55 protein-coding genes (2 of these 55 running past the window's edge) are annotated in these 55,993 nt (G+C 65.1%); 22 read left to right on the top strand and 33 right to left on the bottom strand.

Annotation, left to right across the window (positions count from 1 at the left end; all coding sequences use genetic code 11):
• The 6 genes from AC6I65_RS04370 to AC6I65_RS04345 form a co-directional block, all read left to right on the top strand.
• On the top strand, positions 1-112 hold the final stretch of the coding sequence (locus AC6I65_RS04370; RefSeq protein WP_254159788.1) for a hypothetical protein. Its footprint begins 248 nt before the window's first position; 112 of the gene's 360 nt are visible here — the last part of the coding sequence; its start codon lies beyond the left edge, outside the window; the stop codon is at positions 110-112.
• A 226-nt stretch (positions 113-338) separates the two neighbouring features.
• Complete coding sequence (locus AC6I65_RS04365) at positions 339-854, top strand: helix-turn-helix transcriptional regulator (protein ID WP_497902842.1); 516 nt, start codon at positions 339-341, stop codon at positions 852-854.
• Positions 855-1,031: 177 nt separating this feature from the next.
• On the top strand, positions 1,032-2,999 hold the full coding sequence (locus AC6I65_RS04360) for a DUF7282 domain-containing protein (protein ID WP_497902841.1): 1,968 nt from the start codon (positions 1,032-1,034) through the stop codon (positions 2,997-2,999).
• Positions 3,000-3,178: 179 nt separating this feature from the next.
• Entirely contained in the window at positions 3,179-3,484 is a 306-nt protein-coding gene (locus AC6I65_RS04355; protein WP_497902840.1) for a MazG nucleotide pyrophosphohydrolase domain-containing protein, read from the top strand.
• A 162-nt stretch (positions 3,485-3,646) separates the two neighbouring features.
• A complete protein-coding gene (locus AC6I65_RS04350) occupies positions 3,647-5,170 on the top strand; it encodes an MATE family efflux transporter (protein WP_497902839.1) in 1,524 nt (507 codons plus the stop codon).
• Positions 5,171-5,478: 308 nt separating this feature from the next.
• Positions 5,479-6,657: a tyrosine-type recombinase/integrase gene (locus tag AC6I65_RS04345; RefSeq protein ID WP_497902838.1), complete on the top strand. Its 1,179-nt coding sequence runs from the start codon at positions 5,479-5,481 to the stop codon at positions 6,655-6,657.
• Between the two features lie 76 nt (positions 6,658-6,733).
• Here AC6I65_RS04345 and AC6I65_RS04340 read toward each other — a convergent pair whose 3' ends face one another.
• From AC6I65_RS04340 to AC6I65_RS04290, 11 genes are all read right to left on the bottom strand, one after another.
• Entirely contained in the window at positions 6,734-7,813 is a 1,080-nt protein-coding gene (locus AC6I65_RS04340) for a DUF354 domain-containing protein (protein WP_497902837.1), read from the bottom strand.
• Positions 7,810-9,069: a glycosyltransferase family 2 protein gene (locus AC6I65_RS04335; protein ID WP_497902836.1), complete on the bottom strand. Its 1,260-nt coding sequence runs from the start codon at positions 9,067-9,069 to the stop codon at positions 7,810-7,812. Before AC6I65_RS04335 ends, AC6I65_RS04340 begins: the two co-directional genes overlap by 4 nt.
• A 224-nt stretch (positions 9,070-9,293) precedes the next feature.
• The gene (locus AC6I65_RS04330; protein ID WP_497902835.1) at positions 9,294-11,120 is read right to left on the bottom strand and encodes a Na(+)/H(+) antiporter subunit D; all 1,827 of its coding nucleotides are present in this window, start codon (positions 11,118-11,120) and stop codon (positions 9,294-9,296) included.
• Positions 11,117-13,033: a proton-conducting transporter transmembrane domain-containing protein gene (locus AC6I65_RS04325; protein ID WP_497902834.1), complete on the bottom strand. Its 1,917-nt coding sequence runs from the start codon at positions 13,031-13,033 to the stop codon at positions 11,117-11,119. The genes AC6I65_RS04330 and AC6I65_RS04325 overlap by 4 nt, the downstream gene beginning before the upstream one ends.
• Entirely contained in the window at positions 13,033-14,640 is a 1,608-nt protein-coding gene (locus AC6I65_RS04320; RefSeq protein WP_497902833.1) for a proton-conducting transporter transmembrane domain-containing protein, read from the bottom strand. Before AC6I65_RS04320 ends, AC6I65_RS04325 begins: the two co-directional genes overlap by 1 nt.
• Positions 14,633-14,995 (bottom strand): cation:proton antiporter subunit C, encoded by a 363-nt coding sequence (locus tag AC6I65_RS04315; protein ID WP_497902832.1) that lies wholly within the window; start codon positions 14,993-14,995, stop codon positions 14,633-14,635. The genes AC6I65_RS04320 and AC6I65_RS04315 overlap by 8 nt, the downstream gene beginning before the upstream one ends.
• Positions 14,988-15,485, bottom strand: coding sequence for an MnhB domain-containing protein (locus AC6I65_RS04310; RefSeq protein ID WP_497902831.1), 498 nt, complete (start codon positions 15,483-15,485; stop codon positions 14,988-14,990). The genes AC6I65_RS04315 and AC6I65_RS04310 overlap by 8 nt, the downstream gene beginning before the upstream one ends.
• Positions 15,485-16,024 (bottom strand): DUF4040 domain-containing protein, encoded by a 540-nt coding sequence (locus tag AC6I65_RS04305; protein WP_497902830.1) that lies wholly within the window; start codon positions 16,022-16,024, stop codon positions 15,485-15,487. The genes AC6I65_RS04310 and AC6I65_RS04305 overlap by 1 nt, the downstream gene beginning before the upstream one ends.
• Positions 16,021-16,368 carry a monovalent cation/H(+) antiporter subunit G gene (mnhG, locus tag AC6I65_RS04300; protein WP_497902829.1) on the bottom strand — a complete coding sequence of 116 codons (348 nt, stop codon included), beginning with the start codon at positions 16,366-16,368 and terminating at the stop codon, positions 16,021-16,023. Before mnhG ends, AC6I65_RS04305 begins: the two co-directional genes overlap by 4 nt.
• Positions 16,365-16,646, bottom strand: coding sequence for a cation:proton antiporter (locus tag AC6I65_RS04295; RefSeq protein ID WP_497902828.1), 282 nt, complete (start codon positions 16,644-16,646; stop codon positions 16,365-16,367). The genes mnhG and AC6I65_RS04295 overlap by 4 nt, the downstream gene beginning before the upstream one ends.
• The gene (locus tag AC6I65_RS04290; protein ID WP_497902827.1) at positions 16,643-17,770 is read right to left on the bottom strand and encodes a monovalent cation/H+ antiporter subunit E; all 1,128 of its coding nucleotides are present in this window, start codon (positions 17,768-17,770) and stop codon (positions 16,643-16,645) included. Before AC6I65_RS04290 ends, AC6I65_RS04295 begins: the two co-directional genes overlap by 4 nt.
• A 276-nt stretch (positions 17,771-18,046) precedes the next feature.
• Between AC6I65_RS04290 and AC6I65_RS04285 the strand changes: the two genes are divergently transcribed.
• Entirely contained in the window at positions 18,047-19,111 is a 1,065-nt protein-coding gene (locus AC6I65_RS04285; protein WP_497902826.1) for a quinone-dependent dihydroorotate dehydrogenase, read from the top strand.
• Between the two features lie 37 nt (positions 19,112-19,148).
• Here AC6I65_RS04285 and AC6I65_RS04280 read toward each other — a convergent pair whose 3' ends face one another.
• The 3 genes from AC6I65_RS04280 to AC6I65_RS04270 all read right to left on the bottom strand — a co-directional run bounded on the left by AC6I65_RS04280 (position 19,149) and on the right by AC6I65_RS04270 (position 24,052).
• Complete coding sequence (locus tag AC6I65_RS04280; protein ID WP_497902825.1) at positions 19,149-21,599, bottom strand: thermonuclease family protein; 2,451 nt, start codon at positions 21,597-21,599, stop codon at positions 19,149-19,151.
• 240 nt (positions 21,600-21,839) lie between these two features.
• Positions 21,840-22,253, bottom strand: a complete 414-nt coding sequence (locus tag AC6I65_RS04275; RefSeq protein ID WP_497902824.1) for a DoxX family protein — start codon at positions 22,251-22,253, stop codon at positions 21,840-21,842.
• 203 nt (positions 22,254-22,456) lie between these two features.
• A complete protein-coding gene (locus tag AC6I65_RS04270; RefSeq protein ID WP_497902823.1) occupies positions 22,457-24,052 on the bottom strand; it encodes an alkaline phosphatase family protein in 1,596 nt (531 codons plus the stop codon).
• 317 nt (positions 24,053-24,369) lie between these two features.
• Between AC6I65_RS04270 and AC6I65_RS04265 the strand changes: the two genes are divergently transcribed.
• Positions 24,370-25,353 (top strand): polysaccharide deacetylase family protein, encoded by a 984-nt coding sequence (locus AC6I65_RS04265; protein WP_497903160.1) that lies wholly within the window; start codon positions 24,370-24,372, stop codon positions 25,351-25,353.
• A gap of 142 nt (positions 25,354-25,495) precedes the next feature.
• Here AC6I65_RS04265 and AC6I65_RS04260 read toward each other — a convergent pair whose 3' ends face one another.
• Complete coding sequence (locus tag AC6I65_RS04260) at positions 25,496-26,458, bottom strand: glycosyltransferase (protein ID WP_497902822.1); 963 nt, start codon at positions 26,456-26,458, stop codon at positions 25,496-25,498.
• 317 nt (positions 26,459-26,775) lie between these two features.
• Here AC6I65_RS04260 and AC6I65_RS04255 point away from each other — a divergent pair, with 317 nt between their 5' ends.
• The gene (locus AC6I65_RS04255; RefSeq protein WP_497902821.1) at positions 26,776-26,979 is read left to right on the top strand and encodes a hypothetical protein; all 204 of its coding nucleotides are present in this window, start codon (positions 26,776-26,778) and stop codon (positions 26,977-26,979) included.
• Positions 26,980-27,031: 52 nt separating this feature from the next.
• Entirely contained in the window at positions 27,032-27,778 is a 747-nt protein-coding gene (locus AC6I65_RS04250; protein WP_497902820.1) for an Lrp/AsnC family transcriptional regulator, read from the top strand.
• Between the two features lie 34 nt (positions 27,779-27,812).
• Here AC6I65_RS04250 and AC6I65_RS04245 read toward each other — a convergent pair whose 3' ends face one another.
• The 5 genes from AC6I65_RS04245 to AC6I65_RS04225 form a co-directional block, all read right to left on the bottom strand.
• Positions 27,813-29,321 (bottom strand): alkaline phosphatase family protein, encoded by a 1,509-nt coding sequence (locus tag AC6I65_RS04245; protein ID WP_497902819.1) that lies wholly within the window; start codon positions 29,319-29,321, stop codon positions 27,813-27,815.
• A gap of 226 nt (positions 29,322-29,547) precedes the next feature.
• Positions 29,548-31,044 carry a nucleotide sugar dehydrogenase gene (locus tag AC6I65_RS04240; RefSeq protein WP_497902818.1) on the bottom strand — a complete coding sequence of 499 codons (1,497 nt, stop codon included), beginning with the start codon at positions 31,042-31,044 and terminating at the stop codon, positions 29,548-29,550.
• Positions 31,041-32,027, bottom strand: a complete 987-nt coding sequence (locus tag AC6I65_RS04235; protein WP_497902817.1) for a Gfo/Idh/MocA family oxidoreductase — start codon at positions 32,025-32,027, stop codon at positions 31,041-31,043. The genes AC6I65_RS04240 and AC6I65_RS04235 overlap by 4 nt, the downstream gene beginning before the upstream one ends.
• Positions 32,024-33,136: a DegT/DnrJ/EryC1/StrS family aminotransferase gene (locus AC6I65_RS04230; protein ID WP_497902816.1), complete on the bottom strand. Its 1,113-nt coding sequence runs from the start codon at positions 33,134-33,136 to the stop codon at positions 32,024-32,026. The genes AC6I65_RS04235 and AC6I65_RS04230 overlap by 4 nt, the downstream gene beginning before the upstream one ends.
• Positions 33,133-33,729: an acyltransferase gene (locus AC6I65_RS04225; protein WP_497902815.1), complete on the bottom strand. Its 597-nt coding sequence runs from the start codon at positions 33,727-33,729 to the stop codon at positions 33,133-33,135. The genes AC6I65_RS04230 and AC6I65_RS04225 overlap by 4 nt, the downstream gene beginning before the upstream one ends.
• A 395-nt stretch (positions 33,730-34,124) precedes the next feature.
• Between AC6I65_RS04225 and AC6I65_RS04220 the strand changes: the two genes are divergently transcribed.
• The gene (locus AC6I65_RS04220) at positions 34,125-34,661 is read left to right on the top strand and encodes a DUF7344 domain-containing protein (protein ID WP_497903159.1); all 537 of its coding nucleotides are present in this window, start codon (positions 34,125-34,127) and stop codon (positions 34,659-34,661) included.
• Positions 34,662-34,884: 223 nt separating this feature from the next.
• The gene (locus AC6I65_RS04215) at positions 34,885-35,403 is read left to right on the top strand and encodes an Hsp20/alpha crystallin family protein (RefSeq protein ID WP_497902814.1); all 519 of its coding nucleotides are present in this window, start codon (positions 34,885-34,887) and stop codon (positions 35,401-35,403) included.
• 80 nt (positions 35,404-35,483) lie between these two features.
• Here the strand turns inward: AC6I65_RS04215 and AC6I65_RS04210 are convergent, their stop codons facing one another.
• Complete coding sequence (locus tag AC6I65_RS04210) at positions 35,484-35,987, bottom strand: DUF7344 domain-containing protein (protein WP_497902813.1); 504 nt, start codon at positions 35,985-35,987, stop codon at positions 35,484-35,486.
• Positions 35,988-36,192: 205 nt separating this feature from the next.
• Positions 36,193-36,384, bottom strand: coding sequence for a DUF7563 family protein (locus AC6I65_RS04205; protein WP_253433255.1), 192 nt, complete (start codon positions 36,382-36,384; stop codon positions 36,193-36,195).
• A gap of 472 nt (positions 36,385-36,856) precedes the next feature.
• Here AC6I65_RS04205 and AC6I65_RS04200 point away from each other — a divergent pair, with 472 nt between their 5' ends.
• From AC6I65_RS04200 to AC6I65_RS04190, 3 genes are all read left to right on the top strand, one after another.
• Positions 36,857-37,234 carry a helix-turn-helix domain-containing protein gene (locus AC6I65_RS04200; protein ID WP_497902812.1) on the top strand — a complete coding sequence of 126 codons (378 nt, stop codon included), beginning with the start codon at positions 36,857-36,859 and terminating at the stop codon, positions 37,232-37,234.
• A 197-nt stretch (positions 37,235-37,431) separates the two neighbouring features.
• Complete coding sequence (locus AC6I65_RS04195; RefSeq protein WP_254159748.1) at positions 37,432-37,707, top strand: PadR family transcriptional regulator; 276 nt, start codon at positions 37,432-37,434, stop codon at positions 37,705-37,707.
• Positions 37,708-38,203: 496 nt separating this feature from the next.
• Complete coding sequence (locus AC6I65_RS04190; protein WP_497902811.1) at positions 38,204-39,574, top strand: DUF8471 domain-containing protein; 1,371 nt, start codon at positions 38,204-38,206, stop codon at positions 39,572-39,574.
• Between the two features lie 1,024 nt (positions 39,575-40,598).
• Here AC6I65_RS04190 and AC6I65_RS04185 read toward each other — a convergent pair.
• Positions 40,599-41,834 carry an RNA-guided endonuclease TnpB family protein gene (locus AC6I65_RS04185; RefSeq protein ID WP_497902810.1) on the bottom strand — a complete coding sequence of 412 codons (1,236 nt, stop codon included), beginning with the start codon at positions 41,832-41,834 and terminating at the stop codon, positions 40,599-40,601.
• 58 nt (positions 41,835-41,892) lie between these two features.
• On the opposite strand from AC6I65_RS04185, the gene AC6I65_RS04180 reads away from it, so the two are divergent.
• The gene (locus AC6I65_RS04180; protein WP_497902809.1) at positions 41,893-42,027 is read left to right on the top strand and encodes a hypothetical protein; all 135 of its coding nucleotides are present in this window, start codon (positions 41,893-41,895) and stop codon (positions 42,025-42,027) included.
• A gap of 235 nt (positions 42,028-42,262) precedes the next feature.
• Here AC6I65_RS04180 and allB read toward each other — a convergent pair whose 3' ends face one another.
• Positions 42,263-43,627: an allantoinase AllB gene (allB, locus tag AC6I65_RS04175; RefSeq protein ID WP_497902808.1), complete on the bottom strand. Its 1,365-nt coding sequence runs from the start codon at positions 43,625-43,627 to the stop codon at positions 42,263-42,265.
• Positions 43,628-44,206: 579 nt separating this feature from the next.
• Here allB and AC6I65_RS04170 point away from each other — a divergent pair.
• The gene (locus AC6I65_RS04170) at positions 44,207-44,887 is read left to right on the top strand and encodes a mechanosensitive ion channel family protein (protein ID WP_497902807.1); all 681 of its coding nucleotides are present in this window, start codon (positions 44,207-44,209) and stop codon (positions 44,885-44,887) included.
• A gap of 84 nt (positions 44,888-44,971) precedes the next feature.
• Here the strand turns inward: AC6I65_RS04170 and AC6I65_RS04165 are convergent, their stop codons facing one another.
• Positions 44,972-46,171: a redox-regulated ATPase YchF gene (locus AC6I65_RS04165; protein WP_497902806.1), complete on the bottom strand. Its 1,200-nt coding sequence runs from the start codon at positions 46,169-46,171 to the stop codon at positions 44,972-44,974.
• A gap of 65 nt (positions 46,172-46,236) precedes the next feature.
• Here AC6I65_RS04165 and AC6I65_RS04160 point away from each other — a divergent pair, with 65 nt between their 5' ends.
• Entirely contained in the window at positions 46,237-46,698 is a 462-nt protein-coding gene (locus AC6I65_RS04160) for a DUF7987 family protein (RefSeq protein ID WP_497902805.1), read from the top strand.
• Between the two features lie 33 nt (positions 46,699-46,731).
• On the opposite strand, the gene AC6I65_RS04155 is transcribed toward AC6I65_RS04160, so the two are convergent.
• Positions 46,732-47,706, bottom strand: a complete 975-nt coding sequence (locus AC6I65_RS04155; RefSeq protein WP_497902804.1) for an ArsA family ATPase — start codon at positions 47,704-47,706, stop codon at positions 46,732-46,734.
• Positions 47,707-47,711: 5 nt separating this feature from the next.
• Positions 47,712-48,008, bottom strand: a complete 297-nt coding sequence (locus tag AC6I65_RS04150; RefSeq protein ID WP_253433231.1) for a DUF7990 family protein — start codon at positions 48,006-48,008, stop codon at positions 47,712-47,714.
• A 90-nt stretch (positions 48,009-48,098) separates the two neighbouring features.
• On the opposite strand from AC6I65_RS04150, the gene AC6I65_RS04145 reads away from it, so the two are divergent.
• Positions 48,099-49,388, top strand: a complete 1,290-nt coding sequence (locus AC6I65_RS04145) for a CobW family GTP-binding protein (protein WP_497902803.1) — start codon at positions 48,099-48,101, stop codon at positions 49,386-49,388.
• A 25-nt stretch (positions 49,389-49,413) separates the two neighbouring features.
• On the opposite strand, the gene AC6I65_RS04140 is transcribed toward AC6I65_RS04145, so the two are convergent.
• Together AC6I65_RS04140 and AC6I65_RS04135 are read right to left on the bottom strand one after the other, a co-directional pair.
• A complete protein-coding gene (locus AC6I65_RS04140) occupies positions 49,414-49,617 on the bottom strand; it encodes a hypothetical protein (RefSeq protein ID WP_497903158.1) in 204 nt (67 codons plus the stop codon).
• Positions 49,618-49,758: 141 nt separating this feature from the next.
• Entirely contained in the window at positions 49,759-50,082 is a 324-nt protein-coding gene (locus AC6I65_RS04135; protein ID WP_254159740.1) for a hypothetical protein, read from the bottom strand.
• A 57-nt stretch (positions 50,083-50,139) separates the two neighbouring features.
• Here AC6I65_RS04135 and AC6I65_RS04130 point away from each other — a divergent pair, with 57 nt between their 5' ends.
• On the top strand, positions 50,140-50,385 hold the full coding sequence (locus AC6I65_RS04130) for a DUF8107 family protein (protein ID WP_497902802.1): 246 nt from the start codon (positions 50,140-50,142) through the stop codon (positions 50,383-50,385).
• A 57-nt stretch (positions 50,386-50,442) separates the two neighbouring features.
• Here AC6I65_RS04130 and AC6I65_RS04125 read toward each other — a convergent pair whose 3' ends face one another.
• Positions 50,443-50,670 carry a DUF8007 family protein gene (locus AC6I65_RS04125; RefSeq protein ID WP_497902801.1) on the bottom strand — a complete coding sequence of 76 codons (228 nt, stop codon included), beginning with the start codon at positions 50,668-50,670 and terminating at the stop codon, positions 50,443-50,445.
• 148 nt (positions 50,671-50,818) lie between these two features.
• On the opposite strand from AC6I65_RS04125, the gene AC6I65_RS04120 reads away from it, so the two are divergent.
• Positions 50,819-51,217, top strand: coding sequence for a cupin domain-containing protein (locus AC6I65_RS04120; RefSeq protein ID WP_497902800.1), 399 nt, complete (start codon positions 50,819-50,821; stop codon positions 51,215-51,217).
• Positions 51,214-51,831, top strand: coding sequence for a DUF8052 family protein (locus AC6I65_RS04115; protein ID WP_497902799.1), 618 nt, complete (start codon positions 51,214-51,216; stop codon positions 51,829-51,831). Before AC6I65_RS04120 ends, AC6I65_RS04115 begins: the two co-directional genes overlap by 4 nt.
• A 99-nt stretch (positions 51,832-51,930) precedes the next feature.
• Here the strand turns inward: AC6I65_RS04115 and AC6I65_RS04110 are convergent, their stop codons facing one another.
• The 3 genes from AC6I65_RS04110 to AC6I65_RS04100 form a co-directional block, all read right to left on the bottom strand.
• Positions 51,931-53,787, bottom strand: coding sequence for a carbon starvation CstA family protein (locus tag AC6I65_RS04110; protein WP_497902798.1), 1,857 nt, complete (start codon positions 53,785-53,787; stop codon positions 51,931-51,933).
• Between the two features lie 285 nt (positions 53,788-54,072).
• Entirely contained in the window at positions 54,073-55,143 is a 1,071-nt protein-coding gene (locus AC6I65_RS04105) for a pyridoxal-phosphate-dependent aminotransferase family protein (protein ID WP_497902797.1), read from the bottom strand.
• A gap of 134 nt (positions 55,144-55,277) precedes the next feature.
• Positions 55,278-55,993 carry the 3' portion of an oligosaccharyl transferase, archaeosortase A system-associated gene (locus tag AC6I65_RS04100; protein WP_497902796.1) on the bottom strand. It continues 2,335 nt past the right edge of the window, so only the last 716 of its 3,051 coding nucleotides appear in the window; its start codon lies beyond the right edge, outside the window; its stop codon occupies positions 55,278-55,280.

The raw sequence follows: 55,993 nt of genomic DNA, 5'->3' as shown, positions 1-55,993 counted from the left end.
TCAGGCGGCAGCGATCACGCTCGTGGCCTGGCTGAGCGTGCTCATCGTGCTCTACATCCTCGCGTTCCTCGGCGTGACGACGTTCGACGCGGCGGGGGTCCCGGGCGTCTGAGCCGAGACTGTCGGATCGAATTGTTGAAGCCTCGATGAACGTCACACGCCGGCTCTCCCCGCGCCGGACGCGACCTCGAGGCGACCTCTCGAGTCGCCTGAGTGTCGCCGAATACAATATCACTTGTACTCTTATAAAAACTACTTTAGCGCCACGTGTCGATGATTGCTGACAGACCCCCACAGAACGGCGTATCGACCAGTCTCAACCGATTTACACTCGTCGCATGAATCCAGCCACCATCTCCAACCCGGTCGTATCCGCCCCAGCCGAGTGGTCGATCCTCGAGTGGTCGATCACCGGTATCGGTGCCCAGACACATGCACAGGTGTTCGCGCTCCAGACACGCCTCCAGGCCCAGACCCAGGGCGGCGAGGAGTCTCACCTGGCCGCGATCGTCGGCATCCTGGCGCTGGCGTTTCTGGGCGGTGGCCTGGTTCTCCGGAAGCGACTCGAGGCCGGGGCCGAGGCGGACTCGAGGGATTCAACCGAGGGCGAGTCGATGCTTACCGACCGCGAGCAGGTGTGCTCGCTGATCCAGCGAAACGGCGGGCGGATGAAGCAGTCGGCGATCGTCGACTCAGTCGACTGGTCGAAGGCGAAGGTGAGTCGCCTGCTGGCCGACCTTGAGGACGAGGGCGAGATCACGAAGTTGCGGATCGGTCGCGAGAACCTCGTGTGTATTCGGGGGAACGAGCCCACCGCGAGCCGCTCGAGCGAGCCGCCGCGCGATCCCCAGTAGGTATCGAGTACACGACGCGGTGTCCGACGCAAACCCCAACGAAATGCCTCATTTCTGCCGCGGGCGCCGGTTGGAACGGCGACGGTAAGGAGCAGTTTGTCGTTTCCCGTCGAAAGCGTTGGGCCGGTTTATGCCCGCCTTCGTCAAGTTTCGAACGCCTTTACGGCACGAGATGACATGAGCACACGAAAACACGTAGTCGTCGTACTCGTCGCCCTTATGATGCTGACGAGTGGTGTTGCCCTGGTGGGGGCGGCATCCGCATCAGGAGCGAGCCTGGCAATACAGGACGACGAGGCGAACGACACAGAGAACGATACAGCGAACGACACAGAGAACGACACTAGCGAAGCGGACAACGAGACCGCACAACCGTCCGCGAGCGTGACGTTCAGCGACCAGACCACCGACGGGACCTCCGTCGTCGTCGACGAGGTGACGATGGAGGAAGGCGGCTTCGTGACGATCCACGATAGCTCACTGCTCGTCGGCAACGCTCTCGAGAGCGTCCTCGGAACCTCCGAGTACCTCGAGGCGGGCACGCACGAAGACGTCGAGGTCCAACTCGACTCCTCGCTCGAGGAGAGCGAGACGCTGATCGCGATGCCCCACCTCGATACGAACGACAACGAGACCTACGACTTCGTCGAGACCGAGGGCGAAGACGACGGTCCCTACCTCACCGAAGACGGTGAGCCGGTGACCGATGAGGCTGCGGTGACCCTCGAGTCGGCAGAAGAGCCGGCTAACGAGACCGACGACGTCGAGGACTCGGAAGCGGACAACGAGACCGACGACGCCGAAGCTGAGAAGCCGTCTGAGTGCCCCGTCGAGGAGGATGACGGCGACGACGCTGACGACGAGCACGACGGCGTCGATAACGAGACCGACGACGCTGACGAACCACCGGCCGACGACACTGACGAGGAACCAGCCGACGACGCTGACGAAGAACCGGCAGACCACGCCGACGAAGAACCAACCAACGACAGCGACGACGCTCCCGTCATGGAGTCCGACGCTGACGCCGTCGAAGACGGCGTGACGATCGTCAACGCGAACTTCTCGTCGGTGACGATCGAGGAAGTCACGATCGAGAACGTCTACATCCTCGTCCTCGACGACGAGGAGGCGCTCGACCGGCTCGAGGAGATGCTGGGTGACGAAGAGAACGTAACCGTCGTCGACGGTGAAGACGACATGGATGGCGTCCACGATAACGAGACTGACGACGATGGTCTCGACGACAACGAGACCGACGACGGCCTTGACGACGATGACGGCCTCGACGACAATGAGACCGACGATGACGGCCTAGACGACGAGGACGGCCTCGATGACGACGATGGTCTCGACGACAACGAGACTGACGAGGACGGCCTCGACGACAACGAGACCGACGATGATGGTCTCGATGATGACGATGGCCACGACGATAACGAGACTGACGATGATGGTCTCGATGATGACGATGGCCACGACGATAACGAGACTGACGATGATGACGGTCTCGATGACAACGAAACAGACGACGGTCTCGACGACGATGATGGCCTCGATGACAACGAGACCGACGACGGCTTAGACGACAACGAGACTGATGATGGCCTCGATGACAACGAGACTGATGATGGCCTCGATGACAACGAGACTGACGACGGCCTCGACGGCGACATGGAATCGTTCACCATCGAAAGCCTCGAGGCACCGGAGAACGCCACCGCCGGTGACACCATCACGGTCAATGCGACCGTCACCAATCCCAACGACGAGGAGGCCACCCAGGACGTCGAATTCAGGCTCCAGGGCGACCTCATCGAGTCACAATCGGTGACGCTCGACGGTGACGAGAGCGATACGGTTGAGTTCGAGGTCGACACCACCGGCGTCGAGGCTGGTGAGTACGTCCATATGGTCCTCACCGACGAGTTCGGCGAGGTCGCCTTCATCGAGCTGACGGAGGAAGACGAGATGGACGACGACACCGAGACTGACGAGGACGATGCAGACGATAACGAAACCGACACTGACGACAACGACACTGACGAGACCGACGACTACGACGACAACGAAACAGACGACAACGAAACCGACGACACGGATACGGACTCCCGTATCCCGATCGGTGTCATCGGACCGGTCTAAGTACGACCGGACGTCGAATCGCTATTTTTCAGTCGCCCGTCACCGGACCCGTGAACGTGCGTCCGCTCGAGAAACTGACGAGGTGCCGAACGGACGACCGACGGAGTGAACCAGTCGACTCGCTCGAGTAGTCACAGGAAACCGATGCTCTTTTCGATCGATCGCCTCACGTCCCAGTCATGGACGCCCAGGACGACGTCACGGCATTTCTCGAGCGTCACGACCTCGAGACGGATCCGGCCTATCGCGCCCTCGACCTCGCCTCCGAGGTCGGCGAGGTGGCGAAGGAGATCAACGAGTCAACGACGTACGGGGCTGACCCCGAGGTCGTCGCCATCGCTCGAGACGAACTCGGAGATGCACTCTTCGCCCTGCTCGCACTCTGTACCGAAGTCGACGTCGATGCCGGAGACGCTCTCGAGGAATCGCTCGCGAAGTACGAACGACGGCTCGAGACGAGCGGGAGCCCGGACTCTGGATCGTGAGGAACTGACGGCCAAGACGAGCGATAAGTCGAAGCCAGGGTCGCGAACGAGGAGAGGGCGTGCGAACCCCACCCGTGACAAATGGTTTCGATTCGAAACCGGTCGACCATGCCGCGTCGGGAAGTGCTTTTAAGCGGAGGCTTCTAGGCTCGCGTGATTCCGGTGGTCCGTCGCGTCCCGAACCCGTTTCGATTGCTGATTCTCTGGATCGGCTTCGCCCTCGCTCGAGCGGGGCTGATCGAGCGCGAACGGGCCCGGCGGACGACCGACCTCGCGTGGCCGCGCATCGTCACCGGCATCGCCCGCATGTCGAAGAGCGCCGTCGACGTCGCGATGGTCGGTATCGCGGTCGGCTCGTCGGCCATCGCCGGCGTCGGATTCGCCGGCCCGTTCTGGGGGCTCGCGTTCTCGGTGGGGGGCGGGGTCGCCGGCGGCACCATCGCGCTCGTCTCCCAGCGCTACGGCGCCGAGGCCTACGACCAGCTCGGACAGGCCGTTCGCTCGAGCGTCTTCCTCGTGGTCGTCGTCTCGCTCCCGATTACGGCCACCTTCTGGCTGTACGCCGAGTCATTCATCGGACTGATCACGGACAACCCGGACGCGATTCGGTACGGATCCGACTACCTCCAGGTCGTCGCCCTCGGCATCCCCTTCGCGGGACTCAACCTCATCGGAAGCCGCGTGTTCGTCGGCATGGACGACGCCTGGACCCCGATGGTCGTCCGGGCCGGCGGCGCCGTCGCCAACATTGGGATCAACGCCGTGTTGATCTTCGGCCTCGACCTGGGCGTCGTCGGCGCCGCCCTCGGGACCGTCCTCTCGAACGTCGTCGTCACCGCGGTGTTCGCGGTCGGCCTGACCGCTGGTCGGTTGCCCGGGACGAGGGAATTTCCCGTCCGCGTCGATCCCGTCGGGAGCTACGTGGACACCCCGACGCTGCGGGACCTGGTCACCATCGGCCTCCCCGTGTTCGGGACCAACCTCGTCTGGACCCTCGCCGAGTTCCCCATGCTCGCCATCGTCGACGTCTTCGGCGAGGACACCGTCGCCGCCTACGTCATCGCCCGACGCATCTGGGGCGTCATGAACACTCCCGGCTGGGGCTTCGGGCTGGCCTCCTCGAGTCTGGTCGGGCAGGTACTCGGCACCGGCGACGAGGGGACGGCCGAGCAGTACGGCCGCGAGATCATCCGCTTCGCCGTCGCCGTCTACGCAGTCTCTGCGTTCCTGGTCTTCGTCTTCGCCGAGCAGATCACGCTGCTGTTCAGCAACGATCCGACGGATCCCGCGATTCCGATCGCCGTCTCGCTCGTCCACGCCGCCTGCGTGGCCGTCGTGCTTCGCGGCGTGTCCGGCGGTGCCTCAGGCCCGCTCAACGCCAGCGGCGACACCCGGTGGCCGTTCTACAGCCAGTTCCTCGGGATGTTCGGCTTCGCGATTCCGCTCGCGTACCTCGGCGCGAACGGCCTCGAGCTCCCGCCGCTCGAGGCCGCCGTCCCCCTCGTCGACGCCACGATTGCGGTCCCCGGCATCTCGATACCCGCGATCGGGCTGATGGGCCTGTACCTCGCGTTCGTCGCCGAAACGACCGTCCCCGCGGCGGTCAACTACTACCGGTTCTCGACGGGGAAGTGGAAGCGAATCAGCCGGTCGTACCGCCCGGAGACGCCAACGGCGGACGACTGACGGCCGAAGCGGTAACTTTCTTTCCGTTTCTCGAGACCGAAACGCAGATGTACGAGGCTCGAGTAGGAAGCGACGAGAATGACGGTCGAGTCCTGCTCGGCAAGGGGTGGCGTCGAGGGAGACGCGTCGATCGTCGCGTCCTCTGTCCAACTATTTCAAAGTCGTTTCTCGAGCGCTCGACGTCGCATCCAGCGCGAGGGGCGAGTGGTGTCCGGCGAGCGGGAAGAACGCGATCGATACGAGCGACCAGAGGAATGTGAGGACGGCGACGGATCAGACGAAGGCGACCGACGCGAGGTGATCGCTACGTGAGCGAGGTCCGCGTTCGCGTCGCCGACGCCGTCGACGCCTACCTCCAGCGCAAGGCCGTCGGCAACCCGGACGGGCCCGGCGCCGGCACCTACGCCTCGAACGCCGAGTCCGTCCTCCGTCGGTGGGCCGAGTGGCTCGAGCGCGAACACGCCGTCGCCTCGCTGTTCGACCTCGACGTCGAACACATGCGCGCCTACGCCGAGGAACTCGACGACAGAACCCGCCGAGGCGACTACACCGCCTCGACGGCCGGCACCTACTTCGCCGTCGTCAGGGCCTTCCTCTCCTGGTGCGTCCGCGGTGGCATCCTCGAGACCAATCCGGCCGCGACCGACGCCGCCGAGGGAGCCCTCCCGGTCGACGACGGCGCCGACGCCAGCGACCGATCCTGGACCCGCGAGCAGCGCGACGCGCTCGAGGCGTTCGTCCGCGAGCGGTCGCTCGAGGCCGAGGACGCCCCCAGATCCGAGCGCCTCGCCCGACTGCGCGAGTACGCGATGGTCGCCGTGCTGGCTCACTCCGGGGTCCGCGGTGCCGAACTCTTCCGGGTGCCCGAGGACGACCGCCGCACCGGGGCAACCTGGGCCGACGTCGACTTCTACTCGGGAACGATCCGCGTCCTGGGGCGATCACAGCGCCTCGAGGACGTCCCGTTGCCGGCCTCGGCGCGGACGCCACTTCGGCGCTACCGCGTCGTCCAGGATCCGCCCTCGAACGAGTGGCCGCTGTTCCCGACCCGTCACGCCCCCTCGGTCGCCCGGCGGGTGCGAACGGTCCTCGAGGAACGCGGGTTCGACACCGAGGAGATCGAATCGCTCTGTGAGAAGCACACGTCCGCGGAACTCTCGCGACGGTTCGCTATCGCGCCGCCGGCGATCACCACCGAGGGCGCGCGTTCGATCCTGAAGCGGCTGTGTACGGCCGCCGAGATCGACGTCGGTGGGGACTACCTGACCCCGCGGGGAGCGCGGACGGGGCTGGGCGAGCGAACCTATCCAGGCGAACAAGCGTCGGTGGAGACGGCCCTCCGCCAACAGTCGTCGGAGCAATCGATCGCCGTCGTCGAGGATCGGCCCGACCTGGGGCTCGGCGGTGTCGACGATCTGGTGGACGTGGAGGTGGATGTCGACGCGGGCGCGAACGCGGGTACAGACGTCGACGCGGACGAATCCTGATCGAGGCGACGCGGGCACCCCGAGCGCCCGGTGGCCCGATGTTCGAGGCTCGAGGCTCGAGATCCGGTTCCCGAGGTCAGTCCGCCGAAACGGCCCGCTGTTCGACCGTCCCCACCGCCGCCCCACCCTGCTCACAGAGCAGTTCCGTAACGTACGCCGCGACGTCGATTTTGTCCTCGAACAGCCGTTCCCGACGCGCTCGCCAGCGCGTCCTCGTCTCGGGGTCCTGGACGATTTCCCGAACCAGCTCGAGTCCCTCCTCCTCGTCGGGCGTCGACCGGAGCAGGTCGTAAGTTTCCTCGAGTTCGACGAAGTTGGTCATGTCCGTCTCGCGGGCGGCGAACGACTGGATGCGGACGGTCGGCGTCCCGAGCAGTGCCGACTCGGTCGCCATCGTCGCCGAGTCGCCCGCGTAGCAGTCGGCGAAGTAGAGCAGGTCGTGGATCAGCGTCGGCGCCACCGGCAGCTGGTAGGCCTCGAGGTCCGACGGCAGCGGGTCCGTACTCGTGATGTAGACGTCGCCGTACTCTTCGAGCATCGAGACGAGGCGGCGCTTGCCCCCGAGCGAGAGGCCACCCTCGCCGACGTCGTGGAGCGCGTCCCATCGGCGGAACCGGAGGACGAAGTACGTGGCGTCGGGGTCGACGCCGTGGGCGACCAGCGCATCCGGATCGGGTTCGAAGTAGTCCGGGTGGAGGTAGGCGAGTTCGTGGAAGCCGTCGTAGCGGACGTGGTTCGCGCCGTAGTCCTCGTCGTAGTGACGCGGGGTGGCGACCACGTGGGCGAACGGGGTCGTGATCCGGTGGGAGGTCGTCCCCTCGTTGTCGACGAAGACGACGCTCCGGGCGCCGACGAGCGGGGCGACGTGCGAGACCGCGACGCCGCCGATGGCAGTCATCACGTCCGGACCGATCTTCCGAACTCGCCGGAGCAGGCGGAGTTCGTAGGCCAGTTGCACCTTCGCGAGTTCCGACAGCGAGTCCTGGGGGCCCGTCAGCACCTCGTGGGGGATTCCGTAGGCGTTGAGCAGCGGCACGGCCAGGTCGTTCTCGCGGGCGAAGACAAACACCTCGTGGTCCCGCGCCTCGAGTTCGTCGATGACGTGGCGGTAGAAGTGGACGTGGGCGGGGTGCTGGATGGTCACGACGGCCTTCATTCCTCGGTCACCACCGTCACCGTGCCAACGTTGGCCTCGTGGTCGAGCGTCATCGCGAACGCGAGACACATCGCCCCGAGGAAGGCGTAGAGGACGGTCCAGCCGATTCGACCGGTCCGCGTCTCGGCACGGGCGCGATTGGCCGCCGCCCACCCGAACGCCGCGGTCGCCAGCAACCAACCCGCGACGCCGAGCCCGTAGAGCACCACCAGCGGGTGGAACTCGCGGACGACGTACCGTCGACCGAGTCGGCGCAGGAAGCCCGTCAAGAGGAGTTTCGAGAGCCGTGGTACGAAGGTCCGGTACTCGATGTGACTCCGTTCGTCGCCGTAGACCGCCGGCATCGACACGTCCGCGATCCGGTAGCCGGCCGTATTGAGTTCGACGAGCAGGTCGTTCGCGAAGCCGTACTCCTCGTAGAGGGCGTCCAGGTCGACGGCCTCGAGCGCTCCCCTCGAGATGGCCGTGTAGCCGTTCTGGGGGTCCATCATCTCCCAGTAGCCGCTGGCGACCTTCGTCAGGACGGTCAGGGTGACGTTGCCGAAGAGCCGCCAGTTCGACATCGACTCGCGGTGGTCGCGGTCCGCGAGGCGGTTGCCCTTGGCGTATTCGGCCTGGCCCTCGACGATCGGATCGAGCAGCCGGTGTAGCTGATCGGGGTCCATCTGAGCATCGCCGGCCATGACCGCGGTGACGTCCATTCCGTCCTCGAGGGCGCGCTGGTAGCCGGTCTTGATGGCGCCGCCGACGCCGCGGTTTCGCTCGTGGCGGATGGGAACGACCGTCGTCGAGGCGTCCTTGCTGGCCTCGTCGTCACGCTGGCCCGAGCGGTCGGACGTCTCGAGGGAGGCTTCGGACCGCTGTGCGTGGTCGTCGATCGGGCGGTCGAGTTCGCGTTCTCGCTCGATGCTGCTCAGGTCCGTCTCTGGGAGGCGATCCGTCTCGGCATCGGTGCTGGAGGCGACGCTCGAGCCGCCGTCGGGAGCCGTCCGGTCGGGTTGGTCAGAACGATCGGCCCGCCCCCCTCCATCACTCGAGGCCTGGACGGCGCTCGAGGAACCGTTTCCGTCCGTCACAAGTTGCGGGGTCGCCCGCTCGGCGTAGCGCGTGATCTCGTCCCAGGTGCCGTCCGTCGAACGGTCGTCGACGACGTACACCCGGTCGACGAACGCGGGCATCGTCTCGATCACTCGGCCGACGAACCCCTCCTCGTTGTAGGCAGGCACCACGACGCCGACGCTGTGTGCTCGGTACACGGTGCTCACCTCCGCGCAGGCGACGTACTCGGAGGGCGAGCGTCGAACTCGCGGGGAGCCGGTATCGGTACGTGGAGAGAAGTGCGTCTCATCTACGACTGAGATTCGTCCGTTCGCCCATTGTTATGCGACGCTTGCGGGAGCTGTAGTCTCGAGCTATCGTGATCGACGTTCCAGCGAGCCTCGAGCGTCGTCGGTGGCCGCTCGGAATCGATCGACTCCGGTCAGAGCACGAGCGCCAGCACGACTGTCAGGGCGAGCGTAATGAGGAGGACGCTCGTCCCGATGGTCGCCCGCAGCGAGAGCGTCGAAGGGCGGCCGCCGTCGGTTCGTCCCGTCTCCTCGAGGTCGACGAGCCACGACGGCAGGCCTCGCGTCGCCCGCTCGACGGCGAGTACGGGGTTGTTTCCGACCCAGTAGCCCGACCGTACGAGCGAGACGGCGGCCCGGTCGACCGCGGCGAACAGTTCGGTGACGGCGAGGGTCGACCACCGCCCGACGTAGTAGCCGACGGGGTAGACGATCGTCGCCGGATCCGCGATGTCGAGTTTCGAGAGTGGCTTGCGGACGAGCGCGAAGCCGACGACCGAGATGCCCAGCAGCAGGGCCGAATCGGTCAGGTGGCTCTCGCTGTAGGGGTGGAGGTGGCTCTCGCCGCCCGGATACTCGAAGGCCGTCCCCTCGATCAGCGGCAGGAAGTCGACGAAGCCCTGCCACCAGACCCCCAGGAGGAGACACGCGCCGCCGACCGAGAGCATGGCGACGGTCTGACCCGGCCGCGCGTCGGCCACCTCGAGGTCGTTCTCCCCGTGGAGGAAGGCGTAGTAGCCGAGTTTGATGAACGAGAGGAAGGTTCCGATGGCGCCGAGCCAGAGCAGGTAGTACAGGACCTGGTACTCAGGTGCACCGTAGTAACTCGGATCGGGGTTGGCCGCGTCGAGGATCATTCCCTTGCTGATGTAGCCGTTGAATCCGGGAACGGCGGTGATCGAGAGCGCGCCGAGACCGAACGCGGCCGCCGTCAGGGGCATCTCGCGCCAGAGCCCGCCGAGTTTGTACAGGTCCTCCTCGCCGGTCCGATAGATGATGACGCCGACGGCCATGAACAGCAGGCTCTTGTAGAGGACGTTGTTGAACAGGTGCCCCATCGCGCCGGCGACGGCCAGGTTCGAGGCGATCCCGATGCCGGCGACCATGTAGCCGACCTGGGCCTGGATGTGGTAAGACAACAACGCACGCATGTCGTGCTGGAGGAGCGCGAAGGTGGCGCCGTAGACCGCCATCAGCCCGCCCATGTACGCCAGCGCGAGGTCGCCGTCGCCGGGGAACGCGCGGTAGAGGACGTACGCGCTCGTCTTCGTGGTGAACACCGAAAGGAAGACCGACGCGGCGATGTGCGGGCGGGGATAGGTGTCGGGGAGCCAGGTGTGCAGGCCGATGAAGCCGACGTTGACGCCGATGCCGACCATCGCCAGGATCGTCGGGATGCCGCCCGCGATGCCGCCCTCGTAGGCGAACGTCCCCGTCTGGGCGTAGTGGGCGGTGACGGCGAACAGCACCAGCACGCCGCCGATGCCGTGGAACAGCGCGTACCGAAAGCCCGCGCGGACGGCGTCGTCGCCGTGGAGCCACACCAGCAGGGTACTGGTCATCGCCATGAGTTCCCACATGAAGACCAGCGCGAGCCAGTCACCCGCGAACGCCGCGCCGAGACAGGACGCGACGTAGAACAGCGCGAGTGCGAGTAGCCGGCGGCTGGCCTCGCTCGAGTAGGCGTAGACGACGGCCATACCGCCGAGGAAGCCGATGCCAGTCCCGATCATCCGGCTGAAGTCGTCGACGAAGAACGGCTGAACGTCGGCGAAGCCGAGGAACGTCGTCGTCAGGTGCTGGCCCTCCGGAACGAGCAGAGAGGCAGCGAGGACGCCGAAGAGCGAGAGCGCGCCGACGGCGTAGCCGACGACGCGGGGCAGGACGAGCGCGAGCAGCGCCGCCGTCAGGACGAGCAGGGGCGGGTAGGCGTAGACGAGCGTCTCAGCGGTGGCGGTCATCCGAGGACCACCTCCCCGGTGACGTTCTCGACGATGGTTCCCGCCAGCTCGAGGAAGATCGCATAGTCGGGAATCACGCCGAGGACGACGGCTCCGGTGGCGATGACGGTGATGGGCACGAGCATGAGCCACGTGCTCTCGGTGAGCGGGGTGTGGCGCGCCCAGCCGTCGGCGGGCGGGCCGCCGTGGTGTCCGTGGTCGTGGTCGCTATCGATGGGGACGGGTTCTCCGCGGGGCCCGCGACGCGTCCCGGCTCCGAACGGGACGTCGGCGTCGCTCGGGTTGGCGTCGACGGCGTGGTTCGCGTGACCGTCCGTTTCGGCGTCGGTCGTACCCTCGCCCTCGAGGCTCCCGGCGTCCGCATCGACCTCGTTCCGCCCGCCGTCGGGCTGGACGGGGTCGGCCACACGCCCGGTGTAGGACCGGAACTGCCCGCCCATCGGGAACTCGACGAGCGGCTTCGCGTCGTGGCGGTCCTCACGTTCGAAGAACGCGGTGTAGACGATTGGCCAGAAGTACGCGATGTTGAGCACACCCGAGAGCAGGAGGGTGGCCGCGAAGAGCCAGCCCCACCCGTCCAGGTAGATCCACTCCGACCCCTCGAGCCGAACCGAGCCGATCAACATGTAGAACTTGCTGACGAAGCCGGCGACCAGGGGCATACCGGCCATCCCTGCCGCGCCAATCGTGAACGCCGACAGGGTGAGCGGCATCCGCTTGCCGATGCCCGCCATCTCGCTGATGTAGTCGGTGTGGGTCTCGACGTGGATCGCCCCGGCACAGAAGAACAGCGTGAGCTTGCCGAACGCATGGGCCGGGATGTGGAACAGCGCGCCGAAGATGGTCCACGGGTGCAACAACGAGAGCCCGAGGACGATGTACGATAGCTGGGCCGTCGTCGAGTACGCCAGCCGGCGCTTGAGGTGGTCCTTGCGCATGGCGATGATGCTCGCCGCGGTCAGCGTGAACGCGGCCATGATCGCCACGGGGATGTTGAGGCCCACCTCGCCGACGCCGGGGACCGACAGGGGCAGGTCCCGGATGGTCTCGGGACCGTACACCTCGAGGATGACTCTGGCGACGCCGAAGGCGCCGGACTTGACGACGGCGACGGCGTGGAGCAGGCCGGAGACGGGCGTCGGCGCGACCATCGCGTCGGCGAGCCAGGAGTGAAGCGGCATCACCGCGGCTTTGACGCCGAAGCCGGCGATCAGGAGGTAGAAGGCCGCCTGGGCCATCGCAGGATCGGCCGCGGCGGCGTCGGCGAGTGCCGACATGCCGCCGGACTCGAAGGCGAGCGTGGGTTCCCCGACCCCCGAGGTGAGCCAGTAAACCAACACCGTGCCCGCGAGCAGGAGGACCCCGCCGCCGAAGAACGTGTAGAAGAGGTACTTCCGGCCGGCGATCCGGGCCTCATCGTCCTCGTTGTGCGCGACCAGCGGGTAGGTCACGAGCGAGAGGAGTTCGTAGAAGACGAAGATGGTGACCAGGTTGCCGGCGAACGCGATGCCGACGGCCGTCGAGAGGCTGGCCGCGAACGCGGCGAAAAAGCGCGTCTGGGCGTGTTCGTCCAGCCCGCGCATATAGCCCGCGGCGTAGAACGAGGTGAAGATCCACAGGAAACTCGCGAGCAGGGCGAAGAAGAGGCCCAGTGGGTCGGCCCGCAGGGTGAAGTCGATCCCCGAGACGAACGTGTAGCCCGTCGCCTCGCTGAGGCGCCACTGGTAGACGGTCCCGTTCATCACGCCTGGGAGCATGCTCGCGACGATGGCGAACTTCGAGAGCGCGGCCAAGACGGACCACCCCTCGCGGACGTTCGGGTGGCGGTACGAGGCGATGATCAGGGCGACAGTGACGGCCGAGACGAGGACGGCTGCCAGCGGTCGCGGGTCGGCAACGGCGTGTTCTACCATCAGGAAGACACCTCCAGGACGCTCTCGAGGAACGGGGTGAGCACGTCGACGAACAGTTCACCGGCGAACCCGAGCGCGACGGCGAGGACGGCGGCGAGGACGAGCACTGCGAGAGTGCCGAACGGGACAGACTTTCGGGTCGTGATCCTGGCGCGCTCGAGGCCGGGGCCGTGGTTGGATCCGGCATCGGCGCCAGCGCCGGATCCCGGACGCCCCCCGTCGGTCGCTGCCGGAGTGTCGTGAGCCGGTTCGACCGCCGAATCGATAGGTGGGGTGACGTACATGGTCTCGAGCAACCGGGCGACGTAGGCGAGAGTGAGCATGGTGCTGAAGAGGATGACGGCGGCAACGGGCCAGGCCTGGGCCTCGACGGCACCGATGGCGATGTACCACTTGCCGACGAAGCCGACCGAGGGCGGGATGCCGACGAGCGAGAGCAAGAGGACGGCCATCGCCCCGGCGACGAACGGCTGTCGACCGGCGAGGCCGGCGTACTCGTCGACCGTTCGGGCGCCGTGAGCGATGGCGATCCAGCCGACGGCGACGAACAGGCCGGCCTTCGTCAGCCCGTGGCCGACGAGGTGGATAAGCGCGCCGGAGAGCGCCTGCTCGGTGAGCACGCCGTAGGCGGCGACGATCAGCCCGAACTGGGACACCGAGGAGTATGCCAGCAGTCGCATGACGTCGCGCTGGATCACCGCGAGCGTGCTCCCGGCGACAACGCTGAGACAGCCGATGGTCACGACGACCGCCGACGCGTTGGGCGTCGAGGCGATAAATCCGGGGCCGTAGACCCCGAAGAGGACGCGCCCGAGGGCGTACGCCGAGGCCGTCGAGACGAGCGCGGCGATCACCGGCGTCACCCCGTCGGGGGCGTGCTGGTAGGCGTCTGGCTGCCAGCTATGGAGGGGCCACTGGGCGACCTTGATCGCGAAGCCGATGACGATAAAGGCCAGACCCGCGCGAGCGAGGGTGACGTTCTGGCCCTCGAGTTCGGGAATGGTCGCGGCCAGGTCGGCCATGTTGAGCGTCCCGGTTCCCATGAACAGGAGGCCCACGCCCATGAGGTACAGCGAGGCCGCGACCGTCCCCAGGATCAGGTACTTCAGAGCGGCGACCGCCGACTCGGGGCCGTCGCCGCTGGCGACCAGCGCGTAGGTCGCGAGGCTCGTGATCTCGAGGAAGACGAACAGGTTGAACACGTCGCCGGTGAGCGTGATCCCGAGCAGGCCGCCGACGAGCAGCAGGTAGGCAGTGTAGAACGTGTTCCCGCGCGGCCCGTTCGTCCGGGTGTGGAGGAGGACGCCGAACGCCGTTCCGGTGATCAGGAGGGCGATCAGGGTCGACAGCGGGTCCGCGACGAGTTCGATCCCCATCGGGGCCTCGAAGTTCCCGAGCACGTGAATCCGGGCGACCTCGCGGTTCGTCCCCTCGGCGACGAAGACGTCCGACGCCAGCACGAGAACGGCGGCGAACAGCCCCGCCGTCGTAATCGTTGCGACCGGCCAGCCGACGCGGTCGTATCGAAGGCCGAGCGCGATCGGCGCCAGCGACAGCAGGATGGGCGCGACGATCAGCAGGACGACGAGCGTCTCGAGGCTACTCATCGCTGCGCACCTCCCGGAGGGTGTCCTCCCGAAGCGTCCCGTACTCGCCGTGGATGCGGACGATGAGCGCGAGGCCGACCGCCGTCAACGCGATGCCGACGACGATGGCGGTGAGCACGATCACCTGCGGGAGCGGACTCGCCAGCGGCGCGTCCGTCCCCGTTTTGAGAATCGGCGCCCGGCCGCCCTCGACGTAGGCCGTGGCGACGAAGAACAGGAAGATCGCCGACTGGAACAGGTTGACGCCGATCAGTTTCTTCACGAGGTTCTGGCTGGCGATAGTCATGTAGAGCCCGATGCCGAGCACGACGAACACCAGGACGTAGGCGTAGTGGCTTGCGAGTAGCTCAATCATCGGTAGATCCCTCCGTCTCGTCGAATTCGTTGGTCGCGAAACCCGCTGCCGTCGCGAAGAACAGCGTGACGATCACCCCCGAGACGATCAGGGCGATGCCACCGACCTCGATGGCCTCCATCCCCCACTTTTTGGCGATGCCGATCGACTCGAAGCGCGCGTACTCGAGGAACGCGCCGTCCAGGGCGATGGTCGCGAGGCCGATCCCGACGAAGACGGCGACCCCGCCGGTCACGAGGGCGACGATGGCGCTGTTTGCGAGCCACTGTCGGGTCGGCTCGATTCCGAACGCGAAGGCGATCATGAGGATGGTGACGCCGACGATGGCACCACCCTGGAAGCTCCCGCCGGGCGTGTTCGCCCCGTGTAGAGTCATGAACAGACCGTAGGTGAGCGTGAACGGGGCGATGATCCTGACCGCCACGAGGATGACCTGGCTCTCGGTGTAGGTGTCCTCGAACCCACCGTTGACGGGTTCCCGATCGCTCATCAGACGAACACCTCCCGTTTCAGGACGAGCAAGGTGGCGACGCCGGCCGCGAAGACGACGACCGCCTCCCCGAAGGTGTCGAAGCCACGGTAGGCGGCCAGGACGGCCGTCACCGCGTTTTCGGCCCCCGTGTCCGTGTACGCCGACTCGAGGTACGCCTGGGTCACCTCGGCGTTCGCCCAGATGGGCGCCTCCTGGGAGCCGACGGCGTACATCTCGGGCAGGACCGCCGTCACGAGCACGAGGACGAACGCCCCGACGACGACGAGCGAGGGCACGTGAATCGACTCGAAGCGGTCCTCGGTCGTCGGACGGGCCGTCCGGGCGATGGTGAGCAACAGGAGCACCGTCGTCACGCCAGCGCCGATGGCGGCTTCGGTCATGGCCACGTCGGGCGCGAGTAGGAAGGCGTACAGGATCGCCATTCCCAGGCTGTAGGCGCCGAAGACGACGATGGCCGAGAGGACGTCCCGGAACAGCGCGGTCGCGACGGCCGACAGCAGGACGAACGCCGCGAGGGTGTAGGCGACGGCGCTCATCGCGAGTCACCTCCCGTGTCGTCCTGGTCGCGGGCGTCGTCGGCCGTCCACGGATCGATACCGACGTCGGAGGCCGAACGCGCGATGGCGTGGGCGGCCGTCGGGTTCGTGACGAAGACGAAGAACAGCAGGAGGACGGTGTACGCCGTCGCGTGTTGCCATCCCAGCGCCAGCGCGACCGCCGCGAGCGTAAAGCCGGCGCCCAGTGTGTCCGTCTGGGAGGCCGTGTGCGCGCGTGTGTAGACATCTGGAAGGCGGATGACGCCGATCGCCGAGACGAGCGTGAAGAACACACCCGCACAGACGAGGGTGACGATGGCCCAGAAGCGGATCGTCTCGATCACAGCACTCCACCTCGTTCGACGGTGAACTTCGAGATGGCGATCGCCATCAGGAAGTTCAACAGGGCGTAGATCAGCGCGATGTCGAGGTACCACGGCTGCTCGAGCGCCACCGAGAGCAGCGCGAGGATGACGACCGTGTTCGTCCCGAGGACGTTGACCGCGAGGAGACGGTCCTGGGTCGTCGGGCCGGCGACCGCGCGGTAGAACATGACGATGGCGAGCACGACGAACACCGCGGCGGCGGCGAGGAAGATCTCGCTGAGGTCGGTCGGCATCATCGTTCGTCACCTCTTTCGGTGGAAGACCTGGAGTTCGAGTCTGGGTCAGCGTCAGTGTCCGCATCAGCGTCCGCGTCGAGAGCAGGCTCCGGATAGACGACCTCGGCATCTTCCCGTTCTCGAGGCGACGCGATGGCCGCGGACCCCCGGCCGTAGAAGACGAACCGGATCGCTCGCTCGAGGCCGCCGTCGAACAGATCGTCCTGTGCGGCAGGGATCAGCGTGTGGACGATCAGCGACTGGTCGTTCGCCCGGACGGTCAGCGTCCCTGGCGTGAGCGTGATGCTGTTGGCCAGCGCAAGCAGCGGCAGGCCGCTCTTGACGCGGGCGTCGACGCGCGTCAACGTGGGCTCGATCGGCATCGAGGGCCGAAGGATGGCGATCGAAACCGCCACGTTGGCTTTGACGATCTCGTAAAGGAGGTAGGGAATGTAGAGCAGAAAGCGAACCAGCAACACGGGGCCGCGCGTGATCGACGGCTCGTGGATGAACGTGACCTGCGAGAGCGTCAGCGAGACGATTCCGGCGACGGCGACGCCGGTGACGAGGTCGAACCAATAGGTCGGATCGCCGAGGATCAGGTAGAAAATGAACGAGATGCCGAAGAGACCGAAAAAGCGACGCCAGCCGCCGGTACTGACGAATCGCGCGTGCTGGGCTGGCCGGTCGACCGGCGCTTCGTCGAATGGCAGGTCGGTCCGTGTAAGTTCGCGCTCGAGCGGTTGCAACAGCGGCGCGGTCGCCCCGGGCTGGTACTCCGGATCGAGGACGAGTCGGTCCAGGTCGTGTGCCTCGGCATAGGCCGCGAACGCGTCGGCGTAGTCCTTCGGGCCGAAGAGGTACTCGTCGGCGCCGATGATGGCCGTCTCGACGATAACGGTCGCGTCGACGTCGTCGGTGTCTTCGCCGACCCACGTCGCCGCGCGCTCGAGCAAACGCTCGGCGGCCTCGAGTTCCGCGCGCTCCTCGGGGACGTCGGCCTCGAAGGGGACGGCGACCACGAGGTGACAGACGAGTTCCCCGGGGCCGGACTCGGACTCGAGACTCGACTGGACCGCGTAGGCGACCGTCTGGCGGACGGTGGACGACTCAGAGAGCGGAACGAGCAGGCGGTCAGCCGCCACGGTGGCTCCCTCCGGTCGAGCGCCCGTGCGGGTGACACGCTCGAGTCGCCCGGGTTCCGGCCCCCGATCCGGCTCCGAAAACGACGCTCGAACGCGTGCGATATTCGTTACTCATGGCGCTGGTGTCTGATAGTCGACTCAAGCGGTAGCCGCAGGAAAACTATTTCGTTATCCGCCAGATGGAACGGGGATTTTTTCGGGTTCCGGAACGCGTTTCCTGAATTGGGGTTTCGAGTCCTTTAGGTGTTTTCCCACTGGAGGACTAGGCGATACTCGATGACGCTGTACTCGCGGCTCCGGCCGCTGGCGTTCGCGCTGCCGCCCGAAACGGCTCACGACGCCGGGAAGGCGGCCCTCCGGGCGGCCCAGTCGACGTGGCCGACCAGATGGGCCCTCGAGGCCGCCTACCGGTACGAACACCCCGCCCTCGAGGTCGAGCGGTTCGGGACGACGTTCCCCAATCCCGTGGGCGTCGCCGCGGGCTTCGACAAGAACGCGGAGTGTACGCACGCCCTGGCCGCCCTCGGATTCGGCTTCGTCGAAATCGGGACCGTGACGCCGTACGCCCAGACCGGCAACGAGCGCCCGCGCCTGTTCCGCCTCCAGGAGGACGAGGCGATGGTCAACCGGATGGGATTCAACGGCGACGGGATGGATCGGGTCCGAAAGCGGCTGGAAGCCGACGGCACGCCCCGGATTCCCCTCGGCGTCAACATTGGAAAGATGAACACCTCGAGCGAGCGCGAGGCGATCGAGGACTACCGCCGCGTCTTCACCAGACTGGCGCCGTTCGCCGACTACGTCGTCGTCAACGTCTCCTGTCCGAACACGCCCGACGAGTTCGACGAGAGTTCGCCCGAGCACCTCGAGGCCATCTTCGAGACCCTCCACGCCGAGAACGACGCCGACGTCCCGCTTCTGGTGAAGATCGGTCCCGATTCGCCCGAGGAGTCGGTCCTCGAGTTGCTCGAGATCGTCGAGGCCCAGGGAGTCGACGGGATCGTCGCTACGAACACGTCGACCGGGCGCGAGGGCCTGCGCTCGCCCGCGAGCGAGGAGTGGGGTGGGCTGAGCGGTGCTCCGCTGCGGGATCGCTCGACGGACGTCGTTCGTCTCCTGGCGTCGAACACCGACGTGCCCATTATCGGCGTCGGCGGCGTCGACTCCGCCGAGCGCGCCTACGAGAAGATCCGCGCCGGGGCTTCGCTGGTGCAACTCTACACTGGTTTCGTCTACAACGGGCCGTCGACGGCGAGGGAGATGAATCGTGGGCTCCTCGAGTTGCTCCGCGAGGACGGGTTTTCGTCGATCGAAGACGCTGTTGGGGCTGACCTCGAGTGAGATATCGATTTTCGGGTGGCGACGCTCTCGTGCCCCGTCAGTCCACGATGAATTCGGCGTCGACGGAGTGGAAATCCTCCCCCTCGAGCGTCTCGTTTGCGACGTACTCGCCCGACACGGGATTGGTCACGCCATCGATTTCGACGCGCACCTCGCCCTCGACCGACGTGTTGTAGACGCCGTTGAGGTCGAACGTTGCGGCGCTTCCGGCGTATTCGTCCGAGTTGACGGCGATCTCGTCGACCGTCCCGTCCCCGTTGCGGTCCATGTAGACGGTCACGTCGTCGTTCGTGAGCCCGTCTACGCTGGTTCCGTCAGGATAGTCGACCGTGATCGTGTCGACCTCGCCGTCGAAGTCGGCGGACGGATCCGCCAGGGTCCACGTGTGGTAGGACTCCGTACCCGCCGTTGCCGGGTCGGCCTCGAGAACGTCGGACCGAACGTCCGTTTCGGCGGTGAACGCTCGAACGGATCCGTAGGCGGTGTAACCGTGGTTGGACTCCACGACGGCGCGGAACTCGTACTCGGCGCCCGCTTCGAGTCCGTCGACGTCCTCACTGAACGATCCGGTATCCTCGAGCAGGCGGGTCTTCGTGGTGTTCACGAGGTCGCCCGCCCGCCCCCACTCGAAGGAGACCTCGCCCCAGTCGGCGCCGTCGAGGTCCTCGAGCGTTCCGTTCAGCGTCGCTGACGCGTCGCCGACGCGGGTCGCCGCGTCCGTCGCGACGGTCAGGTCGGTGACGTTGTATTCGGCGTCGATCGAGAGGCTGTCGTCGCCCTCGAGCGTCTCCGTCGCGACGTACTCGCCCGACTCCGGATTCGCGACGCCGGCGATTTCGACCCGCACCTCACCCTCGACCGACGTGTTATACCGACCGTCGAGGTCGAACGTCGCCGCGCTTCCGGTGTACTCGTCGGCGTTGACGGGGATCTCGTCGACCGTGCCATCGCCGTCCCGATCCATGGATACCGTCACGTCGTCGTTCGTGAGGCCGTCCAGACTGGTCCCGTCGGGGTAGTCGACGGTGATCGTATCGAGCTCGCCGGCGAATTCGTCGGCGGGGTCCGCGAGCGTCCACTCGTGATCTGCGTCGGCGCCGGGATCGTTCGGCGACGCACGCAAGACGTCCGTTCGAATACCCTTGCCGCTTTCGTAAGCCGACCAGAGGTGGAAGTCGGCGGTGTTCAGCTGACTCGTTTTGAGAAGCTTTCGACTATCGCCGGCGTAGTTCGTGTCGTCGCGAACGTCGTCGTAGTTTAGCCGGAGGTCCGACCCGAGGCCCGCGGCGAGGTCGTCGAGATTGGCTCGTTCTCCGGCGGTTTCGCTGCCGCTGCCCATCAGGAGGACGACACCTCCCTCGTCGACGTAATTCTGCACCTCCGTGATTTCGGCGTCGCTCCACGCCTCCGGGCTACAGGAGGCGACGAGCGCGCGGGCCTCCGACAGGCTGTACCCGTATCCGTTCCCGTACTCATTGATGCTGTGGAGTTCGATACCCAGCCCCTCGAGGTGGCGCTGGTAGTAGGCGGTGTCTTCGGCCGACACCGCATTGTCCTGCTCGAAGGTTCGGTGGCCGCCATCGACAAGCACCGGCCCCGAGGGCTCGTCGCTCCCGTGCAGGTGGTCGATCAGGTTCGTGACGAACGTGAAGTGGTTCAGGTCGGCCGACTCGCCCTCCCAGCGCTCGTTTATCGTACAGCCACCGAAGTACGCGAGGTTGCGCGACTCGTCCACGCCGACCATCGGAATCGCGTCGTAGTCGACGGTGCTCGAGGCCGTGTTCTCCTGGACGGCGGTGTCCTCGGCCCAGACCGGCACTCGCGAATCGGGGACGGGGCCGTCCGTCGTCCTCACGCTCGAGGTGTGGGGATGGAACGTCGCCGCGACGTCGTCGTTTCGCCACTCCGAGACGTGGCCATCGTCGGCGACCCAGAGCCCGCGCCCGGCCGCCCGGGCGGCTTCCTGGGCCTCGAGGTACTCGTCGGTGTTCGTCAGGCTCGCGGCGTACACCCGGGCGTATCCCTCCTCGAGGGTGAGTTTGTTGTACACCGTGTAGGTGCCGTCGCCGGCTCGGTCGTACCGGATCTTCGCGAGGAGACGGCCGAACTGATCGATTTCCTCGGAGGCGCAGTCGACCTGGACCTGGCAGGCCGAACCCGCCGGGAGTTCCGTCTCGGCAAAACTGGTGGCCTCGTTGCCCCAGTGCTCGAGGTGCGCCTCGTCCTCGATGAACTCCCACTCCTCGATCTTCTCGTAGCTCGTGTTGCCGGTTTTCTCGGGCGTGTCGTGCCCGAGCGTGCGGACGTTGTACTCCTCACCGGTCTCGTACACGTAGACGTCGAAGGTGTCACCGTCGACGACGCGTGTGATCTCGGCGTCGTACCAGACGCCACAGTCGAGCGCGGAATCGGCAGCCTGTGCCGGTTGCGCTGCGGCCAGCCCGGCGAGCGTGCTCGTGACGGTTTTAATGAAGGTACGCCGTTTCACAGTGTAACACGGCAGTGATTGTCTGGCGACTGAACATCAATATTCCGACAAATAATACTATGTTGTTAAGTATCATTCTTATTTAAACCGGCTATAGTCACTCCTGAATTACTTCTGAAGAAGGCTGAGAGAAGGTGTCAGCCACACATCAATATAGCAGTGCTCGAGTTCGACGCACGTACTCGACTCGGGATCGAACAGCACATCCCGAGGAACGTCGTACTCGGTGCTCTCGGATGCTTAGAGCCCGATGTTCAGCGCGTAGGGCCAGGCGGCGTTGCTGACCGCGAGGAACGCGAGGGCCGCGCCCGCGCCGTAGACGTTCTTGAGGAATGCCGTCATCTCGTTCTGGGCCTCTTCGCCCTCGACGTTCCAGAAGTCGTGCATCTTCAGCGCCGAGACGACGAGGAACACCGCGAGCGCACCGGCACCGATAGCGGGGAACACGCCCGCGATGAGCGAGAGTCCCCCGAGGACGAGGAGGACGCCGCTCAGCACGACGGACGCTTTCGGTGCTGGCAGGCCCTTGAACTCCGCGTAGCCGGCCATCCCCTCGACGTCGAGGAAGTGATTGAATCCCATGAACGCGAGGACGCCACCGAAGATCACGCGAGCGAGCAGGAACGCCACGTCGGCGCCGGCAGACTCGAACATCAGGCGCTCACCTCGAGGTCGCGGGTGGTCGTGGGACGGTTCGATCCGTAGTTGCAAACTGGTTTCATTGCGTTACCAGGTACGAATTGGAACCTATATATCGGTTCCCGGACATGCATGCAACCGGGTTACGGTGACGTTACCGACGTTTCGTCCCGATGCAACGATCGGATTTCGAAGACTCGATTCGATTCCGAGACCGCTCATTCCATATAGCCGAGGCCCTTCAACCGATCCTCGACGCCGGAGAAGTCGTCGTCGACGCTTTCTTGGTCGCGCTCGCTCGTGACGTCTCGGCGGGCGACCTTGGTCCCGGTGGGTTCGGCGTCCGGTCGGAACGCGTCGAAGAGAACCCGGCCGTCGGCGTTCGTGGGGACGGGCTTGCCGATCCCGTGGAGTAGCGTGGGGGCGACGTCAACGACCCGCGCCCCTCGTAGCGTCGCCCCGGGTTCGATCGAGGGGCCGCGACAGAGCATGATTCCCTCGGGGCGATGGCTTGCGGCGGTCGGCGACGGGTCGCCGAACGGCTCGTCGGAGATGGCGTTGCGCCCCTCGTAGCGGTTCGTCCCGTTGACGATGAGGTCCGGCGAGTCGGGGTCCGTCGGGAAGAGGTCGTCGCCGTCGTAGACGACGAAGACGCGCTCGCCCGCGTCGTCGGTAATCGACTCGAAGAGGTCGGTGAGTTCGGCCTTGAGCGCCGGGATCTCTCGCGGCGAGACGACGCCGTGGTCGAACCGATCCGAGTCGTTGACGTAGAGGTTGCCCGCGTCGTGGACGAACGCGACGGTTCGCTCGTAGTCCACGTCGTAGAGGGCGTGCTGGCCGGGGATCTGCTCGGCAACGGAGTCGAGTAGCTGGCGCGGCAGCTTCGAGACCAGGAACTCCTCGGAGATGCCGATCCGGTTCAGCGCACTCGAGACGCGTTCCCGGGAGATTCCCAGGCTCGCGAGCGCGCCGCGGGTTCCGTCGTCTTCCTCCTCGAAGAGGTACCCTTCCCGCTCGAGGAAGTGATTCGGGTAGGCGAGTTCGTCGATGGGCCCGAACCCGTGATCGGAGACGACGTAGAGGTCGGCGTCGTGCTCGTCGGTGTAGTCCATCACCTCGCCGAGAATGTCGTCGAGTGCCCGGTACTGCTCGAGGATGCGGTCTTCGTCCCAGATGAGATGCTGGAAGCGGTCGGGCGCGGTGTAGACGAAGAAGAACAGCTCCCAGTCGTCCCGACGCTCCATCAGCAGTCGCATCAGTTCCCGGCGCTTCCGGAGGATGTCCGAGACCGCGACCTCGAACTCGTCGAGGCGGTCGGCGTAGTCGGGGTAGTTGAGACTGATCTGGTAGTCGGGGATGCGGTCGACGATTTCGTCGGCGAGTTCCGGCGGGTGAGTGAAGTCGTGCTCGAGCGAGGGCGTCATCATCCCCGCGACCACCTCGCCGTCGATGTCGGTCGCGGGGTAGGTCATCGGGACGTTGCCGACGACCGCGGGGCCGAGTTGCTCCCACAGCGGCGGCTGCTTGCAGTCCCGGCTGGTGTACATCCGGTGGGAGTACGACGAAGAGAGCTGCTGAAAGCCGTAAATCCCGTGTTTATCTGGCCAGACACCGGTCGCGATCGACGGCCACGCCAGCGGCGTCGTCGCCGGACGCGTGCTGTCGAGCGGGCCCGACGCCCCCTCCTCGCGCAGTCGGGCGAAGTTCGGGAGCGTTCCCTCGTCAGTCCAGCGTTCGATCAAGTGCCAGGGGACGCCGTCGAGACCGAGCACGAACGCTCGCTCGGACGCCGTCGTCGATGTAGATCCGCTCATGATGATACTCGAGGCGTTGGTGACGCCTGCTGTCGCTGACAAGGCGTACGGAGGCCTTTGTTATCCAGCGACTGTCCCCTGGAAACCGCCACGAACGGAACACACTCTCCCGTTCGAGACGGTTCACTCGATGGGTACTACCGCGGGATTCGGCGGGAAGCACACCAGGGATACACGTTTCAACCCGGCCGGGCGCGAACGGCCACAGCGGGGTGGCAGGCCGTCCATAACAAAACCGTTACGAGAGAATCCACCAGCCATGTTCGCTCCCGTCGACGCCCCGAGTCGCGACCGCGAGCGGGTGGCAGGTGACCGTCGTGGGTAGCGTCGTCGTCTCGGTCGATGCCGAACTCGGCTGGGGTTTTCTCGACCTCCACCCACCGCCGGCCGACCGCATCGAGCGCTGCCGACACGGCTGGCACGCCCTCCGCGAGGCCTTCGAGGCCTACGACATCCCCGCCACGTGGGCCGTCGTCGGCCACCTCATGCTCGAAGACTGCGACGGCCGTCACGTCGACCACCCCGCTCCAGCGGGCTGGTTCGAGCGCGAGCGAACCGACTGGAAGGATCGCCCGGACCTCCGGTTCGGTCCCGACCTGGTCCGGTCCGTGCTCGAGTCGCCGGTCGACCACGAGTTCGCGAGCCACTCGTTCTCCCACGTCCTCTTCGGCGCCCCGAGCACTGATCGGGACCTGGCTCGCGCCGAGTTCGAGCGGGCGCTCGAACTGGCCGATGAGTGGGGGCTCGAGTGCTCGTCGTTCGTCTACCCGCGAAACGACGTCGGCCACCGGGCGGCGCTCGCCGAGGCGGGCTTCACCGCCTACCGGGGCCGAACGTCGACGCCGGAGGGATTCCGGGCGGTCCTCGACACCGGCCTGGGCGGGCGCTCGGTGCTGGTCGAACCGACGGTCGACGAGCACGGCCTGGTGAACGTGCCGGCCTCGCTGTTTTGCTTCGGATTCGAGGGCGTCGCCAGGACGGTCGCCGAGTCCGTCTGGACCGATCCGATGGTCGTGACGGCCCGTCGAGCGATCGACCAGGCCGTCGCGGCCGACGACGACCGACTCTGTCACCTCTGGCTCCATCCGAACAACCTCACGACCGACCGCGACGACGAGCGGATGCGAGCGATCCTCGCCTACATCGACCGGCAGCGTCGAGAGACCGACCTCACCGTGGAGACGATGGACGAGGTCGCCGCTCGAATCGGCGAGTCGACCGAGGACGCTGACGAAAGCGAGAACGCGGACGAGGAGGGACTCGAGACGAGCATCACGCAAACCGTCGGTGGCGACGACTAATTTAGGTCTGCGAGCGAACGCGGGAACAACGACGCCGTTCTCGTGATTCGGACAGCCTGTCGATGATATCCTGGTTATAACTATAGAAACGATAGTGAAGAGTTTCGGTAGGGGACGCTTACTCGTCTACGATCGCCTGTGCTCAGGATCGCGTCACTCGCGTTCGCTGCTGGTCTACTCGCTCGAGCCCCGTCACCGACTCGTAGACGTCGAGGACGGCGTCGGTCGTGCGCTCCAGGCTCACCTCGCGGGCGGCCCTGCGGCCGTTCGACCGAGCACCCGACTCGAGGATCGACGCCAGGCCGTCGACCAGGACGTCGTCGGCGTCGGCCACGCACGACGGGAAGACGCCCTCGAGGCGTTCGCGCACGTCACCGACGTCGACGGCGACCACCGGGAGGTCGCAGGCCATCGCCTCCTTGACAGCGTTAGGCGACCCCTCGCTGTGGGAGGTTAGCAGGAGGGCGTCGGCGGCGTTCATGTAGTGGGGCATCTCGTCGTGGTCGACGCCCGAAATCGTCCGCAGGGAGACGGGGCGCTCGAGTCGACCGTCGACGCGGTCGACGATCCGTTTCGCCCGCGGATAGTTCTTCACCGACCGGTCGGGCGCGTAGGGGAACAGAACCGCGTGCTCGTCAGTGGGCCAGCCGACGCGATCACGGGCGGCCGCCTGCGACCACGGCCGGAAGGTCTCGAGGTCGACGCCGTCGGGGATCACGCGACACTCCCGACCGAGGGCATCGGCCATCGCCTCGGACATGACGATTACCTCGTCACAGAAGGGTGCACAGAAGCGACTCACGGGAGCGACGGGGCCGTGGACGTCCGATCCCCAGAGCGAGCAGACGACCGGCACCTGTCGTTGGGCGAGCGCCATCGGGGCCGTGAGCCCGTAGTGGGCGTGGATCAGGTCGTATTCGTGATCCAGTTCGCGGCGCACCGTCCGAAAGAAGCGGAGGTACTCGAGCGGCCCGCGAGCGTTCTCGCCGGTCGCGTCGCCGGCGACCGACAGCGTCTCGAATCGAACGCCGCGGCGCTCGAGGGCAGCCTGTTGCTGGTTCAAAAACGGCGCGTCCGCGGCGTTCGTCAGCGTGAGTACGTCCATTCGGCCGAGAGACCACCGGGAACGTGCTTTGTTAGGAACGGCCTTCGCCACGAGGTTGGCACCTGAACCGAGTCGTCCCCCGGTTTAAGGCTCTACCGGGCACGACTCGAAACGGGTCTGTCGACGTCGAACGTCAGCCTCGAGCGTCGACGTCGAACGTCGAGCGACGTCCGTCAGACGTGGGTCACACCCAAGCCGGTTGACGAACTCGAGGCTACCAGGAGTTTCGGTTCCAACAACCACATATAAATACTATCTATCGATTGTCGACGAAACGCTTATACTGGTGAACATTGAAGCGGCTGTCAGGACGATCAATGTCACTCTCCGATCTATTCACTGGACTTCTGCCGGGGACAGACGCCGAGCCGGAGTCACCTGACGCGCCACGCGGCGCCCACGTGGACGGGCCGACGACGGTCGTCTACGAGTGTCGAAACTGTGGAACGACAGTCGACCCGAAGACGAGTCGGTGTCCCCACTGCGATCACGACGAGATCGTCGAGTACCCCATCGACTAAACTCGAGGAAGCGAAACGCAGTCTCCTTAATACTGTCGCGTGAACGGACCGTATGGACATCCGTCTGGACGACGTCAACAGGCGCATCATCCACGCCCTCATGGAGGACGCGCGGTCCATCTCGGCGCCGATGATCGCCGACGAGGTGGGCGTTTCGGCGGCGACGATCCGCAACCGAATCGGGCAGCTCGAGGAGGCGGGCGTGATCGAGGGCTATCACGCGAACGTCGACTTCGAGCGCGGCGACGGCCGGTTACGTAATCTCTACCTCTGTAACGCCCCGGTCGACGACCGCGAACGAATGGCCCACCAGGTGCGACTGATTCCCGGCGTGATCAACGTCCGCGAGCTCATGACCGGCCGGCGAAACCTCCACGTGCTCGCCGTCGGTACAGACACGAACGACCTGCGCCGAATCGCCCGCGAAATCGCCTCTCTCGGGATCGACATCGAGGACGAGGACTTACTCCAGGCCGAACACTACCAGGCCTATCGCCCCTTCGGCCCCGACGACCGGACGCCACAGCCGCTCTCCGATTACATCAGCCTGACCGGCGGCGCCGAGGTCGTCGAGGTGACCGTCGCCGAATCGGCCCCCATCGCAGGGCTCTCGCTCGAGCGCGCCGCCAGGGAGGGCGTCCTCGCCGACGACGTGCTCGTGATCGCCATCGAGCGAGACGACGCCGTGTTGACTCCTCGCGGCGACACCGAGATCGAACCCGACGACCTCCTGACGCTGCTCTCACGTGAAGGCGTGACCGGGGACGCGCTCGAGGCGTTCGAGGCGGGCGACCGGTAGTTCCACGGACAGGATACCTCGGCCTCGAGCGAGACTAGCGGTAATCGAACTCCTCAAGGCGCTCCCCCAGACGCGCGTCGTCGAACGTGGGATCGTCGCAGGCCGTACCGTGAGCGACGTTCGCGTACGTGCCGTAGCCGACGGGAGCAGTCGTCAGCGCCGACGGATCGCGTCCGGTCATCAGATTGGGAATCGGACGTCCCAGCGTCGCCATCACCAGCGGCGCGACGTCCGCGGCGGTGAGACAAACTGGTTCCGGGGACTCCCGGATCGTCGGCCCGGACGCGAAGAACGTCCCGACGTCCGTTCGCGTCACGCCCTCGAGTCGCGTGAACCGTCGCTCCGCAGGAGCGGCCGACAGCGAGCAGTCCGTCCCCGCAGTGGAGACGAGGACGTCGGGCGCCTCGCGGGCGAACGGCCCCCCGTATAGGTGCTCGCGTCGACAGGCGAACTCGAGGGCGGGGTTCCCCCTCGGGTCCACGAGGCCGGTCAGCGCCTCGAGCACCCGCGTGCGGGTCTCCTCGTACGTCGAGTTGACGACCCGACCGTAACGCTCCCGGCCGGCGACGTTGAGGCGGACCCCTGCACCGGTCTGGCTCGGGAAGAACGCCTCCGAGATCGCCCACCGATACCCGTCGGCGTCCCGATGCCTCTCGTTCGCTTCGCCGCCGAACGCACTCCTGACGACGCCCAGTATCGACTCGAGCGCCCCCGACAGTCGCCACCGGCAATCTCGTGCGTCCCGCTCGAGCAGGTCGCGATCGGCGAGCACCTCGTTGACGTGGACGCGATACCCTCGCGAGCGCTCGACGCCGAGCGGCGAACACCCGATGACGGTCGATTCTTCAGGAGTGGCCTCGAGGACGTCCTGGACGAGTCGATCCGCGGCCCGGCACGCAGCCTCGAGGGCGCGGTCGCCGGCGTCCGCGTCGACGTCCCCGAGGAGGTCCGGATCGGCGACCGGAACGTGGACGAGCGCCAGCTCCCAGGACTCGCCCTCGAGCAGGTCGCGGGCGAGGCGACGTCTCGTCTCGAGGAGCGTCGGCACCTGAGCCGGATCCTCGATGTCCCGAAGTGTCCACGGCGAGCCGGGTGAGCCGGACGGGAGTCTCGCGTCCGCGGGGGCACTCGATGTAGGGCCGTCGAGTGACTCCACGGGGCGCCGTCCAGGAACCACGACGCCAGTCACTGGCCCCGGTGGGTCGGTCATCGGCAACCCGCAGGCCACCGTGGACGCGCCCTCGCCGGTGAGGTACGCCCAGAGGGTCGGCCGACGAACATCGACGGCGGAGGCTGGCCGGCGCTCACCGTTAGGATAGTTCGCGCGGACGACGTCGTCGAAGACACCGTGGTAACTCGGGTCGGTCCCCGTCAGCAGCGACGTCCAGGCGCTCGCCGGACTGGCCGGGACGGTCGACTCGAGCGACCCCGAAACGCCGCGGGTTCGGAGGCCGGAAACGGTCGGCATCGCGTCGGCGAAGCGTTCGAGGTGTCGGTTCGTCACGCCCTCGAACGCGAAGACGACGGTCTTCACGGCGACCACTGCCGATCCCTCGAGGGCGAGACCGCGCGCCGGCCGACGACCCGCTTGAGCGCGAACAGTTCGTTCATGCGCACACGGACGACTAGCGGTGGTTTCGTTATTCTGCGACTTCCAGCGGGTCGGGACCGGTTACGGTCGCTCGCGGTCGGCTAGTCGGTCCTTCTCGACCTGTTCGCGATCGGATAACCGGTCTGCGTCGGCGCTCTCGATCGACGAAAAGTGCGAGCTACCGCCCGGTCGCATCGAACGTCGCCGGACGGCCGATCGTCGAGGTGTCAGTTTCGGTCGGCAAGTCGCCGTCGATGACCGTCGGCCGGCCGTCGCGCGCACCGCCGAGCGTGACGACACGGTGGTCCGTGTTCGACAACGAGAGCACGTCTCGGCCGTCGAGGACCACCATCGGCTCGAGGTCGGCCCACGGGATACGCTCGAAGGCGTCCTGGGGCGTGACGAGGATCGCCGCGTCGAACGTCGGCCCCGACACCAGGCCCTCGACGTCGATCGCTCGAGCGCCGAAGTCGGCCGGGTCGACCAGTGGATCACAGCCCCAGACCTCGGCGCCGCGCTCGCGGAGGGACTCGACGACGCCGATGGCGGGGGAAGCCCGGGTCTCCTCGACGCCCGGTCGGTAGGTGAACCCGAGGACGAGGACCGTGGCGTCCTCGAGGCTGCCGGCGGGTTCCTCCCCGTGGCTATCGCGTTCGCTTTCGTCCGTACCCGAATCGTTGAGCGCCGCCTCGAGCATCGACACCGTGCGCGCGGGCATCTCGCGATTGACCTCGCGGCCCAGTTCGACCATCGAGAGCGGGGCCTCGGTCTGGGCGAGCAGGAAGTGCGGATAGTAGGGGATGCAGTGCCCGCCGACGCCCGGACCCGGGTCGTGCAGGTGACACATCGGAATGTGGTTGGCCGTTTCGATCGCCTCGCGCACCGAGATCCCGAGGTCGTCGGCGGTGCCCGCGAGCTGGTTCGCCAGCGCGATGTTGACGTCGCGGTAGACCCCCTCGAACACCTTGACGGCTTCCGCCGTCGTCGCGTCCGAGACCAGGTGAACCGCGTTGGCTGAGAGTTCGTCGTAGACCAGCGCGGCCGCCTGCCCGCTCGCCTCGTCGACGCCGCCGACGACCTTCGGGTACTGCCCGCGGATGTCCCGCAGGGCCGTCCCCGAGGCGGTCCGCTCGGGACAGAACGCGACGCCGAAGGAGCCGGGCTCGAGCCCGCTTCGGGCCGCAAGGTGAGGCGCGATGACGTCCCGGCAGGTGCCCGGCGGCAACGTGGATTCCGCAATCACCAGGTCGCCTGGCTCGAGGCCGCTGGCGACGTCCTCGAGGACCGCCTCGATAGTCGAGAGATCCGGTTCCGGTTCGTCGCCGTCGGTGATCAGCGTCGGAACGATGATCACGTGGACGCGTGCCTCGCTGGCGGCGGCAGCCCCGTCGATCGTCGCCCGCAGTCGACTCCGCGAGACCTGTTCGGCGACGAGGTCGTCGAGACCGGGTTCGCCGCCGACGTGGCTCCGGCCGCCGTTCACCGTTTCGACCACGGTGGGATCGACGTCGACGCCGGTGACGGCGCCCGTTCCCTCGGCGAAGACGGCGGCGAGCGGGAGTCCCATCTTGCCGAGGCCGTACACCGCGACCGGAACCGATCCGCTCGTCAGCGCCCGTCGCTTCGTGGCTTCGTCCTCCGGCCCGCCATAGAGGGCCGTCGTCGCCCGACTCATCGAGCGACCACCTCCTGATCCTCGTCGGCGACGAACCGGTCGATCCGTTCGACCATCTCGAGGGCGGCCACGCCGTCCTCGCCGGTCACTACGGGCTCGGCGTCGTTTCGAACGGCGTCGACGAACGACTCGAGTTCGCGCTTGAGCGGTTCGCCGTTCTCGACGCGCGGGCGCTCGACGACGCTCTCGTGGCGGTGGCGGTTCGTCCCCTCGTCGGTGACGTACTCGGGGTAGGAATCCCGGTGGATCAGCACCGACTGCTGGAGGTAGTCGACCTCGACGAGGCACTCGCTGGCGGTCACCGTGAGCCGTCGCACCTTCTTCTGGGTACGGCGACTCGCCGTCAGCGAGACGATCACGTCGTCGGCCGTCATCGTCGCCGTCGCGTACTGGCCGTCGTCGGTGCTCGTCGCCGAGACCACCTCGGGGCGAGACTCGAGCAGCGAGCCGACGACGTCGATGTCGTGGATCATCAGGTCGAGGACGACGCCGTCGGTCGCCGTGCGGTCGATCGGCGGGCCGAGACGCTCGGCTTCGACGGCGATCACGTCCAGGTCGGCGATGACCGACTCGAGGGTGTCGACGGCCGGGTTGAACCGCTCGACGTGGCCGACCTGTAGAACGAGGCCAGCCTCCTCGGCCTTCCGCGCGAGGGCACGACCCTGCTCGACGGTCTCGGCGATCGGTTTCTCGACCAGCACGTGGACCCCGGCCTCGAGACACGCCGAGACCGTCTCGTAGTGAGCGTGGGTCGGCACCGCGACGGTGACGACGTCACAGTTCGCGAGTAGGTCGTCCATCGGCACGGCGGCGGTGCCGTAGCGGGCGGCGACCGTCTCCGCGAGCGCCTCGTCAAGGTCGCTGACGCCGACGAGGTCGACGTCCCGGCACTCGCTGTAGACGCGCGCGTGGTTCTCTCCCATCGATCCGACGCCGATGACGCCGGCCCGTACCGTCTCCGTCGAAGTAGTCTGTCGAGTCATTGTGAATTGTAGTAGTCGATAATCGCCTCGACGACCCGCTCGCGGTCGGCGGGCTCGAGGTTCGGGTGGACGGGTAGCGACAGCACGCGCTCGGCAGCCCGTTCGGCGTTCGGCAGCGTCGCTGCGGCCGTACTCACCGTCTCGTAGGCTGGCTGGCGGTGGATCGGCGTCGGGTAGTAGACCCCCGTCCCAATCCCGCGCTCTTCGAGCCAGGCGGCGAGGTTGTCCCGGTCGTCCGCCGCGACGGTGTACTGGTGGTAGACGTGGGTCATCCCGTCGGGGACAGTCGGCGTCTCCACCGGCACGTCGTCCAGCCCGTCGTCGTAGTACGCCGCGTTCGCCCGCCTCGCCTCGGTGAAGTCCGGCAGGCGCTCGAGTTGCGCCCGGCCGATGGCGGCGGCGAGGCTGGTCATACGGTGGTTCCCGCCGAGGGAGACGTGATCGTAGCCGCGCGTTCCGGTCACGTCCCGCCCGTGGTTGACGTAGCTCGCGGCGGCGTTCGCCACGTCCTCGCTGTCGGTCGTGATCATGCCGCCCTCGCCGGTCGTCATGTTCTTCGTCGGGTAAAACGAGAAGCAAGCGGCGTCCCCGAGGCTGCCGACGCGCTCACCGTCGATGGCCGCGCCGTGGGCCTGGCAGGCGTCCTCGAGGACGAACAGGTCGTGCGCGTCGGCGATGTCGCACAGGGGCCCCATCGCTGCGGGCAGCCCGTAGAGGTGGACCGGCAGGATGCCGACGACGTCCTCGCGCTCGCGCACGACTGCCTCGGCGGCGTCGGGGTCGATCGTGTGCGTCTCGGGGTCGATATCGGCGAAGACCGGCGTCGCTCCGGCCAGCCTGATCGCGTTCGCACTGGCGACGAACGAGAACGTCGACGTGACGACGGCGTCGCCCGCCTCGACGCCCAGCGCCTTGAGGGCGGTGACCAGCGCCGTGGTTCCGTTCGTCGTCGCGACGCCGTGCTCGGCGCCGCAGTAGCGGGCGAACTCGGACTCGAAGCGGCGAACTTCGGGGCCGTCGGCCAGCTGGCCGCTCTCCAGGATCGCGTGCACCCGATCGTAGACCGCCTCGCCCAGGTCGGGGTCGGCGATAGAGATGTCGCCGGTCATGCGATTCGGTTCGGCCCATCGAGGGGTGCCGGGAGGGCTCTCGATTCCGCCGGCGCGCCGATCGCGAGCGTGTCCGGGGGGACGTCCTCGGTCACCAGCGCCCCCGCCCCGACGAACGCGTTCTCGCCGATCGTGACTCCGGGGAGGATGGTCGCGTTCGCCCCGATCGAGGCGCCGTCCTCGATGGTCGGTCCCTCGAGGTCGACCTCGGTTCGGATGGGGTACTGGTCGTTCGTGAGGACGGCGCCGGGGCCGACGAACACGTTGTCTCCGATCGTCGTGTCCGTCGGGACGTAGACGGCCGACTGGATGCTCACGTGCGAGCCGATGTCGGTTCGCCCGTCGACGATCGTCTTCGTGCCGAGCAGGACGTCGTGGCCGATCGTCGTCTTCTCGCGGACGAGCACGTCGTGGCCCGTCGTGAAGTCGTTCCCGACGACGACGTCACCGTAGACGATCGATCCCCGACGGATCGTCGCGTCGTCGCCCAGCGTGGTCGGCTCGAACGCGTCGTCGACCCCATAGCCGACGGTCGCCCCGTCGTCGATCGAGCACCGGTCGCCCGCCGTGTAGGTCGCGTTGGTTACCGCCACGGCCGGTCACCCCGCGTTGTCGATGCCGTTCGGTCGTCCGTCCGTCGATATCGGTGCGTGTACATGGAGATCAGATACCCGGTTGGGTAATCACGTAGGATCATCCGGTAATCGGGCTTTGTTATCCCCGGCCTGAGCGCCGGTAGCGCGCCACTACGAACGAGCAGCCACTGGCTCGAGACCGAAGAGACGGCCGGCCTTTCGGCGACGAGAGGGGGGTTTCGCGTTCACGTGTGCGTGACAGTTCGAGAGTGGTGAGAAACACCGAATCAGATCGGTACAAACCGATTTCGAGACGGTAGCCGCGAGATAGTAAAGTGTCACTCGGTGGCACCTGAGTGCGTGAGTCTCTCGACGACGGGTACCTGGGAGCGGTTTCGAGGACATCGATGACCATGACCGATGGCACGCTTACGCAGGCAGAGCTGTTCGACGTGTTCAGCAACGCCAGACGACGACAGACGGTACAGTACCTCAAACGCCATCACGGGACCTGTGATCTGGCACCGCTGGTCGAACAGGTCGCCGCCTGGGAGAACGACACGACGACCGACGAGGTGACGCGCGCCCAGCGTCGGCGCGTGTACATCTCGCTCTACCAGACCCACCTGCCGATGCTCGAGGACCACGGCATCGTCGACTGGGACCCCGATGCCCACCGCATCGAGTTGTTGCCGAACGAGGAGACGTTCGAGCCGTACCTGGATCGGGACCTCGAGGACCAGCGGCCCTGGCACTGGTACTACGCGTCGGTCTCGGTCGTCGGTGCCATCGTCGCCGTCCTGGCCGGCTTTTCCGTCGGTACCCTGTCGTCGGGGCTCGTCCCGTTCGTCGCACTGGGAGTGTGCATTCTCGTTTTGGTCCTCGCAATCGCCCAGCGCGCGTCCAGTCGGTCCACGTTCCGCCTTCCGTTCGCGAGCAGACGACTCTGATTTCCGTCTGAGAGATTGCTCCCGCAGAACGGGTACGCAGGACGCGAAGAAGATCAGGTGGAGTGGGGCTGACGTGGTCAAACTCGCGGCGAAATTCCTTCAGCGCATCTTCGTTTCACTGATCGACTCGTCGTCCCCGTCCAGCGGTGCACACCACTTATCCCCATCGAGGTGTTAGCACACGACACGTGCCGTGAGACAGGCTCACGGTCTCGACACACGCATGAGCGAAGAGGACACAGACGACCCGAACGATCCGAACTCGAGCGAATCCGAAGACCGGCCTCGCGCGTTCCGACTGAGAGCCGGCTTGCGGTCCCTCTCGACCCTGCTCGGCAACCTGGTGGAGGTCTCCGTGGGGGATCCACCCCCAGTGAACTCGGCCGACCGGACGACCGTCGAGGGTGGCGGGGAGTACCGTCGACGCCAGGAAGCCCAACCGGAACGCACCCGAGTCAAGCGAGTGCGGAAGACGACGACCGACTACCTGATCGACACCCGCCTGGACGGCGACGAGTTCCTCGTCACCGCCGACGTCCCCGGGGCAAGCAAAGACGACCTCTCGGTGGGGATCGACTCGAGCACGAACCAACTCGTGATCAGTCGCGAGGGAACCGTCCTCGAGCGCGTCGAAATTCCCTGGCGATCGCCCGAAACGACCGAGGCCTGGTTCAACAACGGCGTTCTCGAAATTCGCGTCCGACGATCGAGTACGAACCGACGTATCGATTCACCCAGGTAGACCGCGAGCAACGGCTTCGGATCACCGGTGTGGTTCACGACACTATTGACGAGAAAGGCATTGCTACCCCGCCCCTGTTCTCAACTCAACAGCCGATACAGGCTGCTCGCCGCCACCGCGAGCAAGACCAGCACGCTCGAGAGCACGGGATCGATACTCGAGACGAGCGGCGCCTCGAGGCCGGACACCGCGATCAGGACCAGACCGAAGACGCCCACGAGGAGGTGGCCGATCAGGACGGACCGATCCGTCGACTGGTCGCCGTCGACGTAGCCGTAGACCGTCTCGAAGGTCGGCCCCGGCGTGATCGTCTTCGCTGTCGAGTCGTACTCGATGACGCCGTCTTCCTCTAGTTGGGGCAGGTGCGTCTGCTGTAAAGAGACGTAGACACTCTTGTACAGATTGTTCGGAACGGAACTCCCATCGGTTTCCGTCGAGGCAATTTCGGAGGCGACGTCGGAGACGTCGAGTCGGCCGTGTTCGTCAGCGAGCAACTGAACGATTGCCCGCCGTCGGTCGTTACCCAGAATGTGAAAGACATCGCTCTCGGCGAGCGATCCCGTTCGGCTCTGCTGTACCGACATGATTCAGCTGCCTCGACAGCGGATATCGCTGGAAGACGTTCCACCACCTACCATCGTATTACCTCTCAATTCGCGTACTGCACCCTTCAATCTGATGTAAAATGTGCTAGACGTTTCGGGCGAACGAAACGTACACGGCGTGACACGTACCGACGATCGCACCACCGCGTCGTGAAACCGTCGTGGAACAGGCTCGAAAGCCGTGTTAGCGAGAAGGAAGATGGCCACCCGATTGCATTTCGCGGTAGGTCGTACACGCGGGACAGCCGTGTACGACGTCGCCGTTGTCGCCGAAGACGCGAGCGAACTGCTGGGTCACGTGCGTTCCGCAGTTTTCACACCGCGTACCTGTCGCCGACGATTCGTTCGGAGTCCAGTTGAGTCGAGTCGTTGTCATGGATTGGAAAGGGGGATTCGATGCAGTCGTCCTGGCTATACACGCACTCGAACGAGGGAGCGCTCGAGCAGTACTCAACCGAGGTGTTCAGATCCGAATAAAAGAGGCCGACCGTTCAGTTCGGTCAGAGCGGGTAGAACCGGTTAATACGCTGTTTTACCGACGTCTGGGCCGCTGTGACCGATTTGTGCGGGTGTGCTGGCCGACAACTTCCGCCCGGATTCACCCGCGTTCGCTCGAATTCACCGTTTAGGAGACCGATATCGGGCACCGAAATTCGAACTTTCCATCGGGAAATTCCACCTTTCGTGACGGAACGGGCGCCCTTCGCCGAGTAAGGCTGTCCGTTATAAAATACTAGTCCTCCTTACGAGTTAGATGGTTAGAACGTACCGATGGCCTGTCACTGTCGACAGTTGACGTCGGTGCTGCCCCACAACCCGATTACGGTCTCACAACGGAGATTCCACACATGTCCACTCACGTAAACGACACGGCGACAGAATCGACAGTCAACCCGGCGGCTCAGCTCAACGTGCTCGGCGACGAGTGTGCGCGAACGATCCTCGTCGCCGCCAGCGAGGGACCACGGACCGCGAAAGAACTGACCGAACGAACCGACTGCTCGTCGGCGACAATCTATCGACGGATCAACAACCTCCTCGAGAGTGAGTTGCTGGCGGAGTGCATCCGGTTCGAACCGGACGGGACGCACACGACGGCCTACGAGTCGACCGTCGACCGCGTGCAGGTCGAGATCGGCGAGACGGGGATCACGGTTTCGACCGGGGCGGGCCACGACACGGAAACGGAGCCGAGCGTGCAGGCGCGACGTGGCGGCACCCGGTAGATTCGCGACCCGCCGTTGCGATCAGATCGGGGGAATACGACGGGTGGCGCTCTCGGGGGAGTTAGCCCGAGTTCACGCGATAAAGACGAGCATAGCGTGAAAACAGTACATTCCGTTGACAAAACCGAGAGCGAGCAACGGCTGTATGATGCGGATAACAAATATCCAATCTACGGAACGGTCCATGTGATTGAGCAATGCACGACCTGACCGGATTCCAGCGAGACCTGCTATACGTAATCGCCGGCGCGGACCGCCCGTCCGGACAAACCGTCAAAGAAGAAGTCGAACAGTACTACAGCTCCGAGATCAATCACGGACGGCTGTACCCGAACCTCGATACGCTCGTCAACAAGGAGCTGGTCGAAAAGGGACAACTCGACAGACGAACGAACTATTACGCGATTACCGACGAGGGGCTCGATCGGATCAGCGAGCGCCGCGACTGGGAGGCCCAGTACGTCGACGTCTAGGGGGACGGCGGCCGTGACCGGCCGACGTCGAACGGCAAGTGACGAGCTGCGCCCAGGACGATCGCCGACACTGTTTTCCGATCGTCGGTGAGCGGGGAGCGACGAACAGCGAGCGACGCGACCACCGTCGACGAGCAACGTTGCCGTCGAACAAACGCCTGAATGAGGTCACCCGCGGCGCCTGAACGAAGCTACTCGAGCAGATCGCGCGCTCGATCCCATGCCGGGCCATCGCTGGCGAGCGCTATCGCGCCACCCGGTCGCTCCAACCCGAACGACCGGGCGGTGCTGCAGTCGGCGGGTGACAGTCGACGGTCGACGGTCGACGGACGGCGGCCGACCGTCGAAAGTCACAATCACGTTTTACGTCGGGAACGAACGATGAATACCGACTCGAGGACGGTAATCCGGCCATAACAAAGGCCGGCTACCGCTAGCAATTCACTGATTCGAGTATGTCCGGTGTCCCTGACCGACTCCTGTGGAGGCGGAATCGATGAGTCTCACCACGAAGACCCAGAACACCGTCGGAGCGGTGGGTCGGTACCCGACCGACCTCGCGTTCGTCACGCTCGCGACGGTCCTCGCGTACGTGCTCGTCACGAACCTGCCGCCGGGAAGCGGCCTCCGCCTGCTGTCCGCGCTGACGTTCGTCTCGTTCCTGCCCGGCTACGCGCTCGTCTCGATGCTCTTCCCGGTTCGGGCCAGAGCACGAGCCCCAGGACCACAGGCGACCGCCGAGGCCCGTCCAGGCGGTATCGACGCCGTCGAACGACTGGCGCTCGGTCTGGGGCTCTCGATCGCAGTCGTCCCGATCGTCGTGCTGGCGCTCCCGCTGACGCGCTGGGGCCTCACAGTCGGTTCGACCGTCGGCGCGCTCGCGGTAGTGACCGTCGTGGCCGCCCAGCTCGCGGTGATCCGCCGGCTCCGCGTCCCGCCCGCGGATCGCTTTACGGTGTCGCTTGCCGATCTGCGAAGCCGCTTCTCGAGCGCGAACGAAACCGGAGCGGCCCGCGCCTCGTCGCTCTTGCTCGGACTCGCGGTCATCGCTGCCGTCGGCGTGTTGCTGTACTCGTTCACGGCGCCGATGGCCGCCGGGGGGTTCACCCAGCTGGCCATCTACACGGCCGAGGGCGACGGCGACCTCGAGGCCGAGATGCCCGACACGGTCGCCCCCGGGGACTCGATCCCGATCACCTTCCAGATCCACAACGAGGAGGGCCGGGAGATGGAGTACACCGTGGTGATGCAAGAGCAGGTGGTCGCTGACGGCGAGGTCGTCGAGCGAGTGACCCACCAGGAGGTGTCGGCGATCAGCCAGTCCGAGGACGGTGGACAGATCACCGCCGAGCGATCGGTGACACCGACCGCCGGAGACGGCGAGACGGTTCGCATCGCGGTAATGCTCTTCGAGGGCGACGCCCCCGAGACGGCCACGATGGAGGAGGCCACCGAGTACACGTACTTCTGGGTCACGGTGGAGACGCCGCCGGACGCGCCCGGCTCGAGCGGCGAGGCCGACGGCGGCGAGGAATCGGGTGCCGACGCGGACGGCGCCGAGGGTGGCGACGGCGGTGACGACAGCAGCGGTGAAGAGGAGGGCGCTGGCGAGGACGGCGGAGAGGACGACGGCTCCGACGAGAGCGACGAATCCGAGTCTGATGAGGGCTCGAGTGATGAGAGCGAGGGTGGAGACGAAAGTGAAGATGATGAAGGAGATGAGGACGAAACCGACGAGGGCAGCGATGAGGAAGGCGGCGAGGGCGGCGATGAAGACGAGAGTGAAGACGGAGATAACGGTGAAGAAGACGGTGGTGAGGACGAAGAGGCCGACGAAGATGAGGATGGAGGCGAAGACGAGGAGTGACACACTCACCGTGACGGCAAGGTCCCCACGCGCGGAAGCGCGAGTCGGTTGAGATAATAACGAACATCGACTCGGCCTCGCCGATCCCTCAGAGGGAGCCCTCGAGTCGAGAAACACTATGTCACGACGCCGATCCTGCAATTCCGAATCGATACGTAAAGCATGAATGCTGTCAACCCTGCAGAGTGGCCTCGAGAACAGTGCTAGCTGTTTTTTGGAGGTTCATAATTGGGCTATGCGTCCGGAAGATGTGTGTAGAGAGTGTTATAGAGGGCATCTAGGAAGAGGCGCGCTCCGGTATTGCAAGATCGAGATCACGCTCGAGAATGCGTACGGTCGCACAAACGTTGGGTAGAGGACCTCTCAAGTCAATATATGGGCGTCTGAACGAATAGCAGGGCCAACCAGATCGGCAGGTGAGCACGGTATGTCTCATCGTCGGCGTCCAACCCTTCAATGTCTTTCTCGAGGCAATACACCTGAATAACGGATTGAGGAGGCCTGAGAGCGTCGTTTACACTTTTTGTATTGAAGGTATACCTACACACCAATCCAAGCAGATGAAATGCCCAAAATCGATAGCAGGAATCCGATTATGAACTTCTGGATAGCATATCCTGAGAGGAGGTTACTTATTCGAGGTGGTGGCTCAAATCCCTGCATAGAGGGCGTCATACCATCGAATTCAAATCGAGCTAGCGGACTCGAGCCAGCATTTCGGTCCATCGTCTATCGATCGTCGCTCAACACGGAAAACGCCATACGGAAACCGATTATGAACTTTTGAAAGCGTGAATTTACCCTTATTCACATCCCTTTTTGGTTGTTCTTCTCTCTGTCGTTCAAGCCTGACGCTGCTCTGAGTGCCATCTCGAGCAAAAACTGCCCACACAAATCTCCGTCTTCCTAGTTTCGTTCTCAAACCACCATACCACGCACCTTCCGGACGATTACAGCGATTGTGACATCCTCACCCGCCCTAAAGGGTGGGGTTTCCTACAAGGGAAGCCCTAAGTGGGAGGTTTCAGGACTCGAAGGCCGCAAGCGTCGTCTGTCGGGATCTCCGACTCGGCGTGCGGTGTCCTGTGGCCGTGTCACAACGGCACCCATTCCGTGTCGAGTCATTGCGTTCCGGTTTCCAAGGAACGCTCTCTCCCCACGGATCAAAACGACCGGCGATATTCGCGGCCGCGTTGATATCTGCTTGATACTCCGTGACCCAACACTCCGCGTTCGTGCACCGGAACTCGGCTTGCGACCCACGACGGCCGATGTGGCCGCACGCGTGGCATGTCTGGGACGTGTAGCGCGGGTTCACGAACTCGACCGGAATACCGGCTTCGAGGGCCTTGTCCTCAATGCGGTCGGTAAGTCGAGCGAACGCCCACGAGTGCAAGCGTCGGTTCATGTACTTGCCGTAATCCAGGTTCTCGCGGATGTACGACAAGTCCTCGAGTACGATCACCGGGTCGTCGAAAGACTCGGCGTACTCGATGGTTTCTCGAGACGCCTTCTCGACGATATCCGTGAGTGCGTTCTGGAAGTGGTCGAAGCGTTCATCTATCCGCCACTGCTCGGCGTCACGCTCTTGCAGGCGCTTCAGGGTCGTGTACATCTCCTCGCGGAGTGCGCGAGCACGACCGCCATCGTAGATGAACGGTTGGGTCGGAGTGTCGTTCTGACAGGCACAGCCCGTCAGCAGTTTGGACTCGCCGATATCGAAGCCAACTCGAGTCGGGTCGTCCGGGATCTCTGGTTCGGTAACGTCGTACTCGACGGTGACGTGCAGCATCCAACTGGTTCGGTGCTGTTGCAGTCGGAACTCACCGACTGCCGCGCTCTCGTCGAGCAGGTCGAACCAGAGCGATTCCTGCTCGGGATTGATTCGAAGTGGAATCCAGAATGCGTTGCCACGTCCGGCCTGTGGAACGCGCCAGCAGAACCCGTGCGTTCGATCGTCGGAATGGTCAAGAGTGAATCCGCGGTTCGTAAATCGAACCGGGTGCTCGTCCTTGATCTCCGACGCGTTGTACGTATCCCGAAGCGACGGGACGTAGTTCTTGAGCGCGTCCTTTGCGTAGGACGTGAGCGTGTACGGCGTAACGACGTCGTTAACCGCCGTCTGCGTATCCGCTCCACTCTCGAAGGCGTCCGAAAGGGCGCGTCGATAGGTCGTCACGGTGCGCTCAAGGCGTTGCTCTTTGCCCATAGTGGGCGGGGCGAGCGTGGCTTCGAGCGTTTTTGTGGCGGTCGCCGTCACAACTACGAGTACGAGAGCGTAATAGTTAAAACTAACGAAAAACTAAGTAGGTGTGTTGATGCCCAACTTGAATATCGAAGTGGATCAAGACGAGTACGACCGCCTGAGCGAAATCAAAGACGCGCACGGCCTCACCTGGAAAGGAGTGTTGCTCCAAGGTGCGAAATCGTTGGACACCAAGGGGCCGTTGTAGGGCGAGTCGAGACACGAACGAACGCGATTCCTCCCCGTGCTAAAGCACGGGGTTTCCTCGCTACCGCAAGATGATCGTCGAACTTTGTTGGAACCCTCAACGAACGACTGGTTGAAATCCCTTTCCCGTAGTCAATGCGGTGAGCAAAACGAGTGTTTGCTGGCCTTTGTGTGAATCTCCGAACCTCGTTCGCAAGTCGATACACGTTCTGGCTGGACCCCTCGAGTCCACCGACTCAGTTCGGCTCGACGCGAGCCCCGTACCCCGACTCCCCGACGACCTCGCCGTCGTCGTAGACGATCTCGCCGCGGACCACCGTCGTCACCGCCTTCCCGGTGAAGGTCTCGCCCTCGAACGGCGTCACGCAGTTCTTCGAGTGTAACTCGGAGGCGTCCCCGAGCGTCCACTCCAGGTCGGGGTCGACGATCGTAATATCGGCGTCCGTCCCCACCTGCAGCGACCCCTTCTGTGGGTACAGCCCCCAGACCTGGGCGGGGCGCGCCGCGTGGTGGTAAGCCCACTCCTCGAGCGTGAGCCGTCCCTGCTCGACGAACGAGAGCAGCGCGGGGACTTCGGTCTCGAGGCCGACGAAGCCGGAGATGGCGTCCCAGGTGTTCCCGAAGGGGTCGTCGACCAGCTTTTCTTCAGGCGTGTGCGGCGCGTGATCGGTGGCGACGCAGTCGATGGCACCGGTCTGGAAGGCCCTCCAGAGCCGGTCGCGCTGGTCGGCGTCCCGGATCGGTGGCTGGATCCGGGCGACGTTGCCCTTCTCCTCGAGAACCGACTCGGTGAACCAGAGGTAGTGCGGGCAGGTCTCGGCGGTCACGTCGACGCCGCGCTCCTTGCCGCGGGCGACGGCCTCCGCACCCGACCCCGAGGAAACGTGGAACATGTGGATCTTCGCGCCGGTTTCCTCGGCGAAGGTGACCATGCGCTCGATGGCCTCCCGTTCGGCGATAACCGGCCGGGAGTGAGCGTGGTCGATCGGTCGGTTCTTCCCCGCGTCCTGGAACTGGCGGGTGTAGTGGTCGATGATCTCCCCGTTCTCCTCGTGGAAGCCGAGACGCTTGCCCGTCTCCCGAATCTTTTCCATCGCCTCGAGGATCTCGCCGTCGTTCGGCGGCGGGACGTCCCCAACGGTCGAGCCGAGGAAGATTTTGTAACCAGTAGCACCCGCCTCGTCCAGGGCAGGAATGTGCTCGAGGTTCTCGGAGGTGACGACGACGTAGCTCCCGAAGTCGACGTGGGCGCTCGCGTCGCCGCGCTCGAGTTTCAACTCGAGGTGCTCGGGCCGGTCGATGACGGGATCGGTGTTTGGCATGCCGACGACGGTCGTGACCCCGCCCGCGGCGGCCGCCCGGGTGGCCGACTCCCAGTCTTCCTTGTACTCAAGGCCAGGTTCGCGGTTGTGGATGTGGCAATCGACGACGCCGGGGGCGATGACGTTACCCGCTGCGTCGAGCGTTCGGTCCGCGTCGGGCAACCGCTCGCTCCTACCGACTGCGACGATCGTGCCGTCCTCGACGGCGATACCCGAATCCGGGCTCCGGCCCGCGGGCGTGAGGACGGTTCCGTTGTGAATAACGAGGTCGACGGGCATGGCTCGAGGTTCCGAAGCCGCGGGGAAATAGCTTCTGTTCGGGCGGGTTTCGTCGGCCATTTTCCACGAGCGGTGGCTCGAAGGTGACGAGTTCGAGTGGCCGAAATTGGGTACAAGCCGTGTTGGTGAGATTCGAAGGCGCGCTCGAGACGGTCGACGCGATAATCGGCCGTTCCATCGAGGCTCGATATTACTATAGAAAATATAGATTTTGTTGGAATTCTTAATTGGAAATAAGTTTTAGAAACCGTGCTAAATACACAGCGCGAGTCTTGCACAATGGCCTGACAAACGGCATGACCTGAATACGCGTGATAGCATTGAGAAGCCAGCAAGTGTGTTTTTATTCGTATACCCTAACCGTAGAGCATGATCGGCCAGACCTCTCCACCAGAATGGGTGACAGATGTACTGTCGGCATACGACCAGGTGTTGTCAGAATTGTTTTGGTTCCTCATGGCCCTCGGGATCGTCTATTTCATCGGCCGGATCGTTCTCGTTCCTCTCGTCACTCGAGTTGTTAGATCGCGCAATCGCAATAACCCCACGATCGAGACTGCAACGAAGACGTACCTTCGGGTGGTTCTGATCGGGTTTGCGATCCTGACGGGCATTATCGCCGCTGGGTACGGAAGGGTGTTTTCCGAATCGGCGGTCATCATCGCAGCCATCACGTTTGCCCTCGGTATCGCCGGGCAGCACGTGTTCGGTTCGCTGATCAGCGGGATGTTTCTCGTCGCCGATCCCGACTTTAACGTTGGCGACTGGATAGAGTGGCCGGGTGGGGAAGGCACCATCGAAGCAGTCGACTTTCGCGTCACGCGAGTTCGGACACTGGACAACGAAACGATCTCGGTCCCGAACACTGAACTCACGAACAACGCGCTCACCCGGCCCTACGGTCGGGACCAGTACCGGATCACGGAACAGGTGTCCGTCGCCTACTACGAGGACACCGAGCGGGCGATGATGGAGATTCAGCAGATTGCCGTCAATTATGATTCGATCCTCGATGATCCAGCGCCGAACGCACGGATTCTCGAGCTCGGGGAGAACGCGATCACGGTGCAAGCAGAGTTGTGGATAGAAGATCCGAACAACAAGGACATCTTGACGATTCGCTCGGACTTCCGTCGATTAGTGAAACGACACTTCGATGAGGAAGATATCGCGCTCGCTCCGCCCTCTGAACAGTTGCTCTCGGGTGAAGTTACCGTGACAGATCGGCAGAGCGAGTCACCAGCCTCAAACGGCGTTTGAAAACGGGCCATCAGAGCCAAAATAGAGTCAAATGTGATGCTCGAGCCAGACCGAAGTCAACTCGAGACGCGCGCAGTTCGAGACTCAGTTCGTCGTCACAATCTCGATGACATCGCGGGCCTCGACGGGGTAGTCCTTGCCTAACTGGCGGTTGCTCCGGCAGTCGATGGCGTAGAGGAAGCCGTCGCCGATGTCGGAGTGGAGGCTGTAGGCGAAATCCTCCGCGGTCGACTCCGGCGGGATCAGGAAACAGTCGGGCAGCACCTCGCCGCGCTCGTTCCCCAGGCCGTTGGCACCGCCGGGAAACACCGGCGTCACGCCGAGAACGTCGAACAGGGCCGTCTCGAGGGCCGCCTGAACACCCGTCGCGCCGTAGGATTGGAGGAAGTCGCGAATCTGCTCGAGACCTTCCTTCTGGCTCTCGGAGATGTCGCCCGTGATCTCGAAGTCGTCGTCGCCCGGTTGGTACTCGACGACGCCGGCCTTGTCGGCCGACTTGAGCGCCTTCTCGGCGTGGGCACTACAGGGAACGATGGTCAGGTGCTCGTACTCGGGGTCGCTCGTGATCTCGTCGTAGTTCTCCTGGGCCGCGGGCGTGTCCATCTTGTTCGCCGCGATCACCATCGGCTTCGTCGCCTTGCGAATTTCGCGGGCCAACTCGAGTTTGTCCTCGTCGTCCCACTCCTCGGGGTCGAAACCGATGTCGACGCGCCGAATGAGGAGTTTGAGTTCGTCTTCGTTCGTCTTGAACGCGCTCATCTGTTCGGCCAGATCCTCCTCGATGGCGTCGTCCTCGGTGACGTAGCCCGACGAGTAGCGGTTGATCCCCTTCTCGAGCACGCCCAGGTACCACTGGTCGAGTTCGGTCTCGAGGAAGTCGATGTCCTCGCGGGGGTCGTGGCCCTCGGTGGGTTCGCCCTCGAGGTTCGTTTCGCCGGAGAAGTCGACGACGTGGACGAGCACGTCGGTCTCGTTGAGGTCCGTGAGGAACTGGTTCCCGAGGCCTTTGCCCTCGTGGGCGCCGGGGATGAGGCCGGCAACGTCGACGAGTTTCGTGGGGACGAAGCGGGTACCGTGCTCGCAGTAGCCGACGTTGGGGGTGCACTCCTCGTCGAACTCGGGGGCCGCACACTCGACGCGAACGTAGGCCTCGCCGGCGCTTGGGTCGATAGTGGTGAACGGGTAGGCCCCCTCGGGGACGTCGTTCATCGTGGCGGCGTTGAAGAAGGAGGACTTGCCGACGGAGGGTTTGCCGACGAGTCCGATCCGGTAACTGCTGGTCATTACCAGTCGTGAGCGCGGCCCGGCTAAACGGCTTTTGTTCCCGTCGCCGTGTGAAAGGAGACGGCATGCCACGGTCTCGAATCGAGGACTCGAGCGACGGCGCCCGTACGTATTTAGTCCTCCAGTGTCACGTTGGGAACGTGAATGCTCCGTCGTCCGGAACGGACGCCAATCGCTATTTCGACGGGCGAAGGGGTCCGTTAGCGCTCGGACTGTCGTACGTCGCGGTCGGCATCGCGCTGTTTTACGCGCTGGCGACGGACTCCATCGAACTGGTGACGGCCGTTCTCGTCGGCGTGCTCGGATTGCTACTCCTCTCGCTGTACGTCGTCATCAGACGAGAAGGGTTGGTCACTGCCGAAAACAAGCTCATCGGTACCTTCGTTCTGGTCGCAATGGGACTGCTGTTCGGTCTCTACGAGTTCACCGCCCTCTCGTCGGAAGTCGTCTTTGGAATCGTCTTCGTGGTCGGCGTCATCGTCCCTCACCTGCTCCTCAAGTACACCGACCACGGAACGTCGGGGTGACCTCATCGAGCGGTCTCGAACCCCGCGTGAGGATCAGACGTGCGTCGGCGGTTCGACCGCCGTCTCGATGTCGAGTTCGCCGGCGACGTCCTCCAGGAGACTCCCTTTGACCTCCGCGGTCCGCCAGCCGATTTCGGCCACCAGCGGCGGCCCGAACGTCTCGCGGATGGTCTCGAGGTGTGCGCGCTCGGTCTTCACGCGCTCGCGGAGGTACCGCGCGCCGCGGCCGTTCTCGTCGTCGTCGGGTTCGGGCGTGAGTTTGTTGGCGACGAGGCCGCGGACGGGGAGGTCCTTCTCCTCGAGGTCGGTGATCGAGCGTTCGGTCTCATTGAGTGAGAGTTCGTCGGGGTTCAAGACGAGGAAGAAGGCCGCATCGTCGCCGAGCGTGTCTCCGGCGAACCGGAAGAACTCCTTGCGCTCCTGGAGGCGCGCGAGGACGGGGTCGCCGTCCATCACGCGGCGCGGTTCGTGGTTCCCGATCGCGGCCTTCTCGAAGAGGTCGATGCTCGTCCGACGTTTGTACATCAGCCGGTCGATCCAGCCCTCGAGCAGGTCCGGCAGGCCGAGCAAGCGGAGCGTGCTACCGGAGGGAGCGGTGTCGAAGACGACCCGGTCGTACCCCTCGGAATTGCGCATGACCTCGATGAACCGGTCGAACAGGGCCGACTCGTAGGCCCCGGGCGTCCCGTGAGCCATCTCGAGTTGGCGGTTGATCTCGTTGACCATCGCCGCCGAGACCTGCTCGGAGAGATCTCGTCGGATGTCGTCGAGGTGGCGCGTGACCTCTTCCTCGGGGTCGAGTTGCATCGCCTCGAGGCCGTCGATGCCCTCGACTGGCGTCGGATCGTCGTCGAAGGGCTGGTCGAACACGTCGGTTACCGAGTGGGCCGGGTCGGTCGAGACGACGAGCGTCCGCAGCCCGTCGCGAGCACAGCGCAGGCCGTAGGCACAGGAGACGGTGGTCTTTCCGACCCCGCCCTTGCCGCCGAAGAAGACGAAGGGTTCCATGTCGATCAGAAGTGATACTGCTGGCCTTTGCGCTCGATGAGCATGTCGCGATCCCACAGCCGGCGCTCCCAGGCCTCGAACTCGGTCTCGAGGTACGGCAGGAGTTCAGCGGTGTAGTACGACACGGGCGACGGGATGCCGAACGCGTCGGGGAAACACGCGAGCAGGAACACGTCCTCGATGTCCTCGGCTTCCTTCTCGATCTTCTCGTAGGCCGGATGCGTGATCATCCCGTGGTAGAGCCCACGGAGCCACTCCTCGAGCGTTTCTCGAAAGCGTTCGATGCGATCGGCCAGGTCCATGCCCTGATGTGGGAGGCCGACGGGTAAAAGGTATCGCGGCGTCGAGCGCTCGAGGATCGGATTCAAGGGAACGCGGCCCCAGTAGCCGGTATGAACGGGCAGACCGATCAGATTCCGGTCACGATTCTCTCCGGAAGCCTTGGCGCGGGAAAGACGACGCTGCTCAACCACCTGCTGACGACCGCCGAGGACCGGTCGCTGGCGGTGCTGGTCAACGACATGGGCGAGGTCAACGTCGACGCCGAACTGATCGCCGAGGGTTCCGAACTCGACTTCAAGGACGGCGTCGCGGAACTCTCGAACGGCTGTATCTGCTGTGAACTCCAGGACGACCTCGAGACCGCGGTCGTCCGCCTGGCTCGCGACCGGGACTTCGACCACCTGATCGTCGAATCCTCAGGCATCTCCGAGCCCGCACCCGTCGCGCGGCTGTTCACTACCGAGTCCCGCGTCGCCGCGCTTTACGCGGTCGACACACTCGTGACCGTCCTGGATACGCCCGCGTTCATCGAGGCCTTCGCCGGGGACGAGGTCCCGGAGCGCCGAGGCACCGAGGACGATCGCCCGCTTTCGGATTTGCTGGTCGAACAGGTCGAGGTTTCGAACCTGGTCTTACTCAACAAGGCGGACCTGTGTAGCGAGGGCGGACTCGAGCACGCCGCCGAGCTCGTCCGGGCGCTCCAGCCCGACGCGGAGACGATTCGGACGGAGTTCTCGGCGGTGGATCCGGATCGCCTCCTGGGGCGGGAGCTGTTCGATCCCACCCGGCTGGCCGACCTGCCGGGCTGGAAGCGGGCGCTCGAGAAGGGCGATACCCACGACGAAGAAGCCACTCATAATCACGATGAACCGCGCGACGGTGATGGCGAGCACGCTCATGGCCACGAGCACGGCGAGAATCACGAACACAGCCACAGCCACGACCACCGTCACCCCGACGAAGTCTACGGCGTCTCCTCGTTCGTCTTCGGCCGTCGCCGTCCCTTCCACCCTGGGCGGTTCGCCGCATTCCTCGAGACCCTCCCGTCGGAAATCGTCCGTTCGAAAGGTACCGCCTGGCTCGCCGGCAACGAGGTGCGGGTGACGGTCGCCCAGGCCGGTCCCTCGGTCAGAGCGACCGTACAGGGGCCCTGGATCGCCAGCCTCCCCGCCGTCGAGCGTGACATGCTCCGGTCGAACCGACCCAACCTGGAGTGGCACGACGACCACGGCGACCGTCGCACCGAACTCGTGTTCATTGGTACCGACTACGACGAGACGGCGCTCCGGGACGCGCTATCGAAGACGCTCGTGACAGATGAAGAGTGGGAGGAGGGTCTCGAGACCGAGGGACCGTTTCCCAGCGTCCAGGGCGAGGAGGTCGTGCTTCGAGAGCCCTGAGCACGGTTCCGATTCGAACCCGCGGTCAACACGCACAACTACGGCCGTACGAGCGCTCGAAGCGCATCTCCTCGCCGCAGTTCGGACAGACGGGGTCGCCCTGGATGTCGACGTCTCTGATGCGAACGTCGCAGTCGTCACACCAGTACGCTCCCTGCGAGCCGTCCGTGGGGCGGTCGTTCGGCCCGGACGACGCGAGTACGGCTTTCACCGAATCGATGACTCCCATATTTGACTCTTCAAGTTCCAGCACTACCAGTCCTTTGTGGGTGTGCATTGGTGACACACGACCACCGCCGATACGGTCGTCAGCTCCCTACGTGACCGCTCGAGCGGTACGGACGGTTCGAGCGTTGTAATTCGCACCGGTTCAGAGGGCCAGTGGAATCGCCAGGCCGACGACGAGCACCGCGAGCACGAGCATGAGGTAATACAGGCGCTCGACGCGTACCTCTGCTGGAACGACGCCGACGAACTCCGGCCGGACGGTCCAGACCTGCCGATAGTACGCGCCGACGGTGAACGCGAACGAGAGCGCGATAGAACCGGCGGCCGAATACTCGAGGCCGACGCCAATCGCCTGGCCATACAGCGGGCCGAACGAGAGAACGAGCATGACGGCGAGGCCCGCGACGACGAAAAACGGGACGGGGTCGACCGGCGTTCCCTCGCGATTTCGAAGGCGGAATCGCATACAGCACGGACACCTTCGAGCGACAAAAACTAAGTGCCAGAGCATCCGTGGTTCGGTATGACTGATCCGGAGGAGGTCGAGGGCCGGACCAACAGCGATGCCGAGGGGTTCGACGAGGCCGCGTCCTCCTCGCGGGGTGACCCGCGCGTCCTCCTCGCGATGAACGCCGTCCTGTCGACGTTGTTCGCCACGACCGTCGTCTGGGGGCTCGCGTTCGCCGGAATCCTCGAGTTTACGCTGGTAAACGTCGCGACGGCGATAATTCTGCTGTTTACGGCGACCTACGCGGTCACGATGACGTGATCCTGACCTGGGCGCGACTGCGCCGACGACTCGGTGCTTCGGGAACGACCGGTCAAGCTATCGGCCGTAGATAAACCGCCGTGCAGCGTCGTCGAGGCGAGTCGAGATTCCCTCGAGCCACGCGGCCGGCGAGACGCGACGAACCGACGACTCCTCGACCTCGATGGCCCCGCGGGCGTACGGGTCGCGGGAGGCCCGTTCCTCGTCGGACCGGTCGGCCTCGGTTGCGTCGACGACCGTCGACATGGCACACCGGCCACAGGATTCGGTGGGTTTCTCTCCCATGTGTCTCGTTCACAACGTAACGGTTCCAGGGGCTAAAGCGTACCGCCGTCTGCAGTAGTAGGCGGACTGGTGGCCTCGGTGTGAGCTCGAGCCTCGAACCCCTCAGAACCACCGACGCCTATTTGCTCCCCCGCTCGTACGAAGTGGTATGGGATATCGTATCGTCGATCCGGACGCCGTCGAGCCGGCGCCCGACCGACCGAGCGAGTGTCGAAAGCTGTCCGAACCGGGTGGGCTCGAAACGATGGCGATCAATCGGTTCCGCGCCGACCCGGGCGAGGAACTGCCGCTGGCGTACCATTACCACGAGACCCAGCAGGAGGCATTTTACGTTCTCGAGGGTACGCTGTCCGTCGAGACGCCCGAGGAGACGTACGAGGTACCGGAGGAACGGCTGTTCATCGTCGATCCGGGGAGCCCCCAGCGCGCGTACAATCCGGTCGACGCCGACGACCCGGTGTCCGTCCTGGCGATTGGTGCGCCGGCGGCCGACGGCGACGCCCGCGTCTACGACCCCGAACCCGAAACCAAACCTGAGGATACATGAGCGACAGCGAACAGTTCCCCGAGGCCGAGGAACTCCCCGCCGAGATCCGCGAGGCCGTCCCCGACTGGGACGACGAGTACTTCGACCGGGTCTCCGACCGGCTGATGTACAGCTACGACCTCGAGAAGGATCGACACGCCGCCGGCGAACGGTGGGACCTCTACGGCGAGTTGCGCGTGCTCAACCAGAAGCAGTTCTTCCATCCCTCGCTGAAGTACGCCGATCACGAGGCCAGGGAGTACCTCTTCGCCCGCCGCGAGCCGCGACCGACAGTCGCCGAACTCGAGCGACTCGTCGACCTGGGTCACGACATCGCCGACGACCGGATCGTCGCCAGCGAGGAGCACTTCGGGACGGACGTGAGTTTCGTGCTCGTCGCCGACGAATTGTCGGACGCGGTCAGTGAGTTCGTCTCGGGCTTCCGCGACCGCACGTTGTTGAAGTTCGGCTACTACGGCCACTACGACGTCAATCTCGTCGTCGTCGATCCCGACGAGGAGGAACACGTTGCCAGCGAGGTCGCCGATGTCACCGAGGCGTTCACCCTCTGGGACGACGTCACCGAGCCCGAGGAGGGCGTACTTTCGCGGTTCGCGAAGCGATTCTGGCGGTAGGGGCGCGATTTTCGGCGAGGGAGACAAACCGACGGACCAGCCGGTAGCAATTCTCGAGAGGGCAGGAAGTGGGGACCGCAGGGGTAGTCGTTTCTTGGTTCAGTCGTCGCCCGGTTCTGCCGCAGGCCCGCGACCCGTCCGTGCCCGCGAGATGTTCCCGTACCCGATGCGCACCAGCGAGAGCGCCAGGTAGATGAGCACGAGGGCGAGCACCATCTGGACGGCCGCGGAAGCGGTCGCGAGGAATCCGTCTGCACCGCCCTGTAGCAGGTTCACGTACAGGTTCTCGTAGAACGCCAGCCAGGCGAGTCCGAGGGTGGTAATGACGACCATGATGGCCATCGGGACACCGGTGCTGACGAGCTGCTTGGAACGGTCCCAGTTGGCCAGCCAGACGGTTCCGGTGAGCAGGGCCAGCGCGGCGAGCAGCTGGTTGGCGCCGCCGAACAGCCCCCACAGTGTGGTCCACTGGCCGGAGATGATGAGCACGTACGCGATGGTGATCTGGATGACGGGATTCGTGTACCGACCGCCAGCGAACGAGCCGACGCCGCCGGAGAAGCCGGTGTCGGTGCCGCTCCCGACCATACCGACGATCTCCTCCATCATGTATCGGCCGAGGCGAGCAGCCGTGTCGGTGGACGTGAGCAGGAAGCTCACGAGCACGAGCGCCATGAACGGGGCGCCGAACGCGGGATCGATGCCGAAACTCGTGAGGATGACGCCCCCGCCGGTCGCGAAGTTCGGGAGCGCGCCACCGATGCCGCCACCGGATGCTTCCGAGGCGAGCCCGGCAACTGCCAGCGTCGACAGTGCTGTCGCGGCGAGCAGGCCCTCACCGAGCATGCCGCCGTAGCCGATGAGGCGGGCGTCGCTCTCCTTGTTGAGTTGCTTCGCAGTCGTCCCCGAGGACACCAGCGAGTGGAAGCCGCTGATGGTCCCGCACGCGATCGTGATGAACAACAGCGGGAACAGCGGGTACGGGGAGACGGCGTCGACGCCGAGGAATCCCTCGAACGCGCCGATGCTGCTGTCGACCACGAGCGGCTCCGAGGACGTCCCGAAGATCGTCCCGACGATGATGGCGAGCAGCGCCCCGCCAACCCCCGCATACAGCAGGAACGACGAGAGGTAATCACGCGGCTGGAGCAACGTCCAGACCGGGAGCGCGCTGGCGACCGCGGCGTACACGAGGATTACCGGGACCCACGCGGCGCCGTTCCCGTTCAGCGCGGGGGTGCCGGCACCGGGCATCCACGAACCCGTTCCCTCGAGCAGGACGATGGTTCCCTCGGGGTGGGCACCCTCCGCCAGCTCGAAGATCGCGAGCGGGTACTGGATCCCGACCCAGACGCCCGCGAACACGCCCGCGACGAACAGGATCGTCCCGGGGATGAACGGGGCGTTCATCTGGTAGAGGTACACGCCGAACACCAGCGCGAGCCCGATGTACACCAGACTCGCGGTAGCCGCCTGCGGAAACGCGTTCAGGACGATACCCACGACGAGCGCGAACACCGCCACCACCAGGATGATGGTGAGGAACGCGAACCACAGCAGCATGTCTTTGCCCCGTTCGCCGACGTACTCACCGATGATGTAACCGATCGACTTCCCCTCGTGTCGCATCGACCCGGACAGCGAGATGAAGTCGTGAACGGCGCCCATCAGGGGGTTCCCGATGGCGACCCACGCGAGCGCGGGCGCCCAGCCCCAGATGGCGCCCGCCGTAATCGGTCCGACGATCGGCGCACCGCCGGCGATGCTCGAGAAGTGATGCCCCAACAATACCGGTTTCTTCGACGGGACGTACTCCTGGCCGTCCTCGTACTTGTGTGCCGGTGTGGTTCGACTCGAGTCGAGTTCGACGAACTGTACGAGGTACCTCGAGTACCCCACGTACCCCACTGTAAACGTTACCAGTACCGCGGCAACGATCCAAATTACCTGTGTCATGACAAGCCCACCCACACAGAGTGTGGGCGATACTCTTAATACTTGGTTATATTCACACCATCGATGGTGAAGTTATTATATCCGGGTGGATATTCGATTCGGAAATATGGCAGTAAATCGATGGTTACGGCGTCGATCCAATGATTACCAGGGTGATCGGTACTCCATCGCGTGGCCCGCGCGAAACGGGCCCCGAAACGAAAACCTCCTTGTGTCAGCCGATCGAGTAGCGGTCTCCCCGGGAACTGGGGAGAGAACTTACTGGATGTGCGCTCCGGCGAGCGCTCACTCGAGCGCGGCCTCGAGCGCGTCCATCGTCCGCTCGACCCGGTCGATTCGGGCGTTGTGGCCCATGTGCCCGATCCTGAGGATATCGTCCTCGAGGTCTCCGAGACCCGTCGAGAGGACGATCCCGTGATCCTCGCGGATCTGCGCCTGGAGGTACGTCGCGCGCCCCTCGAGGTCGAGCGCCGTCACCGTCGGCGACGCGAGCGAGTCCTTGGGATACACGCCGAGGCCCAGTTCGTCGGCCCGCTCGCGACACCGCTCGGCGGCCGCCTCGTGGCGCCCGTAGACGGAGTCGAGGCCCTCCTCGAGCAGCAAGTCGGTCGCCGCGTCGAGGGCCTGCAGATTGGCCGTGAGGTGGGTGTAAGGGAACCACTCGTCCTTGATCACGGTCTTCCAGGGCTCGAGACTCGCGTAGAACGAACGCGTTTCGACGGTTTCGATCCGCTCCCACGCGCGGTCGCTCACCGCACAGACGGTCAGCCCCGGTGGCGCGCTGAAACACTTCTGGGTCGCTCCGAGGACGACGTCGATGCGGTCGGTCGGCACCGGAGTGCCGCCAAGCGAGGAGACTGCGTCGACGACGCTAATCACGTCGTGTTCGGCGAGGCGGTCGAGCACTGGCTTGAGGTCGTTGAGCACGCCAGTGGGCGTCTCACAGTGGACCATCGTCGCGACGTCGTAGTCGCCGGACTCGAGTTCCCGCTCCACCATCTCGACGTCGATCGATTCCCGCCAGTTGCCGCCACAGACGGTCGCCTCGCCATCATACAGGTCGACGAAGTCCGCAAAGCCCTCGCCGTAGAGCCCGTTGGCGATACACAGCACTTCGTCGCCGGGATCGACCAGCGAGGCCACCGCGGCCTCGAGCCCCAGGATGCCCTCCCCACCGAGGATGGCGACGTCCCCGTCGCCGTAGATCGGCTCGAGTTTCTCGGTGAGGTCGCGATAGAAGTTGACGAACTCGGGTTCGACGTCGGGGTTCCGACTCGGTTCGGCCATGCGCTCGCGAACGCGTTCGGGGACCTCCGTGGGCCCGGGCGTCATCCGAAGCAGGTCGTGATCGTCCATGCCCGACTGCTCGATGCGCGTCACAAAAGCGTCGGCGGTTGACGGTGGTCGACGTTCCGGCAACACCCGCCCTCGAGTCGGGTGTTCGTCTCGACTCGACAGTGCGGCCCACCTCGAGTAGAATCGTACCCGAATCAGTCCGCTTGTGGCGCTACCGGATCGATCAGGGCGGGAGCGTCAGGCGTGTCGTTCGTTTCGTTCGTCTCGTTTTCATCGTCTGAACCCGCATCCGTCTCGTTGTCGCCGTCCGTGACGTTCTCCGGTCCGTCGTCGCCGGACTCGTCATCGTCGGTATCGTCGTCGGTCTCATTCCCGCCGTCACTCTCGTTCTCGTCCTCACCCTCGGACGGCTGTGCCTCCGCATCCGGATCTGGCACGACCTCGCCGTCACCTTCCTCGAGCGTCACCTCGAGGGTCTCGCCATCCACGACAGCTGTTTCGGGGACCGCCGTGGTTCCCAGGTATTGGCGCTCGATCTCGCCGTCTTCGGGCGTCCCGACGAAGATTTCGTACTCCTCGTCGACCGCCTCGACCGCGCTATCGGTGTAGCCGTCTTCCGGTCCGAGCTCGTCGTTCGTCGCGTACGGCACCGTTAGCTCGAACGTACCGTCGTCGCTCACGTTGGCCTGTTGCGTGTAGGTGAACGTTCGTCCCGGCTCCGTCTCGAGTTCGATCTGCGCGTAGACGCGGTCGGAGTCGGCGACTTCGCCGTCGACCGAGCCAGTGATGCTCGCCCCCTCGACGCGCTCGAAGGTCTTGACGTCCGAGACCAGATACGCGTTGTAGGCGTAGGCGGGATAATACCGGCCGCCGAGTTCGACCGCATATCCGCCAAACGGCATTGTTGCCT

Source organism: Natronosalvus sp. KLKA75, assembly GCF_059736265.1.
Note: the sequence above shows the minus strand (reverse complement) of the source record. Positions and strands in the feature narration are given on the sequence as shown.

What these genes read in the sequence shown, in the direction of transcription:
- allB (WP_497902808.1), bottom strand. Translation starts at nt 43,627, where the DNA reads ATGCCCGTCGACCTCGTTATTCACAACGGAACCGTCCTCACGCCCGCG.
- AC6I65_RS04305 (WP_497902830.1), bottom strand. Translation starts at nt 16,024, where the DNA reads ATGAGCGCCGTCGCCTACACCCTCGCGGCGTTCGTCCTGCTGTCGGCC.
- AC6I65_RS04330 (WP_497902835.1), bottom strand. Translation starts at nt 11,120, where the DNA reads ATGACCGCCACCGCTGAGACGCTCGTCTACGCCTACCCGCCCCTGCTC.
- AC6I65_RS04130 (WP_497902802.1), top strand. Translation starts at nt 50,140, where the DNA reads ATGACTGATCCGGAGGAGGTCGAGGGCCGGACCAACAGCGATGCCGAG.
- AC6I65_RS04135 (WP_254159740.1), bottom strand. Translation starts at nt 50,082, where the DNA reads ATGCGATTCCGCCTTCGAAATCGCGAGGGAACGCCGGTCGACCCCGTC.
- AC6I65_RS04360 (WP_497902841.1), top strand. Translation starts at nt 1,032, where the DNA reads ATGAGCACACGAAAACACGTAGTCGTCGTACTCGTCGCCCTTATGATG.
- AC6I65_RS04255 (WP_497902821.1), top strand. Translation starts at nt 26,776, where the DNA reads ATGTCACTCTCCGATCTATTCACTGGACTTCTGCCGGGGACAGACGCC.
- AC6I65_RS04235 (WP_497902817.1), bottom strand. Translation starts at nt 32,027, where the DNA reads ATGACTCGACAGACTACTTCGACGGAGACGGTACGGGCCGGCGTCATC.
- AC6I65_RS04120 (WP_497902800.1), top strand. Translation starts at nt 50,819, where the DNA reads ATGGGATATCGTATCGTCGATCCGGACGCCGTCGAGCCGGCGCCCGAC.
- AC6I65_RS04295 (WP_497902828.1), bottom strand. Translation starts at nt 16,646, where the DNA reads ATGATGCCGACCGACCTCAGCGAGATCTTCCTCGCCGCCGCCGCGGTG.
- AC6I65_RS04275 (WP_497902824.1), bottom strand. Translation starts at nt 22,253, where the DNA reads ATGTTCGAGTCTGCCGGCGCCGACGTGGCGTTCCTGCTCGCTCGCGTG.
- AC6I65_RS04320 (WP_497902833.1), bottom strand. Translation starts at nt 14,640, where the DNA reads ATGAGTAGCCTCGAGACGCTCGTCGTCCTGCTGATCGTCGCGCCCATC.
- AC6I65_RS04145 (WP_497902803.1), top strand. Translation starts at nt 48,099, where the DNA reads ATGAACGGGCAGACCGATCAGATTCCGGTCACGATTCTCTCCGGAAGC.
- AC6I65_RS04160 (WP_497902805.1), top strand. Translation starts at nt 46,237, where the DNA reads ATGCCACGGTCTCGAATCGAGGACTCGAGCGACGGCGCCCGTACGTAT.
- AC6I65_RS04115 (WP_497902799.1), top strand. Translation starts at nt 51,214, where the DNA reads ATGAGCGACAGCGAACAGTTCCCCGAGGCCGAGGAACTCCCCGCCGAG.
- AC6I65_RS04215 (WP_497902814.1), top strand. Translation starts at nt 34,885, where the DNA reads ATGAGCGAAGAGGACACAGACGACCCGAACGATCCGAACTCGAGCGAA.
- AC6I65_RS04210 (WP_497902813.1), bottom strand. Translation starts at nt 35,987, where the DNA reads ATGTCGGTACAGCAGAGCCGAACGGGATCGCTCGCCGAGAGCGATGTC.
- AC6I65_RS04230 (WP_497902816.1), bottom strand. Translation starts at nt 33,136, where the DNA reads ATGACCGGCGACATCTCTATCGCCGACCCCGACCTGGGCGAGGCGGTC.
- AC6I65_RS04340 (WP_497902837.1), bottom strand. Translation starts at nt 7,813, where the DNA reads ATGAAGGCCGTCGTGACCATCCAGCACCCCGCCCACGTCCACTTCTAC.
- AC6I65_RS04315 (WP_497902832.1), bottom strand. Translation starts at nt 14,995, where the DNA reads ATGATTGAGCTACTCGCAAGCCACTACGCCTACGTCCTGGTGTTCGTC.
- AC6I65_RS04125 (WP_497902801.1), bottom strand. Translation starts at nt 50,670, where the DNA reads ATGGGAGAGAAACCCACCGAATCCTGTGGCCGGTGTGCCATGTCGACG.
- AC6I65_RS04150 (WP_253433231.1), bottom strand. Translation starts at nt 48,008, where the DNA reads ATGGACCTGGCCGATCGCATCGAACGCTTTCGAGAAACGCTCGAGGAG.
- AC6I65_RS04310 (WP_497902831.1), bottom strand. Translation starts at nt 15,485, where the DNA reads ATGAGCGATCGGGAACCCGTCAACGGTGGGTTCGAGGACACCTACACC.
- AC6I65_RS04260 (WP_497902822.1), bottom strand. Translation starts at nt 26,458, where the DNA reads ATGGACGTACTCACGCTGACGAACGCCGCGGACGCGCCGTTTTTGAAC.
- AC6I65_RS04240 (WP_497902818.1), bottom strand. Translation starts at nt 31,044, where the DNA reads ATGAGTCGGGCGACGACGGCCCTCTATGGCGGGCCGGAGGACGAAGCC.
- AC6I65_RS04105 (WP_497902797.1), bottom strand. Translation starts at nt 55,143, where the DNA reads ATGGACGATCACGACCTGCTTCGGATGACGCCCGGGCCCACGGAGGTC.
- AC6I65_RS04155 (WP_497902804.1), bottom strand. Translation starts at nt 47,706, where the DNA reads ATGGAACCCTTCGTCTTCTTCGGCGGCAAGGGCGGGGTCGGAAAGACC.
- AC6I65_RS04140 (WP_497903158.1), bottom strand. Translation starts at nt 49,617, where the DNA reads ATGGGAGTCATCGATTCGGTGAAAGCCGTACTCGCGTCGTCCGGGCCG.
- AC6I65_RS04220 (WP_497903159.1), top strand. Translation starts at nt 34,125, where the DNA reads ATGACCGATGGCACGCTTACGCAGGCAGAGCTGTTCGACGTGTTCAGC.
- AC6I65_RS04180 (WP_497902809.1), top strand. Translation starts at nt 41,893, where the DNA reads ATGCCCAACTTGAATATCGAAGTGGATCAAGACGAGTACGACCGCCTG.
- AC6I65_RS04110 (WP_497902798.1), bottom strand. Translation starts at nt 53,787, where the DNA reads ATGACACAGGTAATTTGGATCGTTGCCGCGGTACTGGTAACGTTTACA.
- AC6I65_RS04250 (WP_497902820.1), top strand. Translation starts at nt 27,032, where the DNA reads ATGGACATCCGTCTGGACGACGTCAACAGGCGCATCATCCACGCCCTC.
- AC6I65_RS04365 (WP_497902842.1), top strand. Translation starts at nt 339, where the DNA reads ATGAATCCAGCCACCATCTCCAACCCGGTCGTATCCGCCCCAGCCGAG.
- AC6I65_RS04270 (WP_497902823.1), bottom strand. Translation starts at nt 24,052, where the DNA reads ATGAGCGGATCTACATCGACGACGGCGTCCGAGCGAGCGTTCGTGCTC.
- AC6I65_RS04205 (WP_253433255.1), bottom strand. Translation starts at nt 36,384, where the DNA reads ATGACAACGACTCGACTCAACTGGACTCCGAACGAATCGTCGGCGACA.
- AC6I65_RS04325 (WP_497902834.1), bottom strand. Translation starts at nt 13,033, where the DNA reads ATGGTAGAACACGCCGTTGCCGACCCGCGACCGCTGGCAGCCGTCCTC.
- AC6I65_RS04195 (WP_254159748.1), top strand. Translation starts at nt 37,432, where the DNA reads ATGCACGACCTGACCGGATTCCAGCGAGACCTGCTATACGTAATCGCC.
- AC6I65_RS04285 (WP_497902826.1), top strand. Translation starts at nt 18,047, where the DNA reads ATGACGCTGTACTCGCGGCTCCGGCCGCTGGCGTTCGCGCTGCCGCCC.
- AC6I65_RS04190 (WP_497902811.1), top strand. Translation starts at nt 38,204, where the DNA reads ATGAGTCTCACCACGAAGACCCAGAACACCGTCGGAGCGGTGGGTCGG.
- AC6I65_RS04355 (WP_497902840.1), top strand. Translation starts at nt 3,179, where the DNA reads ATGGACGCCCAGGACGACGTCACGGCATTTCTCGAGCGTCACGACCTC.
- AC6I65_RS04165 (WP_497902806.1), bottom strand. Translation starts at nt 46,171, where the DNA reads ATGACCAGCAGTTACCGGATCGGACTCGTCGGCAAACCCTCCGTCGGC.
- AC6I65_RS04200 (WP_497902812.1), top strand. Translation starts at nt 36,857, where the DNA reads ATGTCCACTCACGTAAACGACACGGCGACAGAATCGACAGTCAACCCG.